Annotated in this window: 35 protein-coding genes and 1 pseudogene; 17 read left to right on the top strand and 19 right to left on the bottom strand. The window is 63.2% G+C overall.

From position 1 onward, the window contains the following. Nucleotides 1–142: 142 nt before the first annotated feature. Nucleotides 143–1468: a UDP-N-acetylglucosamine 1-carboxyvinyltransferase gene (gene murA, locus BG22_RS07270; RefSeq protein WP_140494473.1), complete on the bottom strand. Its 1326-nt coding sequence runs from the start codon at nt 1466–1468 to the stop codon at nt 143–145. Nucleotides 1469–1745: 277 nt separating this feature from the next. Between murA and BG22_RS07265 the strand changes: the two genes are divergently transcribed. Next, nucleotides 1746–3092, top strand: a complete 1347-nt coding sequence (locus BG22_RS07265; RefSeq protein WP_140494471.1) for an FAD-dependent oxidoreductase — start codon at nt 1746–1748, stop codon at nt 3090–3092. A 346-nt stretch (nt 3093–3438) separates the two neighbouring features. On the opposite strand, the gene BG22_RS07260 is transcribed toward BG22_RS07265, so the two are convergent. Beyond that, nucleotides 3439–4605, bottom strand: a complete 1167-nt coding sequence (locus BG22_RS07260) for a diguanylate cyclase (RefSeq protein WP_140494470.1) — start codon at nt 4603–4605, stop codon at nt 3439–3441. 421 nt (nt 4606–5026) lie between these two features. Here BG22_RS07260 and BG22_RS07255 point away from each other — a divergent pair, with 421 nt between their 5' ends. Beyond that, complete coding sequence (locus tag BG22_RS07255; RefSeq protein WP_140494468.1) at nt 5027–5545, top strand: Hsp20/alpha crystallin family protein; 519 nt, start codon at nt 5027–5029, stop codon at nt 5543–5545. A gap of 466 nt (nt 5546–6011) precedes the next feature. Here the strand turns inward: BG22_RS07255 and BG22_RS07250 are convergent, their stop codons facing one another. Further along, the gene (locus BG22_RS07250; RefSeq protein ID WP_258186267.1) at nt 6012–7061 is read right to left on the bottom strand and encodes a CPBP family intramembrane glutamic endopeptidase; all 1050 of its coding nucleotides are present in this window, start codon (nt 7059–7061) and stop codon (nt 6012–6014) included. Nucleotides 7062–8090: 1029 nt separating this feature from the next. On the opposite strand from BG22_RS07250, the gene BG22_RS07245 reads away from it, so the two are divergent. Beyond that, entirely contained in the window at nt 8091–8933 is an 843-nt protein-coding gene (locus tag BG22_RS07245) for a response regulator (protein ID WP_140494464.1), read from the top strand. A 33-nt stretch (nt 8934–8966) separates the two neighbouring features. Here the strand turns inward: BG22_RS07245 and BG22_RS07240 are convergent, their stop codons facing one another. Beyond that, nucleotides 8967–10406 (bottom strand): hypothetical protein, encoded by a 1440-nt coding sequence (locus BG22_RS07240; protein WP_140494462.1) that lies wholly within the window; start codon nt 10404–10406, stop codon nt 8967–8969. Nucleotides 10407–10423: 17 nt separating this feature from the next. Then, nucleotides 10424–11365: a DUF805 domain-containing protein gene (locus BG22_RS07235; RefSeq protein WP_140494461.1), complete on the bottom strand. Its 942-nt coding sequence runs from the start codon at nt 11363–11365 to the stop codon at nt 10424–10426. Between the two features lie 181 nt (nt 11366–11546). On the opposite strand from BG22_RS07235, the gene BG22_RS07230 reads away from it, so the two are divergent. Together BG22_RS07230 and BG22_RS07220 are read left to right on the top strand one after the other, a co-directional pair. Then, nucleotides 11547–12260 carry a PH domain-containing protein gene (locus BG22_RS07230; RefSeq protein ID WP_181163439.1) on the top strand — a complete coding sequence of 238 codons (714 nt, stop codon included), beginning with the start codon at nt 11547–11549 and terminating at the stop codon, nt 12258–12260. Then, nucleotides 12260–14965, top strand: a complete 2706-nt coding sequence (locus tag BG22_RS07220; RefSeq protein WP_181163438.1) for a PH domain-containing protein — start codon at nt 12260–12262, stop codon at nt 14963–14965. Before BG22_RS07230 ends, BG22_RS07220 begins: the two co-directional genes overlap by 1 nt. 557 nt (nt 14966–15522) lie before the next feature. Here BG22_RS07220 and leuD read toward each other — a convergent pair. Together leuD and leuC are read right to left on the bottom strand one after the other, a co-directional pair. Continuing rightward, on the bottom strand, nt 15523–16215 hold the full coding sequence (gene leuD, locus BG22_RS07215) for a 3-isopropylmalate dehydratase small subunit (protein ID WP_140494452.1): 693 nt from the start codon (nt 16213–16215) through the stop codon (nt 15523–15525). 97 nt (nt 16216–16312) lie between these two features. Then, nucleotides 16313–17716 carry a 3-isopropylmalate dehydratase large subunit gene (gene leuC / locus BG22_RS07210; protein WP_140494451.1) on the bottom strand — a complete coding sequence of 468 codons (1404 nt, stop codon included), beginning with the start codon at nt 17714–17716 and terminating at the stop codon, nt 16313–16315. A gap of 227 nt (nt 17717–17943) precedes the next feature. Between leuC and BG22_RS07205 the strand changes: the two genes are divergently transcribed. Further along, nucleotides 17944–18744: an IclR family transcriptional regulator gene (locus BG22_RS07205; RefSeq protein WP_181163437.1), complete on the top strand. Its 801-nt coding sequence runs from the start codon at nt 17944–17946 to the stop codon at nt 18742–18744. Nucleotides 18745–19170: 426 nt separating this feature from the next. Here the strand turns inward: BG22_RS07205 and BG22_RS07200 are convergent, their stop codons facing one another. After that, entirely contained in the window at nt 19171–20481 is a 1311-nt protein-coding gene (locus tag BG22_RS07200; protein ID WP_140494449.1) for a metallophosphoesterase, read from the bottom strand. Between the two features lie 568 nt (nt 20482–21049). On the opposite strand from BG22_RS07200, the gene BG22_RS07195 reads away from it, so the two are divergent. The 6 genes from BG22_RS07195 (at nt 21050) to BG22_RS07170 (ending at nt 29886) form a co-directional block, all read left to right on the top strand. Further along, complete coding sequence (locus BG22_RS07195; protein ID WP_094667546.1) at nt 21050–23287, top strand: RNA degradosome polyphosphate kinase; 2238 nt, start codon at nt 21050–21052, stop codon at nt 23285–23287. Between the two features lie 379 nt (nt 23288–23666). Beyond that, entirely contained in the window at nt 23667–24701 is a 1035-nt protein-coding gene (locus BG22_RS07190) for an NUDIX domain-containing protein (protein WP_375137709.1), read from the top strand. Then, nucleotides 24691–25500, top strand: coding sequence for a hypothetical protein (locus tag BG22_RS07185; protein WP_140494445.1), 810 nt, complete (start codon nt 24691–24693; stop codon nt 25498–25500). Before BG22_RS07190 ends, BG22_RS07185 begins: the two co-directional genes overlap by 11 nt. Before the next feature lie 1100 nt (nt 25501–26600). Further along, nucleotides 26601–27203 carry an FMN-binding protein gene (locus BG22_RS07180; RefSeq protein WP_140494443.1) on the top strand — a complete coding sequence of 201 codons (603 nt, stop codon included), beginning with the start codon at nt 26601–26603 and terminating at the stop codon, nt 27201–27203. Between the two features lie 65 nt (nt 27204–27268). Next, a complete protein-coding gene (locus BG22_RS07175) occupies nt 27269–28177 on the top strand; it encodes an FAD:protein FMN transferase (protein ID WP_140494441.1) in 909 nt (302 codons plus the stop codon). Between the two features lie 296 nt (nt 28178–28473). Next, complete coding sequence (locus tag BG22_RS07170; protein ID WP_140494439.1) at nt 28474–29886, top strand: hypothetical protein; 1413 nt, start codon at nt 28474–28476, stop codon at nt 29884–29886. Nucleotides 29887–30013: 127 nt separating this feature from the next. Here the strand turns inward: BG22_RS07170 and BG22_RS07165 are convergent, their stop codons facing one another. From BG22_RS07165 to BG22_RS07150, 4 genes are all read right to left on the bottom strand, one after another. Beyond that, on the bottom strand, nt 30014–32185 hold the full coding sequence (locus BG22_RS07165; protein ID WP_140494437.1) for a glycogen debranching N-terminal domain-containing protein: 2172 nt from the start codon (nt 32183–32185) through the stop codon (nt 30014–30016). A gap of 66 nt (nt 32186–32251) precedes the next feature. Beyond that, entirely contained in the window at nt 32252–33112 is an 861-nt protein-coding gene (locus BG22_RS07160) for a carbohydrate ABC transporter permease (protein ID WP_140494435.1), read from the bottom strand. Between the two features lies 1 nt (nt 33113). After that, nucleotides 33114–34358, bottom strand: a complete 1245-nt coding sequence (locus BG22_RS07155; RefSeq protein ID WP_140494433.1) for a carbohydrate ABC transporter permease — start codon at nt 34356–34358, stop codon at nt 33114–33116. A 146-nt stretch (nt 34359–34504) separates the two neighbouring features. After that, nucleotides 34505–35755 (bottom strand): ABC transporter substrate-binding protein, encoded by a 1251-nt coding sequence (locus BG22_RS07150; RefSeq protein ID WP_140494431.1) that lies wholly within the window; start codon nt 35753–35755, stop codon nt 34505–34507. 463 nt (nt 35756–36218) lie between these two features. Between BG22_RS07150 and BG22_RS07145 the strand changes: the two genes are divergently transcribed. The 3 genes from BG22_RS07145 to rlmH all read left to right on the top strand — a co-directional run bounded on the left by BG22_RS07145 (nt 36219) and on the right by rlmH (nt 39102). Further along, a complete protein-coding gene (locus BG22_RS07145; RefSeq protein ID WP_140494429.1) occupies nt 36219–37400 on the top strand; it encodes a LacI family DNA-binding transcriptional regulator in 1182 nt (393 codons plus the stop codon). A gap of 152 nt (nt 37401–37552) precedes the next feature. Then, nucleotides 37553–38194 carry a uracil phosphoribosyltransferase gene (upp, locus tag BG22_RS07140; RefSeq protein WP_094667556.1) on the top strand — a complete coding sequence of 214 codons (642 nt, stop codon included), beginning with the start codon at nt 37553–37555 and terminating at the stop codon, nt 38192–38194. 428 nt (nt 38195–38622) lie between these two features. Further along, nucleotides 38623–39102 carry a 23S rRNA (pseudouridine(1915)-N(3))-methyltransferase RlmH gene (gene rlmH / locus BG22_RS07135; protein ID WP_094667557.1) on the top strand — a complete coding sequence of 160 codons (480 nt, stop codon included), beginning with the start codon at nt 38623–38625 and terminating at the stop codon, nt 39100–39102. A gap of 76 nt (nt 39103–39178) precedes the next feature. On the opposite strand, the gene BG22_RS07130 is transcribed toward rlmH, so the two are convergent. From BG22_RS07130 to clpB, 4 genes and pseudogenes are all read right to left on the bottom strand, one after another. Then, nucleotides 39179–40285, bottom strand: a complete 1107-nt coding sequence (locus BG22_RS07130; RefSeq protein WP_140494427.1) for a glycerophosphodiester phosphodiesterase family protein — start codon at nt 40283–40285, stop codon at nt 39179–39181. A gap of 390 nt (nt 40286–40675) precedes the next feature. Further along, on the bottom strand, nt 40676–41674 hold the full coding sequence (locus tag BG22_RS07125; RefSeq protein ID WP_258186269.1) for a glutamate--tRNA ligase family protein: 999 nt from the start codon (nt 41672–41674) through the stop codon (nt 40676–40678). Nucleotides 41675–41929: 255 nt separating this feature from the next. Then, nucleotides 41930–42061 (bottom strand): annotated as a pseudogene (locus tag BG22_RS11500) (tRNA glutamyl-Q(34) synthetase GluQRS); the annotation flags it as partial. A 1123-nt stretch (nt 42062–43184) separates the two neighbouring features. Continuing rightward, the gene (gene clpB, locus BG22_RS07115; protein WP_140494425.1) at nt 43185–45854 is read right to left on the bottom strand and encodes an ATP-dependent chaperone ClpB; all 2670 of its coding nucleotides are present in this window, start codon (nt 45852–45854) and stop codon (nt 43185–43187) included. Between the two features lie 381 nt (nt 45855–46235). Here clpB and BG22_RS07110 point away from each other — a divergent pair, with 381 nt between their 5' ends. After that, the gene (locus BG22_RS07110; RefSeq protein ID WP_140494423.1) at nt 46236–47165 is read left to right on the top strand and encodes an AEC family transporter; all 930 of its coding nucleotides are present in this window, start codon (nt 46236–46238) and stop codon (nt 47163–47165) included. Nucleotides 47166–47420: 255 nt separating this feature from the next. Here BG22_RS07110 and BG22_RS07105 read toward each other — a convergent pair whose 3' ends face one another. From BG22_RS07105 to BG22_RS07095, 3 genes are all read right to left on the bottom strand, one after another. Next, nucleotides 47421–48242: a fumarylacetoacetate hydrolase family protein gene (locus BG22_RS07105; protein WP_140494421.1), complete on the bottom strand. Its 822-nt coding sequence runs from the start codon at nt 48240–48242 to the stop codon at nt 47421–47423. Nucleotides 48243–48672: 430 nt separating this feature from the next. Next, nucleotides 48673–50619 (bottom strand): DUF4854 domain-containing protein, encoded by a 1947-nt coding sequence (locus BG22_RS10960; RefSeq protein ID WP_219846935.1) that lies wholly within the window; start codon nt 50617–50619, stop codon nt 48673–48675. Nucleotides 50620–50966: 347 nt separating this feature from the next. After that, nucleotides 50967–52562 carry a sialate O-acetylesterase gene (locus tag BG22_RS07095; protein ID WP_258186266.1) on the bottom strand — a complete coding sequence of 532 codons (1596 nt, stop codon included), beginning with the start codon at nt 52560–52562 and terminating at the stop codon, nt 50967–50969. Nucleotides 52563–53158: 596 nt separating this feature from the next. On the opposite strand from BG22_RS07095, the gene BG22_RS07090 reads away from it, so the two are divergent. Further along, nucleotides 53159–55267 carry an alkaline phosphatase family protein gene (locus BG22_RS07090; protein ID WP_308810460.1) on the top strand — a complete coding sequence of 703 codons (2109 nt, stop codon included), beginning with the start codon at nt 53159–53161 and terminating at the stop codon, nt 55265–55267. The last annotated feature ends 163 nt before the right edge of the window (nt 55268–55430 follow it).

The raw sequence follows: 55430 nt of genomic DNA, 5'->3' as shown, positions 1-55430 counted from the left end.
CAATACAAAACGGGACGAAACATAAGTCGATGATGATGAACACTTATGTTTCGTCCCGCAATCAGCCCGGAGTCGGCAATTACCCGTTGCCGCCGGTCGAAATCGAACCCGGTTGGATTCAGCGCCCGATCGAAATGAGCGCCTAGTCGAAATCAGCACCGAGGGCCGCGAGCTTGCCGCGGAAGTCCGCGTACCCACGGTCGATGAGCGAGATGCCCTGCACATTGGACGGGCCCTTGGCCGCCAACGCGGCGATGAGGTGCGAGAAGCCGCCACGCAGGTCGGGCACGTCGATGTCGCGGCCGGTCAGCGGGGTCGGTCCGAAGATCACGGCCGAATGCTTGTAGTTGCGCTGCTGGAAGCGGCACGGCAGGGAGCCGAGGCACTCGCGGTACAGCTGGATGGTCGCGCCCATCTGCACCAGCGGCTTGGTGAAGCCGAACCTGTTCTCGTACACGGTCTCGTGCACGATCGACAGGCCGTTCGCCTGCGTCAACGCCACGACCAGCGGCTGCTGCCAGTCGGTCATGAAGCCGGGGTGCACATCGGTCTCGATGGCCACGGGCTTGAGGTCGCCGCCCGGATGCCAGAAGCGGATGCCCTTGTCGGTCACGTCGAACTCGCCGCCGACCTTGCGGAACACGTTGAGGAAGGTCATCATCTCCGGCTGCGTGGCGCCCTTGACGAAGATATCGCCATGCGTGGCGAGCGCTGCGGCGGCCCAGGAGGCGGCCTCGATGCGGTCGGTGAGCGACGTGTGGGTGAAGCCCTTGAGCTCCTTGACGCCTTCGATGCGGAAGGTGCGGTCCACGTCCACGGAGATGATCGCGCCCATCTTCTGCAGCACGGCGACCAAGTCCATGATCTCCGGTTCGATGGCCGCGCCGGACAGCTCGGTCTTGCCCTCGGCGAGCACGGCGGCGAGCAGCGTCTGCTCGGTGGCGCCCACGGACGGGTACGGCAGGTGGATCTTCGCGCCGTGCAGACCGTCCGGGGCGGTGATGTGGATGCCGTCCTCATGCTCCTTGTCCACCGTGGCGCCGAGCTTGCGCAGCGTTTCGAGGTGGAAGTCGATTGGACGGCCGCCGATCGCGCAACCGCCGAGGGCCGGGATGAACGCCTCACCGAGACGGTGGACCAACGGGCCCGAGAACAGGATCGGGATGCGCGAGGAGCCGGACAGCGTGTCCACATCGGCCACATCGGCCAGCTGCACATGGGAGGCGTCGATGGTGACCACACCGTCAGCGCCGTTCACATCCACGGTCACGCCGTGCAGACGCAGCAGATCGGAGACCACATGCACATCACGAATCTCCGGCACGTTCTTGAGCACGGACTTGCCGGGGGCCAGCAGCGCGGCCACCATGGCCTTGCTGACGAAATTCTTCGCGCCGCGCACCTTGATGGTACCGTTCAGCGGCTTGCCGCCCTCGACATGCAGTACATCGTTCGGATTCTCAGCCACGCCAATTCTCCCATTCCTCATGCGGTTCGGCCAAACACTATCGTCAAGTGTGCCATAACCCATGTGCGCACATCGTGAAAGGCGACGCGAATGCGCTGCCGGCCGAAGCAATCGCGGCAATGGCGGCATCCGGCATCATTCATTGGTACAGTTGGCACCTAGGGACCGGCCGAAGCGGACCGGTCCGCGACCACGGAACGGCAGCGCGAGACCGTCACGACGAATTTCGCCGCACGAACGAGCGCATCGCCGCCCGCCTATCCAGCAAAGGAGCATTATGACCACCGTCGCCGTCATCGGCTGCACGCACGCCGGCACGTTCGCCGCCACCTCGATTCTCGCCGAGCATCCCGATTGGACCGTTCACGTCTTTGAGCGCAACGGTACCCTGTCCTTCCTGTCCTGCGGCATCGCCCTGTGGGTGGGCGACCACGTCTCCGACCCGAAGAAGATGTTCTACTCCTCCCCCGAGGCGCTGGCGCAGGCGGGCGCGACCATGCACATGCGCACCGATGTGACCGACGTGGACCTTGCGGCCAAGACCCTCACCTACCGCGCGCTGGACGTGGACGACGCGCCCGAGCAGACGCTCGCATTCGACAAGCTCGTGGTCACCACCGGTTCGCGCCCGGTGATTCCGCCGATTCCGGGCATCGACAGCCCCCATGTGCTGCTGTGCAAGAACTGGGATCACGCCATCGCAATCAAGGAGAAGGCCAAGACCGCGAAGTCCGCGGTGGTCATTGGATCGGGGTACATCGGCGCCGAAATCGCCGAGCAGTTCAGCCTGACCGGTGTCACGACCACGCTGGTGGATGGTCTCGACCGACCGTTGGCCAACAACTTCGACAAGGCCATCACCGATCAGGTGGCGGCCGCGTTCGAGGAGCACGGCGTCACGCTGGCGCTCGGCCAGAAGGTGGTGGAGTTCCGCGACAACCCGGACGACACGGTCACCGTGGTCACCGAGAAGGGCGAGTACACGGCCGAGATGGCGATTCTCGCGGTCGGATTCCTGCCGAACACCGACCTGCTCAAGGGCAAGGTGGACATGCTGCCGAACGGCGCGATCATCGTGGACGACTACATGCAGGCCTCCGTGCCGGACGTGTACGCCGCCGGCGATTCGGCCACCGTGTTCTACAACCCGACCGGCAAGCACGACTACATCCCGCTGGCGACCAACGCCGTGCGCCAGGGCCTCTTGGTGGGCCGCAACATCGAGGCCCCGACCGTGAAGTACATGGGCACGCAGGCCACCTCGGCCGTGCAGCTGTACGACCTGTCGCTGGCCGCCTCCGGCCTGACGCAGGCAGGTGCGGAACGCCGCGGGCTCACGGTGCGCGAGACCTCGCTCGTCGACGACTACCGCCCGGACTTCATGCTCACCACCACCCCGGTGACCTCGATCCTGACCTGGGACCCCGAGACCCGCAAGGTCAAGGGCGGCCAGTTCTGCTCCAAGGCGGACATCTCCGGTGCGGCGAACGTGATCTCGATGGCCATTCAGGCCGGGTTCACCGTCGATCAGCTGGCCAACGTGGACTTCCTGTTCCAGCCGAACTTCGACAAGCCCGTTTATTACGTGGGCGCGGTCGCCATGAAGGCCGCCGCCGAGGCCTGAGCCGCGGTTCAGGCGGGGTTGCGGACCGCAAACGGGGCACAAACTGGGTACAGGCGAACCGCAAAACCTTGCAACGCAGGATATCTGCGTTGCAAGGGGTACATTCCGAACATCCCGGAGAGCTATCTGCTTTGCAAGGGGTACGTGCAACGCGATATTTCGACTATGAGGCGCGGTATTGCAACGCCAATACACCGTCTTTCAAGGAACAGGTACCCCTTGCAAAGCAGATAGCTCTCCGCAGGACCGCAGATGTACCCCTTACAAAGCAGATAGCCGTCCCAACGCATCCTCGGATGGCATCAGGACGGCTTGGACGGATGAACGCTCGGGCGCGGGGCTGTCGTCAGGCGCGGAGCTGCGCTTTAATCTTGTGCGCCAGCTCGGCATCCCACATGGCGCCGGTGGCGGACATCACGCTGTCGGCGCCGGCGGCCTTATACGCCGCGTAATCGTCCGGAGATACCACACCGCCGACGCCGTTGATTTCGAAATCAAGTCCCAAACGCTCGCGGAGGGCGGCCAAACGCCTCACCATGTCGAGGCCGGCGCCGCGAATGGCGTTGCCGCACACGCCGGAACGGTCCCGCCCCGCGCCGGGCAGCGCCTGATTGCCGTCCTTGTCCACCAAGCGCGCGGAAATCGTGTTGATCGTGCTGAAGCCTTGGACCGTGCCGCGGCCGACCGTGGAACGCACCATAAGTTCCAGATCGCCGTCGCTCGGAATGAACGCCAGCTTAATCATAAGCGGCGTGTCTCCGATCTCGTTCTTGACAGCCTCGGTGATGCGGCCGACCAGCAACGGGTCGTGGCATAGCAGCCGATTATGCCCCTCGTTCGGGCAGCTGGTGTTCATCACCATGAGCCGCGCCCCGGTCTCCTTGACCAAGCGGGCCGTGGTGGCGTGGTCGGCGATGTACTCCGCCTCGCTCATGCCTTCGACGCGCGAACCCTGGAAGCTCGGCACCAGCACCTGGCCGGGGCCGGCAGCGGCGATGGCCGCACGCATATCAGGCTGCCAGACGTCCGGGTCCTGGGAGGGCACACCGAAGCTGTTGGAGATGGAAATCGGCAGCTCGTAGTTGGTGTCCGCCAACACGCCTTCATCCAGTTCGGCGCTGCCGGGCGTCAGCGAGCCGTCCGCGGACTTCGGATGGACGGCGAGCACGTTCGGGAACGGGTTGCAGCCCCACGCGCGCGAACGGACGGTCTTGTAGGTCGCCAGATCGAACCCCATACGGAAGGCGGCAGTGGTGAAGCGGCTGTTAAGCAGCGGCCCCGCGGGAATGCCGAACGCCAGATCGACCGGCTGCCCCATGAAGGCGGCAGCCCCGGTTCCGGCCTTCGAAGCCCCTTCATTGTCGGCCCCGGCACTTTCATTTTCAGCGGGCGCGGATCCCCGCTCCGGCACCGACGCCTGCGGCAGCGCCTGTGCAAACGCCCCGAACGGGCCCTTCGCGTAGTTGTCTTCGTACGTACGGCTCACATCGTAAAAAGGCTCGAAATCGCTCATAAATCAACGATAAGCCATGCCCGGAACCGCACGCGCCCGAAACGGCCGCGAGGATGATGACGTCCTTCGGCGCAGCCCGGCATGGCGCATCAGGGCATGGCACGGCACGCCCGACGCGCAAAAACGGAAATGGCCTCTCCCTCCGACCCGACGAGGGCAGAGATTCCTATCTTCGAGACATGCTTGACCGTATCGACAGGCGCCGACCCGGCGGGGACGTCGCCGCACCATCATTTCGCATGCGATTTCACTGTGGGTAAAACCCCGGAATGTTCCGGCCGGAATGGAATTGGGTGAAGTGAAGGTCAAAGGTTGAGAGCCCGGGAGGGTTCCGGAACCGGCCACGATAGCCGCCCGCCGACCGCAAGGTCCACGGGCCGGCAAGCCAAGCCGGTTCTCTCCTATTCAAGGAGTACCGATTATGGCAATGTTTCCGGCTTTGATGAATGACACGATGTTCTCGGATCTGTTCGATGACCCGTTCTTCGAGGGTTGGCGCAACATGGACAACCAGGTGGCTGCAGCCATGCCGGCGAACATGATGAACACCGATGTGCGCGAGACCGCCAAGGGCTACGACGTTGACATCGACATGCCCGGCTTCAAGAAGGACGACATCAAGCTTGAGCTCAACAACGGCTATCTGACCGTGTCCGCCTCGCGCAGCAGCGAGCACGAGGACAAGGCCCCGGAGGCTGCGAACGCTTCGGCTTCCGAGAACTCCAGCGAGCAGTGCGCTTGCGGCACGAACGAATCCGGCCGCTGGCTGCGTCGCGAACGCTACATGGGCTCGTGCTCTCGTAGCTTCTACGTGGGCGAGGACGTGAAGGAGTCCGACATCCACGCCAGCTACAACAACGGCACGCTGTGCATTCAGGTTCCGAAGATGCAGGCTCAGCCGCAGGTCGAGGCCAAGCACCAGATCGCCATTGAAGGCTGATTCGACGAGTTTCGATAATCGCTGAACGATGTCTCGAGAGGCTCTGTCCGTGGGCTTGACTCAAGGATGATGGCTCGGTGGTTTTGTCCGTCGGGTCGGCCGCCTCAACGAGGAGGCAGATGGTCGGCCATGTTGGGGAAATGCTTGGGATTGTTCATCTTCGCATGATCAGGATTATCGGAAGAATGCCGAATGAAGGCAATGGCTGTGTTTTCACGTCGTCCGTTCTACGTTTTCTACGCCGACTAAGTTGACGGACGGCGGGAAACAAAGCCAAGACCATACGAATGCCGGATGAGGTTCACGCCTCGCCCGGCATTCGTCTTTTTTCGGCGCGGTTTCGCCGTCGCGGGAACGTCGCGATTAATCAAAGTGATGCCCGGACGCCCTGCACCATGACAGCACCATGACAGGTGCACATCAGAACGTATCTGTCAGAACATATCTGGCCAATACGCGGCCGGCGCTACCCCATCAGCGCCACGAACAGCGACAGCGCGGTGAGGATGACGTTCGCCACCACGAAAACGATGAACGTGGGCGAGGCCCAGCTGGCGTACGTGCCGGGAGCGGACCGGTGCGTGCGGCGATACCGCACCAGGCCTTTGCCGTACACCGCGAAGACGATGGCCGCGCCGAGCACGCCGACCAGCATAAGGATGATCGAATACACCGTGTATCCCGTGTCGCTGAGCTGCCCGGCAAGCAGGGTATCGACCACGCCGGAAAGCACGGCGTTGTTGAAGATATGCAGCGCGATGGACCACACCAGCGAGTACTCCATCGCCACGAACCCGAGCAGCAGGCCGAACAGGAACGCGAACGCGCCCTGCACCACATCGTCGTGGAACAATCCGAACACCAGCGCCGATGTGACGATGGCGAAGTTCCGGCCGAGTGGCTTGAGCTCCTTCATCAGCACGCCACGGAACATGACCTCCTCGCAGACCGGACCGACAAGACCAATGTAGAGCCACATGCTCACCATGGTGGCCGATTCGTTGATGCTGTCCGAGGTGGGCGAGATCAGATCGAAGTGGACGAATGACAGCAGCATCTGCCCCAGCGTCACCGCGCCCTGCACGCCGAGTCCGAGCACGATGAACAGCAGGAACCATTGCGGCCGCATCCGCCCGCCCCCGTATTGGCTGACCCGGCCGCGCTGATTGGGTTCGCCGTAGGTGTCCATGTGCGGACCGCCGAGCCAGAATTCGCGGGTGAGAATGTCACGCCGGCGCATGAGCAGAAGGAATATGAACGCCGTGAACACCGAGACCAGACTGATGATGCCTTCCCACTTGGAAGGGATGTCGCCGTTGTACGTGCCGCCCGTCGCACCGGCTTCGAAGCCCAGCACAATGCTGATCACAATCGAGGACAGGAAGACACCGACGTACATCATGCCCTCATAGGCGAGGGTGAGTCCCATCGCACGGGTGACGATGCGGCGTCGCCACGTACGCCATGCCTTGCGCGGGTCGAAGGGGATGGCGGGCGCGGCTAGCACGGGCTGCATGATAGGAGTTGGCGGCGCGATGGGGACGACCGGCATCGGCGATGCGGCCGGTGCGGGCATGGACGGTGCAGGCGGCATGGCCGACGCAGGCGGTACAGCCGGCGCGGAAGGCATGGCAGGAGCACCGGGTATGACCGGGCCGGTTGGGACTGGACCGATTGACATTGGCGCAGCCGGTCCAACCGGAGACACGACCGGCGCAACCGGAGCTCCCTGCTGAACGGCATACGGCGACGGCGCTGGCGAGGGCTGAGGCGCCGGATAGGCGGAATACTGCGGCTGCGCGGGTTCGACGTATCGCGGACCTGATGCCGGATACTGGCCCGGATAGCCTGGGCCGTAAACGGGATATTGCTGATATTGCGGCGGCTGCGGCTGGTTGTACTGCGGATACGCCGGATACTGCGGTGACACTGACGGTTGCGCCGGATACGGCTGAGGCTGCGCCGACTGGGCAGGCTGCATCGGCTGAGGCATCTGTACCGGCTGTGCCGGTTGTGAAAACCCCGTTGGCCATACTGCCCGGTCCGGTTGCGCCAGTTGCTGCGGATTCGCCGGATACACCGGATACGCCTGCGAAGTTTGCGCGTACTGCCGCACTGACGCATGTGCCGACGGCTGCGGCTGATCCTGCGACGGCACATAGGCCGCCGGCGACTGATCCGGCTGTGCTGGCTGCGGCGGATACGCCGGAACCGAATAATCCGCGCGCGGATGCGGTTGCGGCGTCTGCTGCCACGGCTGCTGGGAAACAGGCTGACCGGAGGCCGCAGGCGTGGGAACCGTCTGCCGCACCGGTTGTTGCGGATGCAGTTGCTGCGACGTCAACTGCTCGACCGGCGGCACCGAAGACGGCGTCATCCCCGACGGCTTCGGCTGCGAATGCAGCTGCGGCTCCGGCTGTTCGTGCGGCTGCTGCTCGTTCATGCTCATACGACTCAACCTATTCTCCCTTGCTGAACGAATTGTGACGATGTCCACAATTGTTGACGAAAGCCGCCCACGAAGCCCTCGCATTAGGATGAAAGCATGAATGTGGAGCGGAAACGCGAAACCACGCCGGTGTTGGTGGCGGCGGTGGACAACGATCGCATGGCATTGCTGGCGCTGAAGGGCATACTGCCCCAGCTGCTGCCCTCCTCGCAATGGCTGTGGGGCACCGGCGATGCGGACGAGGCGCTGGACAAAGCGCTTAATCCCGAGACGCGCCCGAAACTACTGCTGGTGGACATGTCGCTCGGCGAGGCCACCGGCGTGAGCGTCTGCCGTAAAATCCGCACCCGCACCGACCGGGTGCTGCTGCTCGGCATCACCGCTTTCTCGGTGGAGACGTACGCTGAACGCATCGCCGCCGCCGGCGCGCAGGGCATTGTCCCCAAAGCCGACATCCCGCAACTGGCGCAGGCCCTCTGCACGGTGGCCGCAGGAGGCACATTCATGCCAAGGCCAATGGCATCCGCGCGCTCGATTGCATCACCAGTCGCTTCCAGAACGTCCGCAGCATCCGCTCCGCTCGCCTCGTCCGTATCGTCTGCCTCGCTCGCATCCCCTGCTGGCAATCCCACGTTCCGTACCGCCATCGAAGCCCATCGGCTGCTTGCCAACGGAGGCACAATCACGCCGGGACGAGCGACCGGCGCGACCGATACGTCCACTCCCGATTCCGCCGTTCCGGCCACTGACCGTACCACCAAACTCGGAGCCAAGGAGGCGGAGACACTGTATCTGCTCTCGCGCGGCATGACCTACGACCAAATCGCCACCCAGTGGGGCGTAGCCGCCTCCACCGTCCGCACCCACGCGCACCGCGCCGTGGACAAGCTCGGCGCCCACTCCCTCGCCCACGCCATAGCCATCTGGCTCAGCCGCTGAAAGGTCTCAGGAGGATGGTCTCCTAGCGAGGCCTTACACCGGGATGTCGGCACTAAGCATCCATGTACCGTCCTGACGACTGGTGTTGAGGGTGCCGCCAAGCGATTCGATGACGTCACGGTGCAACGCCAGTCCGCTGCCGTGCTTACGCCCATGGACCAGTGTGTGCCGTTCGTCGGCGAGCGCGTTGACCTCGCTGATGCGGATACGATCATGTCCAATATCGACGAACAGGTTGTACGCCGGCTCGCCCTCGCCCTCACCCTCACCCTCATCCGGGGCCAGCGTGCCGTCCATCGCGTCCACCGATGCCATCTCACCCATCGCGCAGTGCCGCACGATGTTCGCGTACACTTCCTCAAGCAGTCCCATCACGGCACGCTGAGACGGTTTCGATACCACCGCATCCGGCACGCTATTGAACCGGCTTACACCTGCAAGTCCCAACATGCGCATCGTGCGGTCCTGATCCTCCACGTATTTCTCGACCTGGATATCAAAGGACACGTCGCCAACCGAATCGCCCCGAGCGTCGGCATCAGTGTCAGCACCAACGTGGCCAACCGAACCGCCGACACCGGTGGCCCCTTCCCCTTCCAGCTCGGCCAGATCGCGTCTGCCGTTGAGTACGTCAATCACCTCGTGTACGCGGTCCAGCGCGTGATGCGACCTCGCGTAAATCGCGTCAAGCATCTGGCTGTCGTCCTCCGCGGCCTTTGCGCGCCATGCGAGCATCGCGATGGTGGACATGTCGTTGGCCACCGAATCATGAATCATATGGGCCAGCTGCTGCTCGCGGGTCACGCGCCCCAGCAGCTGCTCGGCGCGAGCGGCCCGCTCTCCTGCGGCCGCGGTGCGCCGAAACGCGGCGCTGCACATCGTGAGGAACCCCAGCACCATCAGATCCAGAACTAGCGTGGACACGAACACGATGGTCGCGTATTGCGGCAGCGAGGCGGCGTCGGCCCCCAATATCACGCCCGACTCGGCCGCCGCATCACGCTGGATGCCGTTCAGTCCGTCGATCACACCCTGAATCAGGGTGCCGCCCAACGAGCCGGCCCCGAACCAGACGAACCCTGCTGCATCCAACGCCGAAAAGCCCACCGGCAGCGCAATCGCGGCCCATCGCGGCATCACGTAGCCGACGGTCAGGAACAGCCCAAAAACCGCGAAAACGCCGGTATTCCAAGCCCCCTGCCCCGGCAGTCCGGTCGTGACGAGACTGAGCAGCAACCCTGCAACGCACAGCACCCGCGGTGCGAACGGCAACGCGGCCACCAGCACCAGCCAAGCAAAGGCGATCAGCATCTGCGCCGGACTGTTCGGCGGCCAGATGATCATCGACGCCACTTCCAACGTCTCGACGATCACGCTCGTCTTCGCCAGAAAATGCGGCGCATGCCACCAATCCAGCACCCGACGGACGGGCTGCGGCAAGCCCGGAGACGGCATTTTCGTGGGTCCCATCATCGTCGGACTCTCCTTGCTCATTGCCCTGGGTAACGCGGGGCGCCCGGCCGGTCGAACCGCATGCCCTTCAGATTGCTGGGACCGATCATCAGCACGATAGAAGCCAACAACGAGAGCAGATACATGCCGAAGAACGCGAGCAGCGACACGATGACGGCCTGCGCGGAGCCCACGTCATCAAGTGTTCCGCCGGAAGCCTGCGCCATCGCGATGATGGTGCCGATGAACACCGCCACCGCGCCGATCTGCAACGCCGCAGGCAGCAGCACCCACCAGCCGCGGCGGTTTTCGTCGTGCAGGCGACGGACCGCCAGCGACAGATTCGGGATGAACAGCACCAGCTGGGCAAGGGCCGCAGCGTTGTCCATGAAGTCGTCCAGAGGAGAGCTGCCGTACTTCGTGCCGGCGGTGTCGCTGACGCCAATCAGCTCGCCCACGCCGTACGCGGCCACGCCCACCGCGCCCACGACGAGGATGTTGAACAGGAACGCCCACCAGTATTCGCCGCGTGAGGCCCGACCGTGGAAGATGAAGGTCTTGCGGAAGAACCGCGCAATCGCCTTGCCGAAGCCGATGCCGTACCACGGCGCCCACAGCGGCGGCTCATCGTGCAGTAGCCATTGGCGTGGGGGCTGCGGCACATTGACCGCGTACGGATTCGGGGACGGGTTGCCGGCCACCGGATACCCGCCGACCGCCGGATACCAGGGGGCCGCGAAGCCGTTATCGCCGGTACCATTGTCTCCTGAGGCTCCCGACTGCGGCGTGAACGGGTTCTCGCTGTGCTGTGGCGGTTGTGGCGGTTGTGGCGATTGTGGCGATTGCGGAGGCTGCGGCGGCAGAGATTGCGCCGGCGCGGCCGGAGTCTGCGCTTCATTCGTCGTCAGCCCATCGGCATTGCCGCGGTGGACACCAGAGATATTTGGTTCCGGGACGTAATCGGGATCGGATCGGTTCATGATTGTTCCTTTGCTTGGCTCCGGTATTGGGCCTTGCCTCTACTCAACCGCATCCGCCCCGCCCCGTCCAGTTACGATGGCCGTCGGTCAACAGATGTGTACCGGTCCTCTGTGGGCGCAATCACGTCCGATACAGTGGGTGAGGCAGACATCATATAGAGGGATGCAGAGGGGGTATCTGATGGATGATTGGCACGCAGCTGAGTCCAACGCATCGGCCGGTTTCGTCGATTCGTCCGAAACCGATTCATCGGGAGCATCATCGCCGCAGCCCGCGCCGACGGCATCCGGCCAGCCCGGTCGCAATCCGTCCGAGTCCCATGCGACGGTACTCATCCCAGCCGACCCGGGACAGGACGAACCCAACCGACTCGCATCTGAGTCGAGCAGCAGTGTTCCGACACCCTCCTGTTTCGAGGGCTGGCGACCGTTGCCGCCGCGCGTCCGTACCGTATGGCTCATCAACGAAGCGATTCAATGCGCAATCTGGCTGGCGGTGTGCGGCGTAATCACGGCCATCTGCCTCGCGAACGGCTGGTGGGGATTCTGGCAGCGGCTCATCGTGGGGATCGCCGTCATCTATGCGGTGCTGGAACTCGTCTCGCAACCGTTGCAAACCAAGTACATGTACGCCTTCACCCGGTTCCGCATCGGCGAGCGCGACCTGGCCACCCGCAAAGGCTGGCTGTTCCGCAACTCCACCACCACGCCGTACACCCGCGTGCAGCATGTGGACACCAAGCAGAACCCGGTGCAACGCCGTTTCGGACTCACTACGGTGGTGGTGCATACGGCCGCCGACGAGCATGAAATCGCCGCGCTGGATACGGCCGAGGCGGAGCGCATCGTGGCGCTGATCACCGAGCGCGTGGCCGTCGCGAAGGACGATCTGTGATGAGTGATTCCAGCAATGCCGGCGCTTCGCTGACGACCGATGACTTTCTGATGGCTGACGTTCCTCCAACTGCCGCTGGTCCCGCGACGGCCGACCTTTCCCAGCCGACCGGCGTTCCTCCGACATCCGATGTTCCCAGCGGCACCACGTCCTCCGGTACCGCCACACGTTTCGTCACCGCCACGCGCTCCGCCACCGCCGTGTCCTCCAGCACCGCCGTGTCCTCCGGCACCGCCACGCCCTCCGGTACCGATCCAACGTCTGATTCCCGCCCCAGTCCCGGCACCAATCCTGATTCCGACACCGGCCCCGATCACCGTCCCAGTCCCGACGTGGCATGGCGCATGCTGCACCCGACCGCGCTGGTCGTGGGCCTGACGGAAAGCATCAAAGGCGTGGTGGGTCTGTTCCTCGGCCTGCTCATTATCATGCGGGAGCATCTGTCCCCGCTGGTCATCATGCTAATCATCGTCGTCGTGACTTTGGTGGCACTGGCCCAGCCCGCCATCGACTGGTTCACGACCAGATACCGGCTCGGACCGGACTCGCTGTCGTTCAAATCCGGTCTATTCTTCCGCAAGAACCGCACCATCAGCTACGGCTCGATTCATGCCATCAACAGTGCGTCCCCCGTGTATCTGCAACCGTTCGGCGTCGTACGGCTCACGGTGTCGGCGGCCGGTGCCGCGGATACGGATATCCGGCTGGATGCGGTGCCCACCGCCCTGCAGCTCGAATTGGAACGATTGCGGGCGGCCTCGGGCGGCAAGGCCGGTGACACGATCCCCGCCGAAACCACCGGCGTAGCTTCCACCGGAAACCTCGGCGTGGCTTTCACCGGAATCACCGGCACAATCTCCATCAGAAACCCCGGCGCATCCCCCACCGAGGCCACCGGTGCGACTTCCGCCGAAACCACCGGCGTGGCTTCCACCGGAAACCTCGGCGTGGTTTCCACCGGAATCACCGGCACAATCTCCATCGGAAACCCCAGCGCATCCCCCACCCAGACCACCAACGTGGCCTCCATCGAAGACCCCAGCTCGGCCTCCGCCGGAAACGCCGGCACAATCTCCATCGGAAACCCCAGCGCGACCCTTTCGCCCGTATCGTCTGTATCACCCGCAGCACCCGTATCACCCGCGCAGACGACCTCGAATCAGCCGGCGGCCGGCCGAACGACGCTGCATCCGACCGCACCCGACCGCACGTCTCCGGACCAGGCACCGCCAAGTCGCACGGCGTTCAATCAGGTGGGACCGAATCAGGAACTTCCATCCCGGGAAACGCCGCCCGGAACATCAAGCCGACCCACGACCTCCCCGGCGATATCGAGGCGGCCGGCATCCGCGCAGGCGCCCGTCTTCCGCGCTTCGGTGAAGGACATCGTGCTCTACTCCATTACCGACATCGGGTTCATCGCCGCCGCGTTCGTGGTGTTCGGGTTCGTGCAGAATGTGCAGGACATTCTGCCGCGACGGCTGATGCACGACGCCGTGGACTCGTTCGGCGCCTTGCTGGCTCGCGGATTGACGGCAATCGTATTGCTGATTCTCGCGTGCGTCATACTGCTCATGACGGTGAGCATCGTCAGATCCCTGCTGCAATTCTACGGATTCGAGGTCTGGCGGCGCGGCGACGATCTGGTGGTGGTGCGCGGCCTGTTCACACGCCATACGACGGCAATCCCGGTCAGTCGCATCCAGACGGTGACGATACGGCAATCATTGTTGCGCCGTCCGTTCCACCTGTGCTCGGTCGGGCTCGGCCTGAGCTCCTCGGTGGCCTCGAGCAGTGAGGAAAGCGGCATCTCGGCCGCACGAATCCTTCCGGTGATCGGCACGAGTCGAGTGTACGACGTGCTGCACGCGATGCTGCCGGAGTGGGATGTGCGCAGGCTGGGTGAGACGCGCGGCGAATCGGGCAGTGATGCGGCGGCGAACGACGAATCGCCAAGCGCGACGGCGACGCCCGGAGAGCCGCAATGTGCCGTGGCCGTACGCGAGGGCGCCGTGGCCGCACACGGAGAATCACATAGTGCGGCGGCACACGACCATCCGTGCGACGAACTGCGCGGCACTGTTGCGGAGCGTAGCGAATCCCGCAACACGGCAGATGGACTTCCGCACGCCGCGTCGCCCGGCATGCCGCATGTCATGGCGTTGCGACGCACCGGGCGCCGATTGCTTCGGTACTACCTCACCATGCCGCTCGCGATCACGTTGGCCGCGACGGCGCTGGCAGGGCTTGGCTCCGAAGCCGGCCCGCTCGCCGGCCTCGGACTTGACACCGTGCCGGGGCCTGTCCCTGACTTCGGATGGCCTTGGTGGGTTTCCGTACTGCTTTTCGTGGGCGGATTGTGGTGGACGGTCACGCGGTGGCTGAAGTCACACGCGGAAGGGTACGCGGTGCTGCCGGATGGAGATGGCTGCTACGGCATCGAAACCAGTGCGGTCGCAAACGCGCGCCCGACCATGAGTCATCGCATTGCGGTGACCGGGGCCGTTGGAATGACCACGTATCTGATGGTGACTCGCCGCGCACGGGTCCAGTCGATCACGCGGTCCACCACGCTGTGGCGCGAACCGCATGGCATAGAGCGAGTGCAAATGTCATTGTTTGTGATGAACGGCCTCGATACGCTGCGATTCATGTTCCTGCATCGTTCCGATGCCGCCACCTTGGAACGCTGGCTGAAGGGATGATTCCTGACTGCAAGCGTCGTCGGATGCCCGGCACACGCTGGTACACGCTGACACATAGGCATCGAGGTGGGCTTACCAATGCGGCACGATACTGCTTTGTATCGATACAATCGGATTTCGTGTACAAATTCCCGTGCCCCGCTAGCCGAATATCAGAGGTTTTCGGCGTGCGGGGGCACAGTGGCTTGCCCCCGCACGCTTTTGTAACGGTCCAATCCTCTAGCGGGGCACATAGCCCCAGCAAGAAACCGCGGAATTCCGCCATTCTTGAAACCTTGGTATTTCGGCCCCCGAAAGCCCTGTGCCCCACAAGCCCAAAAATCAACGAAAAATGCGTGCCGGGGCACACTATCCTGCCCCGACACGCATATGCACGGTTAATCTCGCTGCTGTGCACAGCACAGAGAATCAAATTATGCCGCGATCGGCCAACGGGCCTCGTCCAGCAATAATGGACTCGCCCTAAAGGACGAGGCCCAACACACCTTCGCTCGACTATCGTCTCACCCAGGCCTCGCCTACGGGCAGTCCACCGGACTGCCCGCTTAACGGCTCAGCTAAATAATGCCGCGATCGGCCAACGGGCCCGCCCAGTTATCATCTTCGGGCTCGCGGGCGGACTGGATGGGCTCTTCGGGCCAGTGCTTGGCGGGGATGGTCTTGGGCTTGAACGGGAACTTTTCGGCGCGCATCTTTTCGTAGGCGGCGATGTCGTCCTCGTGCTGCAGGGTCAGGTCGATGTCGTCGTAGCCGTTCATCAGACGCCAGCGGGTGTAGTCGTTCACCTCGAACGGCAGGGTCACGTCACCGCAGGTGACGGTGCGGGTCTCCAGCGAGACGGTCATTTCGCGGCCAGGCTCCTCTTCGAGCAGCTTCCACAGCAGCTCGACGGACTCCTGCGGCATGATGGCGGCCAGCACGCCGTTCTTGGCGGTGTTGCCGTAGAAGATGTCGGCGAAGCTCGGCGCAATCACCACACGGAATCCATAATCGTGCAGCGCCCACACGGCGTGCTCACGGGAGGAGCCGATGCCGAATTCGGGGCCGGCGACCAGAATCTGGCCCTTGCCGGCATACTCCGGCTTGTTGAGCACGAAGTTCGGGTCGCGGCGCCATGCGTAGAACAGTGCGTCGTCGAAGCCGGTCTTGGTCACGCGCTTCAGGAACACGGCCGGAATGATCTGGTCGGTATCGACGTTGGAACGGCGCAGCGGCACGCCCACGCCGGTCAAAGTAGTGAGTTTTTCCATGATTGTCCTTTCGGGGTCTCCCCCACCCGGTCCTGCCGGGAGCCTCCTCGCCAAGAAGAGGCCGATGCGAAGTTTGCGAAGTCGAGGAATCCGGGGTTCAGAGGTCGGCGGGCGAGGAAATCGTGCCGCGGATGGCGGTGGCGGCGGCCACGGCCGGCGACGCCAGATGCGTGCGCGAGCCCTTGCCCTGACGTCCCTCGAAGTTGCGGTTCGACGTGGAGATCGAGCGCTCGCCCGGGACCAGCTTGTCCGGGTTCATGCCCAAGCACATCGAGCAGCCGGCGTTACGCCACTCGGCGCCGAAGTCCTCGAACACCTTGTCGAGTCCTTCCCTCTCCGCCTCGAGACGAACGCGGGAGGACGCCGGCACCACCAGCACGCGGTGGATGTTCTTCGCCTTGTGGTGGCCCTTCATGATCGCCGCGGCCTGACGCAGGTCGTCGATGCGGCCGTTGGTGCACGAGCCGATGAACACGGTGTCCACGGCGATGTCCTTGATTGGCATGCCGGGCTTCAGGTCCATGTAGTCGATGGCGCGCTCGGCGGCGGCGCGCGCGGTGGCGTCCGCGATCTCGGACGGCACCGGCACATTCGCGGTAATCGGCAGGCCCTGACCGGGGTTGGTGCCCCACGTCACATACGGCCCGAGCTTGGTGGCGTCGATGTCCACCACCTTGTCGAACACGGCGTCGTCATCGGTCCTGAGCGTCTTCCAGTACTCGACGGCGCGGTCCCACATCTCGCCTTCCGGCGCGTGCGGGCGGCCCTTCAGGTACTCGAACGTGGTCTCGTCCGGCGCGATCATGCCTGCGCGGGCACCGGCCTCGATGGACATGTTGCACACGGTCATGCGCTCGTCCATGGTGAGGTTGCGAATCGCCTCGCCGCGGTATTCGATCACGTAGCCCTGGCCGCCGCCGGTGCCGATCTTGGCGATGATCGCCAGAATGATGTCCTTGGCCGTGGCGTCCGACGGCAGCTTGCCGTTGACGTTGATGGCCATGGTCTTGAACGGCTTCAAGGAGAGGGTCTGCGTGGCCATCACATGTTCGACCTCGGAGGTGCCGATGCCGAACGCCAGCGCGCCGAACGCGCCGTGCGTCGAGGTGTGCGAGTCGCCGCACACGATGGTCATGCCCGGCTGGGTGAGGCCCAGAATCGGCGCGAAGGCATGGACGATGCCCTGATCGGCGTCGCCCAGCGGGTGCAGGCGCACGCCGAACTCCTTGCAGTTCTTCTCCAGCGTGCTCAGCTGCAGCGCGCTGGTCTTGTCCGGATTGGGACGGTCGATATCGACGGTCGGGGTGTTGTGGTCCTCGGTGGCGATGAGCTGATCGACGTGGCGCGGCTTGCGGCCGGCCAGGCGAAGTCCCTCGAACGCCTGCGGACTGGTGACTTCGTGCATGAGCATCAGGTCGATGTACAGCAGATCGGGTGCGCCGTCGCTACCCTTGCGCACCAGATGATCGGCCCAGACCTTCTCGGCCAGTGTCGTTCCCATAGTGGTTCCTCCAAAAAATTCCGCGCGAGGTATTGTATTCGCGCCTTGTTCGTGGTAATAGCCTATGTGGTGCGGTTTGGGCGGCCATCGATAGGGCCGGATATTGAGATGACGACCGTAGGGCGAGGCCGATTCTCACCGATTGCGACAATGCCGCAGTGATCACGTCGTGAGACACTTCCCCGATTTTGCATTTCACTATGTGAGATGGCATAATCGCCTATATTATGACTGATTCCCAAGAAGAACCATTGGACCACAGCCTGACCGACGAAGAGCCGACCGAAGAGGCCGCTCCGAAGGACGACGGGGAGATTCATTCCGGCGTAGGCGTGCTTGATAAAACCGTAAAGATTCTCGATGCGCTCGAGTCCGGCCCTTCCACGCTGGGCCAGCTCGTGGCGGCCACCGGTCTGGCACGTCCGACCGCGCATCGTCTGGCCATCGCGCTGGAACGCCATCGTTTCGTGCTGCGCGACCAGCACGGTCGCTTCGTGCTCGGCTCCCGCTTCGCCGAACTGGCCGCGGCCGCCGGCGAGGACCGTCTGCTCACCGCCGCCGGCCCGATTCTGCGCACCCTGCTCGACCGCACCGGCGAATCCGCGCAGATCTACCGCCGTCAGGGTGACCAGCGCGTGTGTATCGCCGCCGTGGAACGCGCCTCCGGCCTGCGGGACTCGATTCCCGTGGGCGCCATGCTGTCGATGGAGGCCGGTTCCGCCGCGCAGATCCTGTTGGCTTGGGAGGATTCCGACCGCCTGCATCAGGGACTGCGCCACGCCAAGTTCACCGCCACCAAGCTGGCCGCAGTGCGCAAGCGCGGCTGGGCCGAGTCGGTCAACGAGCGCGAGGAGGGCGTGTGCTCGATCTCCGCGCCGATCCGCAACGCCTCCGGTCAGGTGATCGCCGCGATCTCCATCTCCGGCCCGACCGGCCGCATGGGCGCCGCCCCCGGCCGTCGTTACGCGCCGCTGGTCATGGCCGCCGGCAAGTACCTCACCGAGGCGCTGGTCAAGGCCGTGCGCTGATCGCACTTCCTGATTGCCCCCTGATTACTGATTACTGATTCACTGACGTAATACGTAATATTGATGTCTATACGAAGAACGCCCGCCGACGATTGCTCGGCGGGCGTTTTGCATTGCCGACTCCGCAACGTCCCGGTTGATATCGCCTGATTCATATTCCCGGGCATCGGTACCGCGCCCCGCATCTCCCCCTCGTAAACGAACTTCCGGCATAGAACGCGAGATGGGATTCTTTATTCATTTAGTGGTCTTCTCTTTCATTTGGTAGATAACCCGCAACGCGAGGGTGTTGAAACGACGCCGTTTCAACACCCTCGCGAGTAATCCATCTATCAGATGAATGAGAAATCCGCCAAATGAATGGATGCCAGTATGCTACGCCATTAATTCGTTTACGAGACAGACCATTAGGCAGACCATTAGGAATCACCTGAAGAGTCCGGTCAGTTGGCCCCACAGGCTTGGCTTGCGCAGCAGATCGTCGCCCTCCCCCTCGCCGGGGGTCTGCTGGTTCACCGCATAGGTGTACGCCCGCTTGGAGCTGGGCTTGCCCACCAATTCGCCGAATTCGAGCAACTGGGTGCGTGGCTCGTACGGATGGCGGATATCGAATTCGATGAGTCGCGTGGCCCGCTTGGCCGGCGCGGGACCGTACGTGTTGAACCCGCAGGTCGGCGTGGCGATGAGCAGCATCCCGTCATGCTCGCCGACGAAGCCGTTGCGGTGATCGTGGCCTGCCGCCACTCCGATGCATCCCCCGCGCAACGCCTCGAATTCCTCAGACCGGTCCGGGCAGGAGATGCCCTCCCCCAGATAGCCACCGACCTGCGTCTTGGTTTCGTCCAACACGTAATAGGTGTTGGAATGGTCGCGGTATCCCTGCATGGCGAAGGCCGTGGTCGCGGCCACCGGGCGAAGCACGTCGTAGTATTCCGGCAACGGCATATGCTGGAACACCATGGATTCCGCGCCGATGCGCTCCGGCAACTCGCGCAGGAATCGCAGCGCGTCCGCCGAAGGCGTACCGAAACCGCCGCCATGCGCGTAATCGCCGGAATTGACGAGCACCAGCCCCAGCACGTTGCGCGTGCGTTCCGCATCCGTCACCGGCAGGGCGAAGGTGCCCGGCTCGCAGGCGAAGACGACTTGGTCGGGCAGGGGACCGACTCCCCTGATCACCCCCGATTCGCCCGGCGCAACACCGCGCGCATCACTGGTCTCCCACTGCCGCGGCGGATTCACGCACCCGGGAAACTCGCGGTACATCACATCCAGTTCGGCATCGTCAAGTCCGCATTGGAAATCATGGTTGCCATAGGTCACCGCCCACGGGATGCCGCGTTTGACCAGCGGTCCCACGCATTGCCCGATGGCCTTGCGCACCAGTTCGCGCGTCTTCGCCAACGCCGTATCGGACACCGGATCGTCGGACCAACGACGCTTGCGGAAGGAACCGGCAAAGGCCTGATCGTACCCGGCAATCTGGTTGCCGGAGAAAATCACCAGATCGGGGCGCGAGGCGTCCAGACTCGCCTCGATGAGCGACATCGTATCCTTGGCGATTTTCGGCCCGTCCTGGATGTCCGCGACCTGCAGCACGCGGAACTTGCCGGAATTATGGAACTGGAGACGCCCCAGACGCGCGGAGATGGAAACCGGGCGATCGTCTTCGGCATCGGCCGGCTTGATTCGTGGCTTCGACATCAACCCCTCAGGGGCACGCTGTGTTTCCGTCATAGCCTCCACTGTACCCATGAACATCGCGCCCATGAACGGCTGGCCGCCACCGGCGCGCCGTGCCCGAGCAAACGAAAAGGCCCGCCGGAGCGGGCCTTTTCTTCCAAGAGCAACTACTGGAGCAGAATCTCTGCACAACCTCATCGTTGTAACGGTAAGTCTTTCCAATGCCCGTCCAACGTAACAGTCCTCGTGACCATACACTATTTGTGGGCTCTGCTCTGTTCAGTTGTTCTTGTACCTCATAATCTATTCATGAGCGCTCTTCCGCGCAACCCGCATACGGCGGTTGTGCGGTTTTTATCGCAAATGTTCAATCGGACGGACACCCCCGAAACAATCGAGTCGAAACGTTCATATCGAACGGGAACGATGTTCGCTTGTGTGCGATTCCGTCATCATCACGGCGTGTCGCACAGGCCAGCCATCAGCGCCCGGCACTACCGCCACGGCCACCGCAAAATCCACCGTAAGCATCGTGGGAAAGCCCCATCCCAAATATGAACGGCCGTTGAATTCTCGTGCGTCACCCCGGCCACCGGCCACGCCAAAGCCTACGATATAAACTATGGCACAGATATTCGATGCACCATCAAAGGCAATTCTGCGCAGTCAAATCGCAGAGCACATTGCCGAAACCGACAAGAACGACCGCCGCGTCGATCAGGAGGGCGAGGCGCCGCTGCCCAAGGATCGTTTCTTCGACCGTGAGCTGAGCTGGCTCAAGTTCAACCAGCGCGTGCTCGAGATGGCGGAGAACGAGGACACCCCGTTGCTGGAACGCGCCACCTTCGCCGCGATTTTCGCGTCGAACCTGGACGAGTTCTTCATGGTCCGCGTCGCCGGCCTGAAGCGCCGTATCGACTCCGGCATCGCCGTGCCGTCCGCGGCCGGCCTGAGCCCGCGTCAGCAGCTGCGCGCCATCAGCGAGACCGCGCACCGCCTGCAGGACGAGCACGCCCACTACGTGATCGACACCATCCTGCCGGAGCTGGAGAAAGAGCACATCGTCCTGCTGCCGTGGGACAAGCTCACCTCCGCCGAGCAGGAGCGTCTGTCCCGCTACTACCGCCAGCAGGTCTTCCCGGTCCTGACCCCGCTCGCGGTGGACCCGGCCCACCCGTTCCCGTACATCTCCGGCGGTTCCATTAACCTCGCCGTAATCGTCGAGAACCCGTCCTCCGGCAAGTCGCACTTCGCCCGCGTCAAGATTCCGGGCAACCTGCCGCGTCTGGTGCCTGTGGATGACATGACCGACGAGGAGTCCAAGGACGAGCGCTACGGCTTCATCACCATGGAGAAGCTCATCGCCGCCCACCTCGAATCCCTGTTCCCGGGCATGATCATCAAGGAGGCCCGCTCCTTCCGCGTGACCCGCAACGAGGACATCGACGTCGAAGAGGATGACGCCGAGAACCTGCTCAACGCCATGGAGAAGGAACTGCTGCGCCGTCGCTTCGGACCGCCGATCCGCCTCGAGATCACCGACTCCACCAGCCCGTTCCTCTCCCAGCTGCTCGCCGACCAGCTCGGCGTCAGCCAGGACGAGGTCTACCGCCTGCCCAGCCCGCTGGACATGACCGTGCTCTTCGAGCTCGGCGGCGTGGACCGTCCGGACCTCAAGTTCCGCCCGTTCGTGCCGACCACGAACCGTCAGATTGCCGAGGTCGAGTCGAGCCGCGCACAGGACATCTTCGCCGCGATTCGCGAGCGCGACATCCTGCTGCACCACCCCTACGACTCCTTCTCCACCTCCGTCCAGGCCTTTCTGGCGCAGGCTGCTGCGGATCCTAAGGTTCTGGCCATCAAGCAGACGCTCTACCGAACCAGCTCCAACTCGCCGATCATCGACGCACTGATCGACGCCGCCCACGCGGGCAAGCAGGTGCTGGCCCTGGTGGAGATCAAGGCCCGCTTCGACGAGGACGCCAACATCGCCTGGGCCCGTAAGCTCGAGCGCGCCGGCGTGCATGTGGTGTACGGCATCGTGGGCCTCAAGACCCACTGCAAGCTCATCGAGGTGGTTCGCCAGGAGGCCGACGGCCTGCGTCGCTACTGCCATGTGGGCACCGGTAACTACAACCCGAAGACCGCCCGCGTCTACACCGACCTCGGTCTGCTCACCTGCGACCCGGTGGTCGGCCAGGACCTCACCCGCCTGTTCAACCAGCTGTCGGGCTACGCGCCGAAGTCCAGCTTCCACCGTCTGCTCGTGGCTCCGCGCACCGTGCGCTCCGGCCTCATCCAGCGCATCCGCCGCGAGGAGGACGCCGCCCGCGCCGGCAAGGAGGCCTGGATCAAGATCAAGGCCAACTCCATCGTGGACGAGAAGACGATCGACGCCCTGTACCGCGCCTCTCAGGCCGGCGTGAAGATCGACATCGTCGAGCGCGGCATCTGCGCCCTGAAGCCGGGCGTTCCGGGCCTGTCGGAGAACATCCGCGTGCGTTCGATCCTCGGCCGCTTCCTCGAGCACTCCCGCATCTACGCCTTCTGCAACGCGGACGGCCCGCAGATCGGCGAGGGCCCGGCCTCCGGCCCCGAGGTCTACATCGGTTCCGCCGACCTCATGCACCGCAACCTTGACCGTCGTGTCGAGGCTCTGGTGCGCGTGACCGCCCCGGAGCAGATTGACGAGCTCATCAAGTACGTGGACCTGCAGATGGCCGACTCCACCGTGAGCTGGCACATGCAGCCGGACGGCACCTACGTGCTGCACACCAAGGACGACGAAGGCCGTCCGCTGGTGGACAGCCAGGAGTACCTGATCCGCAAGCACCAGCGTCGCCCCAGCTCGCACAACTGATCGACGCGACTCAGCCGGCTACCGACCGTGTGAACGCTCACGAGCGAACACTGCTACAGTGGTAACGGACAGAAACATGATGATGCCCGGTCTCCCGCCCAACCGCGGGGCCGGGCATCGTCGTTTTCAGGAATGAAACTACGTAGCGGCAGTGGGTTTTGCCCTACAATGACCAGTGATGGGTAGTCAACACATGAGACATGTCATAGAAGCCGCCGGCGGCCTGCTGTACCGGTGGAAGACCGACGACGACCGAAACGCACGATGGAACGGCCGCTCCGATACCCAATACCCCTTCAACACCCCGAACAACCTCCCCAGCGCATCCGCCACCCACACGAACCCCACTGCCCCCAACGCCTTCGCACCCCACGACGTCATGCCGACCTCCCCCTCCGGCACGGCTTCCCCCTCGCACGGCTGCGCCGAAGCAGCCGACAACGTACTGAACCACATCGAACTGTGCATCGTGCATCGGCCGAAATACGACGACTGGAGCTGGCCGAAGGGCAAACTCGACCCGAACGAATCCGCGCGACACGCCGCGGTACGCGAGATTGGCGAGGAGACGGGCCTGCCGGTGGCGCTCGGGCCCTATCTGGGCGACGTGGAGTACCCGCAGGCCGAGGAGGGCAGCAAACAGCGTCATACCAAGGATCTGAGCTCGGACACCAAGCGTGTGCAGTTCTGGATGGCCACGGCCATCAGTCCGATTGACAACCTCAAGCGCACGCAGGCGTTCGGTCCGGTGCATCGTGCCGATGTGGGCGAGATTGACGAGCTTGTCTGGCTCACCCCGGCCGAGGCGCGCAGGAAGCTCACCCATTCCACGGACCGCGACATCCTGGCCCTGTTCGTGGATCGCGTCGAGGAGGGGGCGTTGGACGCGTTGCCGTTCCTCCTTGTGCGGCATGGCAAGGCCGAGGCCCGGAAGCTGTGGAAGGGTACGGACGCCAACCGACCTATCACGCCGCGCGGGGCCGCGGCGGCTTTCGCGCTCAACTACGAGCTCGCCTGCTTCAACCCCGTGCGGCTGACCACTTCGCCGTGGATTCGCTGCATGGAGACACTGCAAACGTTCTCCTGGCAGACCGGCCGGCCCATGATCACCCTCGACCAGCTCACCGAGGACTCGTTCGCGCAGAACCCCGATGCGGCATGGGATTGCCTGTACGGCGAGATCACCTACATGCTCGAGCGGCGCGAACCGACCGCTATCTGCATGCATCGGCCGGTGATTGGTGGTATGTTCGAGCATCTGCGGTCCTTGTGCGCCTCGCCCGCGCTGGGCAAACGCCTGATCGCCAAAACCCCATACATGCCGACCGGCACGGCGCTGGCACTGTTCGTCATCCCCACGCCGGACGGCCCGAAGATCATCGACATCCAGAAGGTTCATCCACTTGTCTACTAGACCAGCTTTCCCCGATTCCTCCAATTCCTCGGCCGCCGCGGCCGCCGCCCACGCCTCGCATGGCTCCGGACTCGGTCCGGGGTTCGGCTCGCTGCGTTCTGCCAGTGCCGCGTTCAGCCCGGCGCGCATGGGTTCGATGCGCCCGTCGAGGCCGGCCCAGCTCGATCCGGCAGTGGCCGACGGGTTGGCCGGCGGCATGGACCCGCAGGCCATCAGCGAGATGAGTCATCTTTCGGCCGCGGCCCTGCTGGACCGCGTGCGACACAGCGAGGACCCGGAAGTGGTACGACGGGTGCTGACGTTGGTGGAGACGGTCGGCGTGGATGAGATCGCCGAATTATGGAGCGACGCCGAGCCGGATTCGCTGCCCGGCGTGCTGTGGCGGCTGTACATGCTGCGTACGTGGATGAGGTCGAACCGCGACGCCATCGCACGGCTGTGGCGCGTGGGCGAGCCGGTGGCCACCACGGCCTCCGCCATCGCCGGCGTCGATCAGGCGCCTACCGAGGATGACATCGCGCGTCTGGCCGATTCGATTCTGTCCGGCGCGTTCGTGGGCGACTTCGCGGTGGCGATGGAGCGCGCGGCGGCGTTCACCGATGTGGTGGCGTTGGGCCTGCGCGTGGAGGCACGACGGATTGTCGATCGGTCCACGGCGAATGGTGGGGTCGCGCCGGCCGATGAGAAGGCCGCGCGCGCCCAGGCCGCCAAGCTGCTGCACACCGGCGCGAACCTCATGTCCACCGCCCGCGCGTTCGAGCACGGGGCGAATCTGTGGCGCCGGGGCAAGCTGGAGTAGCAGCTACGGCTGGCGGGCCGACCCCGCGCGACAGCTGTTTTACACAATCTGCAGAACAGCAATGCGCGAGACAGCCATCCACGAGACAGCAGGTTCCTTCGAGCCGAGCCGTTCACGCCCGGCGAGCCCCAAAGGGGTAGCCGCTATACTGGTGAGTCGCGTCGGACCGTGCTTAAGCCCCGGGCTCCATTTATTGCCGCTGCGAGCGGCCCTTGCGCCGACAGGCGCTTTCGCGGTTCGGCGCTTCATTATGCTTGATAGGGTTTTCGACCTTGCAATATGGAATACGAGCTTCGTCGAATAGGGGCATGCCATCGCCGCTTCAGACCTCATCCATGCGTACCCCTTCTCCTCCGCATCGCCACGCGGCCAGTCGTTGGCTCTCCAGCGACGCCAATAATGCTCAGCGTCACCGCGCGGCCACTTCATGGCCCGTCAGCAACGCTGAATAGCGCTCAGCGTCGCCGAGCGACCAATTGTTGGCAGAACTCCAACGCTGAGAAGCTTCCTAACGTTGGAAATCTGCCAGTGCTTGGCTTCACGGCGACGCTGAGCCCCACAACCGTCGTCACGGAGCCAAGTAATGGCACGGCGACGACGGTAAGCAATCCCCCACCAACATGAACCAGCACCAAACGAATCGGCACCGCAACACCGCAACACCGCAACGCGACACCGCAACCCGCACAGCAACACCGCAACCCGCACAGCGGCACCGGCACCGGCTCGGATCGGAACCCAACCAGCAGGCGACACCGAATCCCGCGTAGCGGCAACAGTCTCACTTGCGGCATGCGGCATTCCGATGCGGTGTGCCGCATGCCGCAGTCAGATGCGACATGCAACGGACAACAGACGGATAACAGACAGATACCAGACGGACAATAGTCACTCGATTCCCAGATAGGCCATGGCATCAATGAGAGCTTCATCACAAAACCGCCGGTTTTCAGCGGACTTTCAGTCAGCATTAACGACCACGTCAGGCTGGGCCAGTTAGGCTCGAGGTATCAGAGGTTTCTTCAACGCCGTGCGGTGTTTCGGCGGCGCGATTTTCAATACTGCATATCAGATATTTCAGATATATCGAGGGGACAACCATGAAAACAGTCACTCGTGCGGTCATCGCCGCGGTGGCGGGACTGGCCATCATCGGCGACGCATTCCTGCTGTTCGTCAAACCGCATCTGGCGCAGCAAGCGGCCTCCGGCACCGGACTGTCGCTGGCCGGCGGCGACGGCGCATCGACATCCGACGCTAGTGGGTCGGGCAGCGCCTCCGGCAACTCCGGCAGCACCGGCACCGATTCCGGCTCAGGCGACAGCTCAAACGCCGGTACAAGCTCGGATTCCGCCGATTCGTCAAGTAGCTCCGCAGACACCGATGCTGGCTCCAACAGCGACACCAACAGCACCCTCAAGGACGGCACCTACACCAGCGTGGCCAGCCCGAACGCCTATGGCGAAATCCAGCTGCAGGTCAAGGTGGAAGGCGGCAAAATCACCACCATCACCACGGTGAAGGCACCGACCCACGGCCGCTCGCAGTCCGTCAACGCCCAAGCCATCCCGGAACTCACCGACCGCGCAATCAGTGCGCAAAGTTCGGACATCCAGTTCGTCTCCGGAGCCACCGAGACCTCCACGGCCTTCGTCAACTCGCTGCAGGACGCCATCAATCAGGCGCAGAACGCCGGCAACTGAGCAGCCCCGACAACAACCGACCGGCATCGTCCACGAATCCAACGAATCCGGCAATCCGCATCATCATGGCAACCATCCAAGCCCGCGTCATCCACGCGATGACCATCCCGTTCACCGTCCAGCTCGTCAGCGAGCGCCGCGATGCCACGTACCTCGCCACGCTCATCGACGAGGTGACGCCGCAGATCGGCGTGTTCCTGCAGCATGTGGACGCCACGTTCTCCCCGTTCCGGCATGATTCGCAGGTCAGCGCCGCCCGCCGCGGCGATTGGTCCGGACTGCTGCGCGGCACACACAACGCACACGGCACCCAAGACACACACGGCACCCGCCATCACGGCACCACAATCTCCCCCGACGGCACCCGCCGGCCGCAATCCGAATTCGCCGAGGTCTACGCGCTGGCCCAGCAGGCCAAGCAGCTCACCCACGGCCATTTCGACCCGATGCACGCAGGCGTCTACGACCCGACCGGCATCGTCAAGGGTTGGGCCATCGAGCGCGCACACGAACGGTTCCTCATGCCGCTCATCCTCTCCGGCCGGTGTGACGCGGCCGCGCTGGGCGGCGGCGGGGACATCCAGACCGCCGTGGCCGATGACAGCGACTTCACATGGCGCATCGGCGTGCAGGACCCGGCCAATCCACGCGGCACGCTACGCACCGTCACCATGTGCAACGGCGGCATCGCAACCTCCGGCACCAGCCAGCGCGGCGAACACATCACCCGCACCGCGCGAGACCTCAAACAGGTCACCGTCATCGACGATCGCCTGACGTTCGCGGACATGTGGGCCACTGCCGCCGTCAGCGCCGGTGAGGCCGCCTTCCGCAACATCGTGGCGGGCAGTCCCACGGCACCAGCCAGTCCCACGGCACCCAATCCCACAGCCCAGTCCAATCTCATGGCCGTGTTCGTGCGGGCCGATGGCACCGTCACCGAACTGCATCCGAGCCAGACAGGACTATCATGACCATCCGGATCATCGATCTTCGGCAGGCAGGCTACTCCCGGCGCACCGGCACCCCGGTCAGCCCGCCGAAGAGCGCGCGACGGCACCCATCACACGATAACGGCGATGACTAACGGCCAGCACCCGCAACCGAAACCCCGTCATCGTGTAATCGCAGGACAGCCCGCCACGCGCCCGCCAACCACCCGCCACGCACCCAGCCCGCCCGATTGCGACCGCATCACTTGGCGGCGGACCGCATCACCGCTTTCCGATTCCACACCACACCGATAAAGACCGATAAAGGACCATCAATCATGAAACGTATAACCTCGAACATCGCCTTGGCATGGGCCGTGGTGCTGTTCATCATACCGCTGCCGTTCCTGGCCACCCTCGTCGCCGGGTTCCCCGCACTGTACAGCGATGCGCTGTTCGGCGCCGAGCTGGGCGTCGTCGCGTACATCTGGATGCTGGCCGCCGTCTATCTCGCGTGCCGCCCGCGCTGGGTGGACCGCACGGTCGGCCTGCCGCATATGTACATGATCCACGGCGTGTTGGCGATTCTGGCCATCATCCTCGCCTTCCTGCATCAGTCACTGCTGCCGGGCGCAGGCGCGCTCATCGGGCTGACCGGCCACGCGGGCCTCTACCTGTTCATGGCCGTGGCGGTGTGGTCACTGGTGTTCATGGCCAGCTGGCTCACCGCCAAGTTCCCGCTGCTTGCCCGCATCAAGCGCGGGCTGGAGCGGGTGTTCCGCCATGAGATGAGCGTCTGGCTGCACCGGCTCAATCTGGTGGCCATCGCGCTGATCGCGCTCCATGTGCACGTCATCGACTACATCGCCTCCATCAAGCCGTTCATCTTCCTGTTCGACGCCGCGACCATCGCCGTGTTCGCCTATTACGTGTGGAGTTCGGTGAACCGCCGCGCCTTCGCGCTGCGCGGCTGGGTGGCGTCGGTCCGTCCGCTCGCCGATAGGGTCACCGAGCTGCGCGTGACGTTCGGCAGCGGCGACCGCGAGCAGATCCGCTGGAATCCCGGTGATTTCGCGTTCATCGCCTTCCCGGGCAAGCGCGGCATGCACGAGTTCCACCCGTTCTCGCTGACGAACGCCTATCCCTCGCCGAACAGCACGTCGTTCGCCGCCGCGCGCACGCCCGGACCGATGGCCGCGAACACCTCCACCGCGAACGGCACCGTCCTCACCACGCCGCATCCGGATGCCCCGGTGATGTCGTTCGCCATCCGCGCCGACGGTGATTTCACCGCACGCATCGCCTCGCTCAAACCGGGCGACGTCGTGCTCGTGGTGCCGCCGTACGGCCGGTACGCCGAGTTCATCAAGGAGCATGACCGTACGCACGACAATACGCATGGCACGGTTCCGCTGGTGCTCATCGGCGGCGGCATCGGCATCACGCCGCTGCTCGGCGTGCTCACCACGTACGCCGACGGCGCCCGGCCCGTCGACTTCCTATACACCGCCCGGTCGGAGAGGGACTTCATCTACCGCGACGAGCTCGAACAGTTCGGCCGCACCACGCCGTCCACGCGCATCCGTCTGATGGCGCAGCGACCGGACGAGGCGACCATCGCGCCGATGATTCGACCGCACGCCATCTACCTCATCGCCGGCCCGCAGCCGATGATGGAGGCCGTGCGTGCCATCCTGTTCAGTCATGGCGTGACCGCGGACGATATCTATTACGAGCCGTTTGCGATGTAGGGGTTGTGGGCGCTAGGAGGTTGCGGACTCGCCTTGGTTTGGCTTCTGTTAGGGTTCCTCTCGGTCCCATTCCATCCTGCCTATGCTCCCCTCAGGAGGGAAGCCTTCTGGAACTGAGCCGGTCAGCTTAGGCTTTGGTGATGTGGAGGCCTTGGGCGAGTGGTGAGGCGGCGGGAGTACCGGTGCCGGCCGCTGCTCCCGGCTCCAAGCCGAGCAATAGTGCGAGCACGGACACGGACGATGCGGCGGACCAGGCTTGCGGATGGCATGCGGCCGGGTAGGACGCCGGACCGGACTCCCCCTCGTCACCGGAATACAGTTCCGGAATCTGGTAACCGAACGTATCGGCCGCGCGGACCAGGCCCTCAGCCACGCGCAACGCCTCGACCTCGTAGCCTTCGGCGCGCAGGCCGTTCATGACGATGGCGCTGTCGTGCGCCCAGACCGAGCCGCAGTGGTAGCTTTCCGGCCAGTATCCGCCGGCGAGGGTGCTCATCGTACGCACGCCGTAGCCGGAGAGCATGTCGCTGCCGGAGAGCCGCTTGACCACGTCCGCAACACCGTCCGCATCCAGAATGCCGGTGCCGAGCAGATGGCCGATGTTGCTCGTGAGCGAGTCCACAGGACGCTTGTGCTTATCGAGCGCGATGGCCGGGTATTGTCCACGGCCGTCGTCCACCCAGAATTGTTCGTTGAAGCGGGTCTTGAGCTGTGCGGCCCAGTCGCGCCATTCGTCGGCGCCCGGCCGGCCGAAACGGTCCAACAGGTCGGCGCCCAGCACGGCGGCCTGATAGGCGTAGCCCTGCACCTCGCACAGGGCGATGGGCCCCTCGGCGATGCTGCCGTCATTCCAGCGCACGGAGTCGCCGGAATCCTTCCAGCCCTGATTGCTCAGGCCGTGGCCGGTGCGGTCGATGTATTCAAGGAAGCCGTCACCGTCGCAATCACCCCAATCGCGCAGCCATGCGAGCGCGGCCTCAAGGTTGGGCAGCAGCTCGCGAACTTCCTCTTCGGGCGCTCCCCAACGCAGCGCCTCGGCGAGCAGGATGATCCACAGCGGCGTGGCATCGATGGTGCCGTAATAGAGCGGCGGCAGGTGCATGCCGTTGTCGAACGCGCCGCTCTGCACCAGCGGTTCCGCGCGCAGTTCGTGCATGATCTTGCCGGGATCGGCATTGGTCTCCGGGTCGGATACGGTGGCCTGGAAGTGCGCGAGCGTGCGCAGCGTGCCCATCGCGGTGCGCGTGGTCAGCGGCAGCATGAACCGGGCGGCCCACAGCGAGTCGCGGCCGAACAATGTGAAGAACCAGGGCGCGCCGGCGGCGAGGAACTCGTCGTGCGGCAGGGCGGGGATGGCCATGCGCAGGCCGGCGAGATCGCGCAGCGACGTGTTGACCCAGTCGGCAACGCGGCTGTCCGCGGCGGTGACGGTGACGGCGCTCCACGGACAGTCGGCGGTGGCCGCCGTGACGGCATTGGCTGCGGTGCTCACGGAGACCGTGAGGCCCACGGCGCTCCGGCCGCGCGCCGGCACGGTCAGATGCCAGGTGAACGTGCCGTTGAGCCCATTCGCGCTGACGGTCGGGGCCAGAGCCGAATCGGGCATCACATCCACTGTGATGCCGCCGTAGGTGACGTGGAGCGCGGAAGGCGCATGCGCAGTGCCGGTGCTGGTGCTGGTGCTAGTGCCGGTGGAAGCGGGAGTGGGAGTTGCGCCAACGCCGGCATTGTTCTCAGCACCATTAGTGCCATTGTCGCTACCAGCGGCATCGGCGACATCATTGCTGGCGGCATGCTGGCCGCCACCATGCGATACGGCGAGGACGACCTGACCGCTGCCGGCCGCCGCGGACGGCGACCCGCCCTTGATCTCCTGCATCGTGGCCATGTCGAACCGAAGCGTCACAGCGAGATCGAGCTCGACGGGTTCGTCGATCACGCTGGCGATCTCGAACCGTTCGACGAGCGCGTCGGGCGTGAGCTCGCGGGTTTCGGTCACGCGCACGGACGGGTCCACGGTCGGCCCGTCGATATTGCGGGCGACCAGCGAGGTGACGCTGCGGCCCTTGGCCGGCGAGGACCATGCGATCGGCGTCGGCGCCTCACCGTCGATGGCCGTGACGATGCGGGACAAGATGCGGGTATCGCCCACGTAGTAACCGGCAAGGTTGGCGGCGCCCGCGTGGGGACGCTCGGCGTCCACCGTGCCGTCGGCCTCGGCCCACAGCTGGGCGGGCGCGGCGATGATCGGACTCATGTCGTGCATCCACGGCTGGCGGATCTGCTGGGATATGGTCATAGTTGTGCTCCAAATTCGAAAGTGGGATTGGTGGCGGGCGCGGCCGGAATAATTGGGGGGGGGGAGTTATTCCTTGACGGAGCCTTCGGAGCTGTTCATGATCTGCTTTTGGAAGATGAAGAACAGCACGGCCACGGGGATGGTCATCACGACGGCCGCCGCGAGCTTGACCGGGTACTGGTTGCCTGCGGACAGCTGGCCGCTGGCGAGCGAGGCGACGCCCTTGGTCAGCGTGGTCAGCGACGAGGACTGCGTGGAGACGATGAAGTGCGACAGCTCGTTCCACGATCCCTGGAAGGACAGGATCGAGATGGTCACCAGCGCCGGGCGGGCCATCGGCAGCACGATCGACCAGAAGATGCGGAAGGTGCCCGCGCGGTCGATCATCGCCTGCTCCTCCACGGACCGGGGAATCGATTCGAAGAAGTTCTTCATGATGAACACGCCGGCCGCGTCGATGAGCAGCGGCAGGATCATGCCCGCGTAGCTGTCGTAGATGCCCAGGCTCTTGATGATGAGGAACTTGGGGATGAGCAGCACCACCATGGGCACGCTCATCACGGCGAGCAGCATGCTGAAGATGAAGTTGCGGCCACGGAAATCGATGCGGGCGAGCGCATAGCCGGCCAACGAGTCGAAGAACACGCGGCCCAGCGTCACCACGATGGTCACGATGAACGAGTTCTTGAACCAGACCGGGAAGTCGGAGTTGAGGAACAGCTTGCGGTAGGCGGCGGTCGTCCAAATCTCCGGCACGAGCGAGACGGGGTTGGCCGTGGCGTCGGCGTCGGTTTTGAACGAGGTGGCCACCTGCGTGATGAACGGCATGATGTAGATCAGCGCGATCACGGCGAGGATGAGGTACAGGATGACGCCGCTGTCGCGGAATCGCTTGAACCAGGAGACGTTCTTGGTGCCCGTGTTCATGTCAGCGGTCCTTTCCTGTGGTGGTGGCAGCTGCGGTGCCGGCGGCTGCGCTGCTGGCGGTGGCCGCGGCAGCCCCGGCCCTGGCCTTGCGGCTCACGCCCAGCGACATGATCTCGGCCTTGGTCATGGACCGGGCTTCCGCCTTCATGGCCTCGTAGTCGGCGCGCCTGCGACGGGACATCTTCTTGTCCTTCATCACCCAGCGCTGAATCCAGGTCATCACGATGATGATGACGAACAGGATGAAGGAGATCGCGGCGCCACGGCCCCACTCCTGACTGTTGAACGCCGCGCTGTACGAGAGGTACGCGGTGGTCAGCGTGGTCTTGGCCGGGCCGCCCTGGGTACCGGTGTAGATCTGGTCGAACACCTGCCAGGTGCCGATGATGCCGAGCGTGACGACGGTGAAGATCGTGGGCTTGAGCTGCGGCACGGTGACCTGCCACATACGCTGCCACGGGGTGGCGCCGTCCATGATGGCCGCCTCCTCGGTGGCCTCGCCGATGCTCTGGAGCGCGGCGATGAACATGAGCATGAAGGTGCCGGAGGTGGTGAAGATGACCATGAGGATGATGGCGAACATCGCCACCGACGGGCCGGCCAGCCAGTCCCAGGCGCTCACGCCGAGGAAGCTGTGCTCGGTGAGCACTGCCGGGCCGTTCTTGATGCCGAACGCGCCGAGCAGAATGTGGATGATGCCCTGCGGGTCGTTGAACCAGTTCGGCCCCTTGACGCCGAACCACTTGAGCATGGCGTTGATCGGGCCGGCGGCGTTGAACAGGAAGAGCCACAGCACGGTGATGGCCACGGAGCTGGTGACCGAGGGGAAGTAGAACGCGGTGCGGAAGAATCCGCGCGCCTTGAGGATCTTGCGGTTGAGCATCACCGCGAGCGCCAGCGAAAGCAGCGTCTGCAACGGCACCACGATGAGCGTGTACCAGGCGTTGTTGCGCAACGCCGTGCCGAAGTCGCTCTGGGCGAGGCCCGGCGTGGTGAGCACATCCGCGTAGTTCTCGGCGCCCACGAAGTTCACGTTGCCGACGAACGGGGTGCCGCGGCCGGTCCAGTCGGACACGCTCACCCACAGGGCCATGAGAATCGGGACGAACAGGAAGACGCCGAGGATCACGATCATCGGCAGGCAGAACAGCCAGCCGGAGATCTCCTGGCCTTTACGGTCGATGTGCTGGCGGGGTATCCTGCGCGCGCTCCCCTTGCGCGGCCGTCCTGCCTGTGATGCGGACATGCTTCAACTCCTTCGTTGATTGGCGTCTGGTCTAGGTCTAGGTTTTGGCTCTGGCCATTGCGGCATCCCCGGCTTTCCCCTCTCCCCTCCGCCCGCTTTGGCGGAAGCGGAGAAAAGGAAAGCCGGGGACGTGGGCTACTCGCGGATTACTTCAGGATGGCCTCGAGGTTGGTCTGCGTCTTGTCGAGGATGGCCTTGGGATCGCCGGTCTTCAGGCCCTCGAGCTGGGCGTTGAGATCGGTGACCACGTCGGCCGCCCCCTTGGCGGTCGGCACGGTCACGGAGTACTCGAGACCGTCCATGAAGGCGCCGAGCTCCGGGAACTCGCCCTTCCAGGTGTCGGCGAGGGTCTTGGTGGCGGGCATGATGCCGAACGCCTTGGCGAAGTCCATCACCACGTCGTCGCTGGTCAGGTATTCGACCAGATCGATGGCGCCCTTCTGGTTCTTGCTGTCGGCGGCGATGCCCCAGCCGTTGGTGAAGTGCATGGTGCCCTGGCCGGCCGGGCCTTCGGGCAGCGGCACGACCTTGTACTTGACGTCCGGGTAGTCGGCGGAGAGACCGCCGGTGATCCAGTTGCCTTCGATGGTCATGGCGGCCTTCTTGGAGCCGAAGGCCTCGCCGCCCCAGCCGGTGCCGAGGTCGGCGGCGTAGGCGACGGTGCCGGTGTCGAGCAGGTTCTTGACCTCGGTCAGGCCCTGGACGCTCGCATCATCGCTGGCGATGGCCTTGGTGCCGTCGTCGGAGACCAGGCCGCCGCCCGCCTGCTTGAGGAACACGCCGACTCGGGCGTACTCGCCGTTGAAGGCCAGACCAACGTGGTCGTCGGCGGTGAGCTTCTTGGCCACCTCGGCCAGCTCATCCCAGGTCTTCGGGTAGTCGGCGTCGGTCAGGCCGGCCGCGGACCACATGTCGGTGTTGATGACCAGCTGCAGCGTGGAGACGTCCTTCGGGGCCGCGTACAGCTTGCCGTCGTAGGTGAAGGTCTGCAGCAGGTTGTCGTAGAAGTCGCTCTTGTTCTCGAGCTGGTCGCCGTAGGCCAGCAGCGAGCCGTTGGAGGCGTAGCCGGCCAGCTGTTCGGGGGCCAGGTAGAACACGTCGGCCGGGTCGCCGCCGGCGAAGCCCTGCGAGAGCTGCTGGGCCATATCGTTGGCCACCTGCACGGTCGCCTTGGTGCCGGACTTCTCGGACCACGCCGCCACGGCATCCTTGACGGCCTTGGTCTCGGTGTCGCCGGAGGAGCCGATCAGCACGGTGAGCTCCTGCGAGCTGTCGCTGGTGGGGTTGTCGGAGCTGGCGGTGTCGTCGAAGCCGCTGCCGCCGCCGCAGCCGGCGAGCAGGGTCAGTACGGCCACCGAGGCCGCGGTCAGTACCGTGAGCTTGTTCCTGTTCCTCATCGTCGAGTTCCTTTCTGTTCGGGCGGGCGCCCGTTCATGTCTCCATTGCCACGTTGCCACTGAATTGTCATCGTGGTGTGCGCGGTCGTGCGATCGCACGTTTGTCTGGCGCTCTGCCACCGTGATGGGCGACCACCGTGACCCGCAATCGCCGGTATTCAGTTGTATTCACTTGTATTCACTTGTATTCACTTTATTAGAACGTTCAAAATTATTCCCATGCCGTCATTGCGGGCCGGTTACGCCCGCGCGTAGTGACCTGCAGTGACCTATGGGAGTCCGGAAGACCGCTCGCCGTCGCGCATCGTCTTCCGGAATTGTTACGTTCTAATCAGTGGTTACATCATAAACGACAACGCCGAAGTCTGTCAACTCAAGCATGTTTCAGGTACCATCATTAGAACGAACCAAATCACCGCAACGCACGGCAGGCACCGACGCCGGCCGGATGAAGGGACACGCCATGGTCAGCATCAAAGACGTCGCCCGGGACGCCGGTGTCTCGCCGCAGACCGTATCCAACTGCATCAACAACCCCTCCATCGTCAAACCAGCCACGCGCAAGATGGTTCTGGCGTCGATCGCGCGGCTCAACTACACTCCCAACGCCTCGGCGCGGCGTCTGCGCACCCAACGCAGCAACACCATCGGCATCGGCATCGCGCCGGTCAGCTATTCCCAGGTCTACGACCGTTTTCTACACGCACTGGTTACCGAGGCGGACGTCAACGGCATCCGCGTGCTGCTGTACAAAACCGACTCGCAGCAGGACGAGATCCGCCAATTCGCGGCCCTCGCCGCCCGTGGCGACGTCGATTCCTTCGTCCTGACCGACACCACGCACGACGACCCGCGACTGGCCTGGCTGCACGAGCATCACCAGCCGTTCGTCCTGTTCGGGCGGCCGTGGGGCTGCGGCGCGATGGACGATCCGGCGACCCCGTGGGTGGACGTGGACGGTCATTACGGCATCGCCGAAATGACCCGGCATCTCATCCTGCACGGGCGCAAGCACATCGGATTCATCGGCTGGCCGGGCGTGTCAGGCACCGGCACGGATCGCTATCAAGGCTGGCGCGACACGATGCTCGACGCGCGGATGGTCAGCGGCGACGAGCTCGGGCAACTGTACGAGGAGGCCAGCAACGACATCATCGCAGGGCAGACCGCCTGCATCGCGCTGCTGGACCGGCGCCCTGATCTCGACGCCATCATCTGCGTGAGCGACACGCTCGCCGTGGGCGCCGCGACCGCGCTGCCCAACGACACGGACATCGTCATCACCGGTTTCGACGACACGGTCTCCTCCCGCTCGATGGGGCTGTCCAGCATCGCTCAGCCGCTCACCGAGAGCGCGCGCCACATCATCCGCATCACCCAGGAGCAGCTTGACGCGCCTGCGGCGGCCTTCACCGGAACGAATGACGGCGGCGGCGCGGCATCGACCGCCGACAGTCATTCGACCGGCGCTCCGGAGATAGTCGCGGGCGCGTATACCGGTAGCGGCTCGGACGGTGGCGGGCGTGGCGCATCCTCCACCTCGCCCGTCGCCACACCCGCCACTGCGGCCGCCACCGTGCCCGCCACCGTGATTGCCCGCGACGACCGGCACATCCTCCTCAAGCCGACCATCGTCATTCGGTAGGCCACCGGCGCCTTTTCGTCAGCGACCCCGCGGAGCGGCAGCACCGCGACCGCGCAACCCTGCACCCACATCAGCCCTTGTGCGCCCGCCTCCGAGGAGCGGCACCCGCCCGCATTCGGCATGACCGGATTCATGGACTACGCTTAGGAACCATGGAACTGCATGTTTTGAATCACCCGCTGGTCGAGCACAAGCTCACCGTCCTGCGCGACAAGAACACCCCCTCCTCCACCTTCCGCGAGCTCGTCTCCGAGCTCGTGATGCTCGAGGCCTACGAGGCCACGCGCGACCTGTCCGTCGTGTCCGTGCCGATTGAGACGCCGGTCGCGCCGATGACCGGCAAGAAGCTGGCTGAGCCGCGCCCGATCATCGTACCGGTGCTGCGCGCAGGTCTCGGCATGCTCGACGGCATGACCCGCCTGCTGCCCACCGCCGAGGTCGGCTTCCTTGGTATGAAGCGCGACGAGGACCACCCCACCCAGCAGATCACCTACGCGAACCGCCTGCCCGACGACCTGTCCGGCCGCCAGTGCTTCCTCATCGACCCGATGCTCGCCACCGGCGGCACGCTGGTCGCCGCCACGCATTACCTGGCCGAGCGCGGCGCGAAGGACGTCACCGCGATCAACATCATCGCCGCGCCGGAGGGCATCAAGTACGTCGAGGAGCACATCGACCCGTCCATCGACTTCAAGGTCGTGGTGTGCGCGGTCGACGAGAAGCTCAACGACAAGTGCTACATCGTGCCGGGGTTGGGCGACGCCGGCGATCGCCTCTACGGCGTGATCGACTAGTACGGGACACAACACTGTGCCACCGCAGACGATTTAGACCTCAAATCGGCCTGCGGGGGCACGGCCTGTGCCCCGGTAACCGCTTTATCGACGTTTTCCGGCTCCGGGGGCACACGGCCACGAATCAAAAACCGCATAATTACGCCGTTTTCACTTATCACGGCAATTCCGCCCAAAATAAGGGCGTGCCCCCGCAGCCCAAATTCATCTAATTTCCAGCTCCGGGGGCACACCATGCCGCGTCCCCAGCAGCGAATGCAGGTTTCCGCCCTCCCGCGGGAAGGGCACCAGTGGCGGGAACTTCAACCGGTCAAGGATTAGTTGCCGTCCTTCCGAGGGGAAGAACGGCAACGTGGTGGCCGCAGCGCCCGCCATGGCCAGACCTAGTCCGCCCCTCGGGGAAGGGCGGCAAGCATAATGGAGTCATTATGCAGATTGACATCATTGCGCCGGGACGTGTGAAGGAACAGTATCTGCGCGACGCCATCGAGGAATATTCGAAACGGTTGTCGCGCTACTGCCGTCTGAACATCATCGAAGTCGCCGACGAGAAGACGCCGGAACACGCCACCGACGGCGTCGAACGCCAGATCAAGGCCAAGGAAGGCGAACGTATCGCGAAGCATCTGCGTGATGGCGCGTTCGTCATCGCCTTGGCCATTGACGGCAAGCAGCTCTCCAGCGAGGAACTTGCCGCGAAAGTCGATGATCTGGGATTGCGCGGCGTGAGTCACATCCAATTCGTCATCGGCGGCTCGATTGGCTTGGATGACGCGATTTTGCGCCGGGCCGATTTCAAGTTGAGCTTCTCGAAGATGACCTTCCCGCATCAGCTCATGCGTGTGATTCTGCTGGAGCAGATCTACCGCGCCTACAAAATCAACGCCGGCGAGCCGTATCACAAATAAGTCACCAGTAAGCGGTGACGCAGGCGGCGGATGAGTATCCGTCGCCTGCGTCACCTGCCGCTATTGCGCCGTCGCCCTACCGCGCGTCGGGCACGAAAGCCTCGAAGATGTGGCGGTCGAAGTACTGGTCGCACTTGGCGAGCTCGTCGGAGCTGCGCACGGTCCACGACACGGCGGTGGCACCCATCGAACGCGCCAGACGGACCTGCGGCGAGGAGCCGCCGGTCCAGTCGTAGGCCACAAAATCAGGGCGCGAAAGCCAGTCGAACGCCAGCAGACCGGCGGCCCATTCGGCCGCACCGTTGCCCGACAGCGTGGCCGGGGCGCTCAACTGACCGCGGCACACCTCGGGATGGTGCTCCTTGTACCAGTTCACCGCGCCGGGGTGGAAGGACTCGATCACGTACGGGCCGCTGTACTCCTCAAGCAGTGCGTGGCCCTTCTCCATGAGCTCGACGCAGCGCTCGGTCCAAGCGGCGTTGTCGCTGAACTTGTACTCCACGATGAGCGGCGCGCGACCGGCCACCACCTTGAGCACGTCGGAGAACAGCGGCACATGCTGGTAGTAACCCTCGGGCGGGCGAGACGGCGTGACCACCAGCGGCGGGTTTTGTTCGGCGCCCGGCAGCGGCTTGGCCTTGAGGTCGCCGGAACGGCCGTTCGGGAACAGCGGGATGCGGGTCAGCTCGTCATAGGTGAGGTCTTCGATGCGACGCGGATCGCCGGCCACGCGCTTGAGATCGGCGTCATGCACCACAACGACCTGACCGTCAAGCGTGAGCTGCAAATCGAGTTCGATGCCGTAGCCCGCCTCGCATGCAGCGGCGAAGGCGGCCAGCGAATTCTCGGGGGCGAGTGGACCGGTCACATCGGCCGAGCCATAGCCGGCCTTAAGCGCCATCTTGCGGGCGAGTGCCACGTACTCACCGCTTTCGGCCATGGAGAGCGCGGTCGCGTCGGCTTGGGCGCTGGCGGGGCCGTCGCCCTGATACTCCTCAAGATCATCGGCGGAGACCAGGCCGGAACCGGCGTCGTGCAGGCCGCGATGCGCATACCAGACGTCGGGGATGGACGGCACGAAGTTGCGGCGCTTGTCATTGAACGTACGCGGAGCCACGGCCCACACGGCGGCACCTGCGGCAACCACGCCGGCCAGCGCCGCATTCCTCAAGAATTTCGACATAACGATCCTTCCGTTGCGGTGGTATCAGATTACCGCCGACGCCCTACGCGCGGGGCGCCGGTCCCACGAATGACTCACTAGTATGCTGCGTCAATAATTAATTCGTTGATTAATTCATTACCCCTCAGACCCGCTTCGCGTGCCAGCTCGTCCTGCAATTTCGGACGCGCTACGTGCGCGGCATGCTGGCTCGCCTGTCGGCTCACACGTCGCCTACAAACAGCTTTGCTGTTTGCTTCACGGCAACGTCCCATCAGAGAGGGCCAGCACCACTCAGACAATCACGAAACAGACCACTAGGGTTACAGGCGGGGTATTACATCGTCTAGCCACCCTCGCCTCAGACCTCCACTCCGGTCTTAAGCAAGCCGCTGCGGCGCAGCGTCCCGATTACACGGACAGGGCTTCGGCGAGCCACGCCGGAGTGTTGGAATCGGTGGGGTTCAATGCGCGGTCGGGATGGGCGGCGCGAAGCGGAGCCCAGCTGAAATCAGGTACCAACTCGGCTGCCGTGCATGGTTCCGGTGTGGGCCGCACGCGCAGCAGCCACGCGCAATAGCCGATGATCTGCTCAGGGTCAACGCGAGCACGCAACGCGCCCATGTCCAGCGACCGTTCGCGTTTGGCGAGACGGCGGCCGGCCGCATTGTCGATGAGCGGCAGATGCTCGTATGCGGGATTGGCAAGGAACCCGCATTCCGGTTTGAAACCGCCGGCAAGCAGGCAATGGCGAATCCACATCTGCAAGGCGGTGGAACGTAGCAGATCGCGGCCGCGCACGATGTCGTCCACACCCATGTCCAAATCGTCCACGACCACGACCAGCTGATAACCGAACAGGCCGTCAGCCCGGCGAATCACCGAATCGCCGATATCATGCGGCAAATCGTAGGTCTGCGGACCGTAGACGGCATCGTCGAACATGGCGGTCACGCCACGGATGCCGTCACCGCCGAGTGGCTGGCCTTCGTCATGTCGGCCGCCGCTAAACCCGCCGCAATCGGCCTCCCGATCAACCGGGCCATCTGCAGTTGCTGCCGCGATACCGGTAGCCGGCACATCGCCAGCCGTTATCGGCATAACAGGCATCGCAGCAGCGGACGCGGCCGGGGCGGACAGCATTATGTCATGCATCATCGGGGCAAGCTTCTTCTCCGGCATGGCAATGCGAAGGGAATGCCGATCACCTCGGGCGAGTCGCTCGCGGACCTCGTCGGGGTGCTCGCGCAGCAATCGACGGCACGTTCCGGGATAAACCATGAAGCCATCGCCCTCGTTCGGGGCCGAGGCGGCGCGGATGTCGGCACGCGAGCAGAAGCACGGGTACAACACGTCCGATACCTGTGGACCTTCGGCGCATACGCCGTCCGGCAGCAATTGTGAAACAATGTGTGAAACATCATCAGTATTCCGCGGAAGGTCCTGTGAAACACCCCGTGAAACATCTTCGGCATCGTGCATGTCACGTTGCGGACCCTTGCATGAATCATGCAGGCCACTACCCGAAGTCCTCGCCGCGTCAGCCGGCAGGCGAGCGGCAACTTCCGACGCATCACCCCATCGCACCGATCGCAGGCATTCCAGCGCGTATTCGTAACGCTCGGTGTTGCGCGACTGGTACAGCGGTTCGGCGTTATCCCAGTCGAGGCCGAGCCAGCGTAGATCGTCCATCATGAGCTGGTCCGCGCCAGCGATGACGCGTGGCTTGTCCACGTCCTCGATGCGCAGGAGCATGTGCTCGCCACGCGAACGGGCGGACAGCCACGCGGCCAGCATGGCATACACGTTGCCGATATGCATGCGCCCCGATGGCGTCGGCGCAAAACGTCCGGTCATCGATCTCCTCTCACATCAGGCGGGTACGGCATCCACCGCGCGTGTTACCAGTATGCACCGCTCACGGCACGCGATGGTATGCGACAGTGCGACATCATGCGATGCCGGCCACGCCGACCACTGTTTTGCGGGACACATGCATTATCCGCATAGTCTCCCCGTTTGAAGACGCAGTGTCTTAGAGGTGCAATGTGTTTGGTAGCGCGACGATCATCAATCAAGCCCGCATAGCCCTACACTCGGAGGAGCCATGGCGCTTACCCAAATGCCTTATCTCGCAGACACGCATAGCTTCCACACCCGGCGCCGTCATACCATCACCGTCACGCGGGTCTCGGAGTTCGTGGACGATGCACATCATCGGCACTTGAGGCGCACGACCACATCCAATGCGCCGAGGCCAACCCCATCTCACCCTCGGCGTCATAGCCATGAATTGCTATCTGGCTTGTAAGGGGTACATTTCACCTGTCACGGTTAGCTATCTGCGCTGCAAGGGGTACATGACGAAGTAGCCATCGACTCAAAAGCGCTCAATACCATAGCCAAATCAGCCCTCATACTCGGGATATGAGATTTAAGGTACCCCTTGCAACGCAGATAGCTTTTCAGGCAATCGGTGTACCTACCCCTTGCAAAGGAGAAAGCTCTTTTCCGTCAAGATTGACGCACCGGGACACCACATGGCTTATGCCCTAGTGGTCCGTCTCTTAAACAATTGAGGGCTTCAGCTTTTTCTCTCCCCCAGTCAGCTTCGCTGACAGCCCCCTCACCAGAGGTGAGCCAACACCACTCAGACAATTACGAGACAGACCACTAAGGCCCATCTTGAATTGTCGGAGTGGCATTAACTCCCTTTGGGACGAGCTGACCTGCAAAACGGGTCCGCGGGCAGTCAATCCGTCAATGAACGGCCTACAGACAATGGGACCGTGGATGAAACCACGGCCCCATTTATAAGTCCGTCAGCAACTTTGCAGTGGTATCAAGCAACACACAGCAACATCACAGCGGCATTGCCGCAGCTATTAGCACTGCAGCACCGTTGCCGAACCTGCAACCGTCACTTGTCCTCGGTGACCTTGTCCACGTTCACATCCGGGTCGTCGCCGACGATTTGGTCGCTGGCCCACGCGGAGAGCTCGAGGTGCTCGCCGCCGGTCTGGTCGACCAGCACGGTGTCGCCGTCGTGGACCTTGCCGGCCAGCAGCATGCGGGCCAGCTGGTCGCCCACCTCGGTTTGCACCAGACGGCGCAGCGGACGGGCGCCGTAGGCCGGGTCGTAGCCGGTGTTTGCCAGCCACTCGCGGGCGGAGTCGGTCACGTCGAGCGTGATGCGGCGGTCGGTGAGGCGCTGGGCCACGCCACGCACCTGGATGTCCACGATGCCGCCCAGCTCCTCGCGGGTGAGCGGATGGAACATCACGATGTCATCCAGACGGTTCAGGAACTCCGGCTTGAAGTTCATGTGCACCGCGTCCATCACGGCCTTCTTCTTGGCGTCGGGGTCCAGATCCTCGTTCACGAGGAACTGCGAGCCGAGGTTGGAGGTCATGATGAGGATCGTGTTCTTGAAGTCCACGGTCCGGCCCTGACCATCGGTCAGACGACCGTCGTCAAGCACCTGCAGCAGCACGTCGAAAATCTCGGGGTTGGCCTTCTCGACCTCGTCGAACAGCACGACGGAGTACGGGCGACGGCGCACAGCCTCGGTGAGCTGGCCACCCTGCTCGTAGCCGACGTAGCCAGGGGCCGCGCCGATCAGGCGGCTCACGCTCGCCTTCTCCATGTACTCGGACATGTCGATGCGCACCATGGCCTTCTCGTCGTCGAACAGGAAGTCGGCGAGCGCCTTGGCGAGCTCGGTCTTGCCCACGCCGGTGGGGCCGAGGAACAGGAACGAGCCGGTCGGACGGTTCGGGTCGGAGATGCCGGCACGCGAGCGGCGCACCGCGTCGGACACGGCGGTGATGGCCTCCTTCTGGCCAATCACGCGCTTGCCGAGGTAGTCCTCCATGTGCAGCAGCTTCTCGTTCTCGCCCTGCATCAGGCGGCCGACGGGGATGCCGGTCCAGTCGGAGACGATCTCCGCCACGGAGTCGGCGTCCACGCGGTCAGGCACCATCGGCTCCTGCGCGGGGTTGGAGGAACCGGTGTCCTTGGACTCGGCGTCCGCGTTCTCGGCGGCGGCGAGTTCCTTCTGGATGGCCGGAATCTCGCCGTACAAAATCTTCGACGCCTCGGCCAGGTTGCCCTCGCGGGTGAACTTGTCCGCCTGCACGCGCAGGTCATCAAGCTTGGCACGCAGCTCGCCGACCTTGTTGTGCCCGGCCTGCTCGGCATCCCAACGCGCCTTGAGGCCGCTGAGCTTCTCACGGGTGTCCGCGAGTTCAGCCTGCAGCTTGCCCAAGCGCTCCTTGGATGCCGGGTCCTCGGCCTTCTTGAGCTGCATTTCCTCCATCTCGAGACGGGTCACCTTGCGCTGCAGCTCGTCGATCTCCTCCGGGGAGGAGTCGAGCTCCATGCGCAGGTGCGCGGCCGCCTCATCGACCAGGTCGATGGCCTTGTCGGGCAGCTGACGGCCGGAAATGTAGCGGTTGGAGAGGGTCGCGGCGGCGACCAGCGCGTCATCGCCAATCGTCACCTTGTGGTGCGCCTCGTAACGCTGCTTCAAGCCACGCAGGATGGCGATGGTGTCCTCGACGGACGGCTCGCCCACGTACACCTGCTGGAAACGACGCTCCAGCGCCGGGTCCTTCTCGATGTTCTCGCGGTACTCGTCCAGCGTGGTGGCGCCGATCAGGCGCAGTTCGCCGCGGGCCAGCATCGGCTTGAGCATGTTGCCGGCGTCCATGGAGCCCTCGGCGGCACCCGCGCCCACGATGGTGTGGATCTCATCGATGAACGTGATGATCTGGCCGTTGGCGTTCTTGATTTCGTTGAGCACGCTCTTGAGGCGTTCCTCGAACTCGCCACGGTACTTCGAGCCGGCCACCATCGAGCCCAGGTCAAGGCTGATGAGCTTCTTGCCCTGCAGCGTGGTGGGCACGTCGCCCGCCACGATACGCTGGGCGAGGCCCTCCACGACGGCGGTCTTGCCGACGCCGGGCTCGCCGATCAGCACCGGGTTGTTCTTGGTGCGGCGGCTCAGAATCTGGATGACGCGGCGAATCTCCTGATCACGGCCGATGACCGGGTCGAGCTTGCCTTCCTTGGCGGCGGCCGTCAGGTCGGTGGAGTACTTCTCCAGCGCCTTGTACGAGCCTTCCGCGTCCGGGCTGGTCACCTTCGCGCCGCCGCGCACGCCGGGCACGGCCTTGCGCAGGGCCGCCGCGGTGACGCCGTTCTTCTCCAGAATCTCGGCCGACTGGTTCGGCTTGCTGGCCGCGATGCCGATGAGCAGGTGCTCGGTGGAGACGTATTCGTCACCCATCTGCTGCATTTCCTTCTCGGCCTGCGCGATGGCGGCGGTCAGCTGACGGCTGGCCTGCGGCTGCGAGGTGGTCGAGCCGGACGCGCTCGGCAGACCGACCAGCGCGTTGCGCACCGCGGCGCCGATGGCCTTCGCGTCGCCGCCCGCGGCCTCGATGAGCGAGCGGACCACGCCGTTCTCCTGACGCAGCAGCGCATCCATGACGTGCAGGGTCTCGACCTGCGCGTTGCCGGCGGCGGAGGCGCTCTGAATGGCGTCGCCGACGGCCTCTTGGGCCATGGTGGTGAACTTCTGTTCCATAGTGTTCCTCCAAAAGTCTTCTTGTATGCCTGCCGTGGGCGCGTGCCGATGTGTACCGTGCGCACCGGCGTTTGCCGCGGTATGCGCGGGTACCGGAGTGCCAGAATTCGGCTCGGCACATGACCACGGCAGGCATTCGTGTCATGTTCTGACACTCTCAACCGGCCTGCGACCCATTCTATTCCCAAAACTTGAGTGAAGGAGACTCAAGTTTTGGGGATTCGGTGGGCGCGTCCATCATGCGCACCGCCGCCGAGGCGGCCGGCGAATCGCTCCTATACTCGCCACTGAGTCGTCGCGCGATTTTCCAAGCCGACCCGCCCATTCCGCAACCGGGCCGGCAAGCGCGACCGCGAAATACCCGGGAATGAAGAGAAGAACATGATTTTCCAAGCCGGCGCGCTGCTGCTCGCCATCATCGTCCCTTACGCGCTCAAGCATCTGCACGTCTTCGGCGAGCGCGACTACAAGGTGGCCCAAGGACTGGTGTTCAACCTCACGCTGCCATGCGCAATCATCCTCTCGTTCGCCACGAACAAGCATGACATGCGCATGCTGTGGATCGTGCTGTTCGGTTTCTTCGCCTGCGCCGTGCCGCTGTTCATCGTGTATCTTGGCTCGCGCGGTGACGAGCGCAACTATCGCGCGTTCCAAATGCTCAACGCCTCGGGTCTGAATCTCGGCGCGTTCTGCCTGCCGGTGGTGCAGACGTTCATGGGCGCCTCGGCCGGACTGCCGATCATCATGCTCGACATCGGCAACGCCACTGTGGCGACGGCGGGCTCGCTCACCATCACGCGCACACTGCTGAAGATGGACGGGAATTTCAAATCGCTGCCGTTGCGGCTGCGGCTGCGCAACATCGCGCGCGATTTCCTGGGGTCGATCTCATTCGACATCTACATGCTGATGCTGGTGTTCATGTTCGCGCACATCACCATCCCGCAGCCGATCGTGACGCTGATTACGCCGTTCGCCAACGCGAACGCCTTCTGCGCGATGGCCATGATCGGCCTCATGATGGAGATTCCGGACAATCGCAAGGACCGCGTGGAGCTGTTGAAGGTGATCGGCTGGCGTGCGGTGTTCGGCGTGATCATCGCCGTGGCGGCATGGTTCCTGCTGCCGTTCGACATGCGCATCCGCGAGATCATCGTGCTGGGCGCCTTTGCCCCGATCACGATCTTCTCCACCAAGTTCACGGACTCGCTCACCGGCAACGCCAAGCTGGCTGGATTCTCCCTGACCGTGACGGCCATCATCTCGCTGGTGGTGATGACCGCGCTGCACGCGGTGCTGCCGGGGGCGTGAGACGCGCGGCGCGCAACACATGACACGAGAGGCGCGCGACGGCCGCCCTCGGACGGCGGATAAGTAGAGAAAAGAATAGCCGCCATCCGTAGGCGGCGGCGTAATTCGGCGCTAGCGGTCTGTCCTCAATAATTGAGGACTTCAGCTTTTCTTTCCCAGTCAGCTTCGCTGACAGCCCGTCCTGCAATTAAGGGCGCACTGGCCCGCGAAGCGGGTCTGAGGGGTAGTGCATTAATCAACGAACTTATGGCGTGGCTAGGCGCGCACGATCACGTTGCGCAGGTCGCCGATGCCCTCGACGTGGACGATAGTCTCGTCACCGGGGTCGAGGTGACCGGAGGCGTTCGGCGTGCCGGTCATGATCACGTCGCCGGGCAGCAGCGTGGAGAACGAGGAAATCGCGGCGATCTGCTCCGGGATGCCGTGGATGAGGTTTGCGGTGGTGCCGGACGCCATCGGCACGTCCTCGCCGTTCAGGGTGAAGGAGATGTGGGCGTCGCGCCAGTTGAGGTCGTCGCGCATCACGATCCACGGGCCGAGCGGGCAGGAGGTGTCGAAGCCCTTGGCGCGGGTCCACGTCGGGTCGATGCCCTGCAGGTCGCGCAGGGTCACGTCGTTGACGCAGGTGAAGCCAAGTACGTAGTCCATGGCGTTCTCCACGGACACGTTCTTGGCGATGCGACCCATCACCACGGCCACTTCCGGCTCGAAGTTCATGTCCTTGGAGCATGCGGGGTACACAATCGGGTCGTCCGGGCCGATCACCGAGGTGGACGGCTTGGTGAAGATGACCATGTTCTCCGGCGCGTGTGCAATTTCGGAGTGACCGGCCTCGTGCATGAACTGCGCATGAGCCTCGTAGTTCTTGGCCAGACCGTATACCTTGGAGGGAATCACCGGGGCGAGCAGACGGATGCCGTCGGCGTCGAGCGCGTAACGGTTGCCGGTGGGCGTGACCTGATCGCCGGCCAGCGGGTGACCGTCCAGTTCGACGAGGTAGTCCTTGCCGTCGTTTTCATCCTTCTGCACGAAGGCGTAACGCGGCGAATCATTGAGCGAAAAACGTGCAAGTCTCATGGTGCCTAGCGTACACCGGTTTAGCGCGCTCAACGTCATGACTCTTCTGGCAGAAGCGGTCGTATGGCAAGCGAGCGGGGATGTTGGGTTTTGGATTAGGTTTGGGCCCGTCAATCAATCATGGATTGGGTCACTATAGGGGCTGACGGGTGCGGGGTTTGGTGTGCGATACCCAACACACTCAAGGCCGTTCGGCCAAGCCTACGGTTGGGTATCGCACACCAAACCCCGCACCCTTCCGGCGAATGGCTACGCCGGTGCGCAAATCACCGCGAAGGAATTAGGTTATGTTAGACCAAAGTGTTGTTATTCGGGTTGCACGCATACCGTGTCATCCACCTTCATGACATGCCGGTGATGCTTGGACGCGAGTAATTGCAACGCCTCCAATAAAACCAACACTTTGGTCTAACAGTCCCAGGAATTACGCCTACTGCTCGGTCCAGGTCTGGTCGAAGAGGGACTGGCCGCTGGCGGTGTGCATGTAGACACGCAGCGAGGCCTTGCCGCTGGAGGTCTTGCACATCGTGCCGAGCATGTCGGCGGTGGACTGGTAGGTGTCGCTCAAGGCGGAGACCGACGAGGCGATGGAATCGCCCGCGGCGGCGTACTCGTCGCCGACCGTGTACTCGTAGACCAGCGTGTCGCCTTCGACATGGTAGGAGAAGGTGATGCCGGAGCCGGACAGCGAGTCAACCTCGGACTGGATGGAGGACTTGAATTCGTCGGAGTCCACGAATGCCTGCACCGAGTCGTAGAGGCCGTAGTCGCCGCTGGACAGGTCGTTTTCGGTGTCGTTGAGCGTGTTGTCCAGTGAGTTGTCGAGGTTGTCGAGGTCGCTGGAATCGGAGTTGGAGTCGGTGCTGGAATCGCCGCCGATGCTCGAGTCGGTTCCGGAATCGGACTGGCTGTAGGAGGAGTCGGACTGCGCGTCCTGTATCGCCTTATTCGCTATCGCAGCACTGCCCGCCAGCCCCACCACGACCAGAACGATCGACAGCACCATGCTGATGATGCTGATGACGATGCCGGCGATGGCCAGCCCCTTGCCCTTACCGCCCTGCTTCTTGATCTGGTTCAGGCCGATAATACTCAGGATCAGGCCGATCACCGCGACGAAGAACGAGCAGATGAAGCCGGCGATGGCCATGCCGTTGTACTTCTGGTTGTTCGGGTTGTACGGGTCGTCCGCCGGGGAAAGCGGCGCGTTGCCGCCGGCGCCGTCGCCGTTGCCGCCCGCGTATGGCGGGTACTGGCCGTATGGCGGGACGCCACCCTGCGGCGGGAAGTTCTGCGCCTGCGGAGGCACGTTTTGTTGCGGAATGTTCGACTGCGGGACATTCGACTGCGGAGCCGGACCGGGGCCGCCGTACACGGGATTGCCGTACACGGGACTGACCGGCGTTGCGCCTTGTGGCGGAACCGGGTGGTCGCCGGCGCCGTACTCGGGAGCGCCGGGTGCAGCATTCTGCGACGAAACAGAGCCGTTACCGTCATACGCGGGAGCGCCGCTCACCGGCACGCCCTGCTGAGTGTAAGGGTTCGCCCCGTACGCCGGCTGCTGCGGCTGGGACTGCGGCGCAGAATCAGCCGGAGCGGCGGCCGGTGCATCGGGGGCGATGGAATAGGCCGCCGGGGTGGCCTTCAGCGCGGACGACGGAATCGCCTCGGTTTCGGCGAATGACGATACCACTCCAGGAACGCCATTGGCGGGTGTCGCATCCGCAGCAGCGGGGAATATCGAATTCGGTTCATGGCCGGACGATGGAATCGCCTCGGTTGCCGGCTCGGGCTGCGCGTGCGCGGGAGCCTCCTGCGCCGCCGCGACCGGCACCGCGCCCAGTGGCGGCACGGCCAGCGTGGGCTGCTCGGTCGGGGTGAACGCTTGCGTGGGGGCGGCGTCGTTACCGGCAACGGCACTAGCCGAATCAGTCAAGCCAGCCGAGCCGACCAAGCCAGCCGACGGCAGGGCCTGCGTGGCCTGCAGCGGCTCCTGTTGCAAAGACGGCAACGCCTGGGTTGCCGCCGCCCCATCGCCAGCCGCGGGCAGCGTTTGCGTCGCCCGCTCAGACTGGTCAACGATGGGCAGAGCCTGAGTCGGCTTCTCTCCGGACAATGCCGAGGACGCCGGCGCCGGAGTCGGCCAGCCCAACGGGGCAAACGGCTCCGTCCCCGATTCGACGCCGGCCGTGCCGGAAATCTGGACGTGCGGCAGAGGTGTCGTTCCGGAATCCCCCGTCAACGGCAACGTCTGCGTCGACTGCTCAGGCTGACTGACGTCCGCACCGACCGGCAACGGTTCGGTGGGATTCGTCTCGATTGGTTTGGTTTCGGCGGCCCCGGTCGGAATCGGCTCGGTTGCATTCGAATCGGCCATGATGCGCTCCTTCTCATCCCGTGCCTACTGGTCAGGCACGTCCCCAACGCGCGCTACTTTGTGCGTTACTTCACATCGTACGCGCGCTTGGGTGGAATCGCATCCATTACCAAACAGCATTCACCTGCATGTCCGGCACTGTTTAATTCACTACGTTGACCGCTATTCCCCTATTCCCGCATTCATCCATTTGCTCTTTCAACCGTAAACATCAATAGCGTCAGTGTATTCGTAGAACAAAGAAAGCAATTTACCGCATAATGCTACGTAGTATTTCATGAAATTCAGCAAACTGAACAAATCATAAACCGGCGCAAGCCATATCTACACCAGATTCAGATGTCACACTACGACTCGGAGATTCCCAGGCTGAATGGACTGGCGGGCAAGTCCAAACCGTTGTAGAGCAGCACGCTGCTCGTGGGATTGGAACGCCATAGGTACCGCACCTGTCTGATGTCTCGAACGTCTTTGGCTGTCACAAGCACGGTATCGTCGTCCGTGATGGACGCCGAAGCGGCTTTGAATACGCCATCGGGGCCCGCGACCTCGAACCCCTGCAACGGCTTATCGGTATCATCGGCCGTATGCGTCGCCGTCGCACGCGTTGAATAAATCGGCGACATGGCATGCAGGCCTTCGCCGGTCGAGCCAGTGAAGGAAATTTCAACAGTGGACCCATCCTCATCAGTTTGCACGGCACGTTTGGGCATGGGACTTGCCGGCACATCAGTCTTATTCTGCATGGCTTGCCATTGTTGGGCCATGCGGTATGCCAATATATCCTTGCCAAGCGGATGAATCAGCTCGCTGGTGCCCTTGTCCGCATCGATGGAGACGGTCATGGCCACATTCTTTTGAGAGCCGACAGCCTGCAGGGCATCCAACTGAGCCTGACGAACCCCTGCGGTATCGACATTCTCATCGTATCGAGCCAATTGCACATAGAGAAAAGGCAAATCAGCATCCTGAAATATCTCGCGATATTGATTAATCAATGTCACAAAATTCGCGGAATATGATGCGACGTCACTGGGAATTCCAGCCTCATTCTCGCCCTGATACCACAGAACACCGCCGACATTGTACCCTCGCAAAGGTGCGATATGCGTGCCGTAGATTTCCCCACCAACCATGTGCTGCTTGATGGGAGAGCCGCCCCAAGCCGTTTGAATAATTCCAATAGGCACATCAGGGTTGTTTTCCCGTAAATGTTCGGCGAAGAATTGCGCCAGGTAGCTGAGATATTGCGCATTATCGTCATCAGCCGCAAGCCACCCACTCTCGTTATATGAGAGCAACGGGAATTCCCCATCATTCTCATCGTAATTGCTTTTTACATGGGAAGCCACTAGGAAAAACACATAGCTGTCGGAAATGGTATCCGGAAGATCGTCAGTGGTAAATACACCCTGCATATTCTCCTGTCGGGCAGCTTCATAACCATAGTATTGATCATAATTCAGTTCCATATTGGACTGCCCCGCAGCAACGAATACATCACCCACATACGTTTTCCGGATGGTGAACAGCTGGTGGCCCTTGCTGGCGATGGACAACGTATACGGTTTGAGCTGTGCCGGCAACGTCTTCAGACTGATTGAGAAGTTTCCCTTGGCATCCGCTGTGGTCGTAGCCTCCGCCGTATGCTTGTCATCGCTGTCTTTCATGGCAACGGTGATGGACGCCTTCGGCGTGGTCGAGCCCTGAACGGCAATCGGCTTATTACGCTGGAACACCATATTTTCCATGTAATAATTGGGAAGTGTTACACTCTTCGCTTGCACCGAGGACGAAGCGGGAGTGGTTTCTGTCGTCTTCTGCGAAGCATGCGAAACGGTCAGCAGACCGCCGAACACCAATATGGCCATGACGGCAATCACCGCCACCACAACGCCGATTGCCACGAATACGCCGCGTTTTCTTGTCTGATCACTCATCATGGTTGTCTCGACCGCTTAGCCTTTTCTACGTTGCATTGTGAGATGATGATTGGCCAACCAAGCCAGCCCCACATCACGTATAGCACAGCCTCCACGACGAGGAAAGAGCGTGCATCTCGCTTCTTGCACAAAGTCCGTAAATCGGAGACATCATGATTTCCACCAGCAAGAACCCATAGAAGAAGAGCCGCGCACAGCCGTATACGTATCCTCACGATCCGAAGAATCTGAGCCCACACCCTTTGCCCTTTGCCATCCGCCCCAGCTGGAACTCGGCAAACAGCAAGTAAACACGCAGAAAACTACTTCTAAACCTGCCGTTACAATGTGAGGCTTGCAACGTTGTTGAATGCAGATGGGTTGTAATGGCAGTTCAAGAATCAACACAACAGGGCGTCCCGCCAAATCCGCCAAATCAGGAACAAGCTTTGGAGCTTCCCGGAAAAAGCTCGGACAGCAAGCCGGCCGACGCGGCGGCAAAGAACCGTAACAGTGTTCTTGCAGGTTTTACTTCGCGGATTACCGCACAGATGCAGCCGCTGTATAACTACTTATCCGCCGTCTTTGCGCCAATACTTACTTCACACTGGTTCCAAGTGCTCCAGCGCGCCTTCGAACGCATCTTCAATACCACGCGCGATCTTTGGCAGAAGCGTCTTCAATTCTCTTATGCGTTCTACAGCATCGTGTTCGTGGTCTCCACCGCCATCACGGTGACAGTGATGCAATGGAGCATGTACAGTGAGCCATCGTACGACGATCCCAGCGCAGTGGACGACACCACCAAAATGCTCGGCAGCGTCAAAGGACAGCTCACGATGTTCGTCAGCCAGATGTGGCTGCAGAACAAGTACAACTGGCTACTGAACTTCCTAGTGCTCGGGCTGATCTATCTCACGATGATCTTCGTGCTCAATCGTTTCTGGATCGCCACCGCATTGTTCGTAACCATCATGATCACGTTCACGGTGGCGAATCGCATCAAAATCGGTCTTCGCAACGAACCGATCCTGCCATCGGATCTGAACTTCATCACTGGCGGCAACGGCGGTGAAATCGGTTCGTTCATACCAAAAGACAGCCAACCGCTGGTCGACGCCGCCGTCCGTCTGCTTCTTGCGGTGGTGCTGACCTGCATTTTCCTGCAGATTCTTGACCGCCGCACCTGCGTCATTCCCTTCCACTGGAGGCATCCGTTCAGGAACGCCCAGACTGTCCTCGGCAACTGCACACGCGCGATTGCCGTGGTCGTCAGCGTCGCCACGTTGTTCTCGTTCACATGGAACCTCAGCATTCCGGGTTCATGGTCGTATACGTGGGCGGCGCGCATGGGAGATTCGCCGCAGCTATGGAATGCCATGGGCGACGCTCAAAACAATGGTCCCATCATGAATTTCCTACGGTTGGCACACGTCAAGGTCATGGACAAGCCGGAAGGCTACAGCAAGCAGACCATGGAGGATCTGGCCGCGGAATATGCCAAGCAGGCGGAATCCACCAATCAGAACCGCGCCACCAATCTCACCGACAGCACGGTCATCATGATCTTGTCCGAGTCGTTCTCCGACCCGACCCGCGTGGCCGGCGTGAGCTTTTCCGAAGACCCGATGCCGAACATCCGTGCACTGAAGGACTCGACCACTTCCGGTCTGATGCTGTCCACCGGCTACGGCGGAGGTACCGCCAATATCGAATACCAGTCCCTGACTGGTCTGAGCATGTCGATGTTTGACGATTCCATGCAGTCCATGTACCAAGAACTGGTTCCCCATGAGAAGCAGGCATACACGTTCAACCAAATCTGGAACGCGCAATTTGGCGAAACCGGTTCCATCGCCTTCCACCCGTATTACAAGGGCATGTATCTACGCGACAGCAACTACAAGAAGTTCGGTTTCGATCAGTTCCTTACGCTGGACAGCCAGCCCGAAATCACCCATCAGGACCGCATTGACAACTCCATATACGTCAGCGATGCCGCATCGTACCGGAATGTGCTTGACACGTTGGCCGATGGCACGAGTCATTCCCGATTCATCCAACTGGTGACGATCCAGAACCACATGCCCTACAGCAACTGGTATGCGGATAACCAGTTCCAAGAGGCGGATACATCCACACTGGCCGGAGACGAACGACAGAACGTGGAGACCTATGCCAAAGGCGTCAATATCACCGACCAGGCGACCACCGAATTCCTGAATCAGCTCGATGCGTTGGATGAGCCGGTCACCGTCATCTTCTACGGCGATCACTTGCCTGGCATCTACGACACAGCTGTTAGTGGCACACCATTGAGCGACGCCAACGGCCGCGCCTCGTTGTATGAGACTGATTACTTCATCTGGTCGAATCAGGCATCGGCGTCCGCAGAAACGAAGCTGGACCAGCAGGAGACCAGCTATACCTCATCCAATTTCTTCATGTCGCTTGCCGCGGAGCATATGAACGCGAAGGTTTCCGCTTATCTCGAGCTGTTGGGCGAGCTGCACCAGCAGGTGCCGGCGCTCAGCAGGGCGGTGTCCACGGTCGACTCGCAGAGCGGCGACAACAAGACCTACCTGTCCGCCGACGGCAACGTCGTGCCCTACAAGTCGCTGTCCACCAAGGCCAAAAAGCTGCTGAAGGACTACGAACTGGTGCAGTACGACCTGACGGCCGGCAAGGGGTATCTGAACGACACCGATTTCTTCAAGGTGGGGTAGCTGCATTCCGCCCCAGTCAGCTCTGCGCCTGGCTCCCCTCAGAGAGAGGAGCCGATGGGGTGGGCGACAAACCGAACACGGGCGTGGGGATGGCTCCCCTCTTTGAGGGGAGCTGTCAGCGGAGCTGACTGAGGGGAGCCCGAAGAGAATGGCTTACTTTGCC

The sequence above is a fragment of the Bifidobacterium sp. UTBIF-78 genome, assembly GCF_006408945.1.
Lineage (GTDB): Bacteria > Actinomycetota > Actinomycetes > Actinomycetales > Bifidobacteriaceae > Bifidobacterium > Bifidobacterium myosotis.
The sequence above is the reverse complement of the archived record's forward strand: the minus strand, read 5'-3'. Positions and strand labels throughout refer to the sequence as shown.

What these genes read in the sequence shown, in the direction of transcription:
- BG22_RS07265 (WP_140494471.1), top strand. Translation starts at nt 1,746, where the DNA reads ATGACCACCGTCGCCGTCATCGGCTGCACGCACGCCGGCACGTTCGCC.
- BG22_RS07260 (WP_140494470.1), bottom strand. Translation starts at nt 4,605, where the DNA reads ATGAGCGATTTCGAGCCTTTTTACGATGTGAGCCGTACGTACGAAGAC.
- BG22_RS07255 (WP_140494468.1), top strand. Translation starts at nt 5,027, where the DNA reads ATGGCAATGTTTCCGGCTTTGATGAATGACACGATGTTCTCGGATCTG.
- BG22_RS07250 (WP_258186267.1), bottom strand. Translation starts at nt 7,061, where the DNA reads ATGCAGCCCGTGCTAGCCGCGCCCGCCATCCCCTTCGACCCGCGCAAG.
- BG22_RS07245 (WP_140494464.1), top strand. Translation starts at nt 8,091, where the DNA reads ATGAATGTGGAGCGGAAACGCGAAACCACGCCGGTGTTGGTGGCGGCG.
- BG22_RS07240 (WP_140494462.1), bottom strand. Translation starts at nt 10,406, where the DNA reads ATGATGGGACCCACGAAAATGCCGTCTCCGGGCTTGCCGCAGCCCGTC.
- BG22_RS07235 (WP_140494461.1), bottom strand. Translation starts at nt 11,365, where the DNA reads ATGAACCGATCCGATCCCGATTACGTCCCGGAACCAAATATCTCTGGT.
- BG22_RS07230 (WP_181163439.1), top strand. Translation starts at nt 11,547, where the DNA reads ATGGATGATTGGCACGCAGCTGAGTCCAACGCATCGGCCGGTTTCGTC.
- BG22_RS07220 (WP_181163438.1), top strand. Translation starts at nt 12,260, where the DNA reads ATGAGTGATTCCAGCAATGCCGGCGCTTCGCTGACGACCGATGACTTT.
- leuD (WP_140494452.1), bottom strand. Translation starts at nt 16,215, where the DNA reads ATGGAAAAACTCACTACTTTGACCGGCGTGGGCGTGCCGCTGCGCCGT.
- leuC (WP_140494451.1), bottom strand. Translation starts at nt 17,716, where the DNA reads ATGGGAACGACACTGGCCGAGAAGGTCTGGGCCGATCATCTGGTGCGC.
- BG22_RS07205 (WP_181163437.1), top strand. Translation starts at nt 17,944, where the DNA reads ATGACTGATTCCCAAGAAGAACCATTGGACCACAGCCTGACCGACGAA.
- BG22_RS07200 (WP_140494449.1), bottom strand. Translation starts at nt 20,481, where the DNA reads ATGACGGAAACACAGCGTGCCCCTGAGGGGTTGATGTCGAAGCCACGA.
- BG22_RS07195 (WP_094667546.1), top strand. Translation starts at nt 21,050, where the DNA reads ATGGCACAGATATTCGATGCACCATCAAAGGCAATTCTGCGCAGTCAA.
- BG22_RS07190 (WP_375137709.1), top strand. Translation starts at nt 23,667, where the DNA reads ATGCCGACCTCCCCCTCCGGCACGGCTTCCCCCTCGCACGGCTGCGCC.
- BG22_RS07180 (WP_140494443.1), top strand. Translation starts at nt 26,601, where the DNA reads ATGAAAACAGTCACTCGTGCGGTCATCGCCGCGGTGGCGGGACTGGCC.
- BG22_RS07175 (WP_140494441.1), top strand. Translation starts at nt 27,269, where the DNA reads ATGGCAACCATCCAAGCCCGCGTCATCCACGCGATGACCATCCCGTTC.
- BG22_RS07170 (WP_140494439.1), top strand. Translation starts at nt 28,474, where the DNA reads ATGAAACGTATAACCTCGAACATCGCCTTGGCATGGGCCGTGGTGCTG.
- BG22_RS07165 (WP_140494437.1), bottom strand. Translation starts at nt 32,185, where the DNA reads ATGACCATATCCCAGCAGATCCGCCAGCCGTGGATGCACGACATGAGT.
- BG22_RS07160 (WP_140494435.1), bottom strand. Translation starts at nt 33,112, where the DNA reads ATGAACACGGGCACCAAGAACGTCTCCTGGTTCAAGCGATTCCGCGAC.
- BG22_RS07155 (WP_140494433.1), bottom strand. Translation starts at nt 34,358, where the DNA reads ATGTCCGCATCACAGGCAGGACGGCCGCGCAAGGGGAGCGCGCGCAGG.
- BG22_RS07150 (WP_140494431.1), bottom strand. Translation starts at nt 35,755, where the DNA reads ATGAGGAACAGGAACAAGCTCACGGTACTGACCGCGGCCTCGGTGGCC.
- BG22_RS07145 (WP_140494429.1), top strand. Translation starts at nt 36,219, where the DNA reads ATGGTCAGCATCAAAGACGTCGCCCGGGACGCCGGTGTCTCGCCGCAG.
- upp (WP_094667556.1), top strand. Translation starts at nt 37,553, where the DNA reads ATGGAACTGCATGTTTTGAATCACCCGCTGGTCGAGCACAAGCTCACC.
- rlmH (WP_094667557.1), top strand. Translation starts at nt 38,623, where the DNA reads ATGCAGATTGACATCATTGCGCCGGGACGTGTGAAGGAACAGTATCTG.
- BG22_RS07130 (WP_140494427.1), bottom strand. Translation starts at nt 40,285, where the DNA reads ATGTCGAAATTCTTGAGGAATGCGGCGCTGGCCGGCGTGGTTGCCGCA.
- clpB (WP_140494425.1), bottom strand. Translation starts at nt 45,854, where the DNA reads ATGGAACAGAAGTTCACCACCATGGCCCAAGAGGCCGTCGGCGACGCC.
- BG22_RS07110 (WP_140494423.1), top strand. Translation starts at nt 46,236, where the DNA reads ATGATTTTCCAAGCCGGCGCGCTGCTGCTCGCCATCATCGTCCCTTAC.
- BG22_RS07105 (WP_140494421.1), bottom strand. Translation starts at nt 48,242, where the DNA reads ATGAGACTTGCACGTTTTTCGCTCAATGATTCGCCGCGTTACGCCTTC.
- BG22_RS10960 (WP_219846935.1), bottom strand. Translation starts at nt 50,619, where the DNA reads ATGGCCGATTCGAATGCAACCGAGCCGATTCCGACCGGGGCCGCCGAA.
- BG22_RS07095 (WP_258186266.1), bottom strand. Translation starts at nt 52,562, where the DNA reads ATGATGAGTGATCAGACAAGAAAACGCGGCGTATTCGTGGCAATCGGC.